This window comes from Paenibacillus sp. J22R232, assembly GCF_056269165.1.
In genome coordinates this window covers 115,344-173,014 of record NZ_JBWDNK010000008.1, presented here as the reverse complement: position 1 = coordinate 173,014, position 57,671 = coordinate 115,344, and the positions used below count along the sequence as shown (strand labels likewise).

The window sequence follows — 57,671 nt, the reverse complement described above, 5'->3', positions numbered from 1 at the left end:
TGGAGCTAGCTTTGTCCGTGATGCCAAGGGTCGCGCCTAAATGCAGGAGAACACTTGACAAAGGTAACTGTAACTATTAAACTTACAGTAAGAAGTTGAGCAGCAAGGCGTCAGTTGAAAGAAATACGGCGTCTTTGTTTCTAGCCTAAGTGTACGAGAAATAGGTACAGTTATCGGGTGGTCTTACTAATCGGGATAGGTGGTGTTGGAAGATGAAATTCAACATAAGCGACTGGGTACAAGGAAAAACGAAAGACGGCGAGCTGATCCATGGATTTGTCGAAACGATCGATATTTTGCAAGGGTTCGTCACTGTAAATGTTGTTAAATCGGATAACGAGGAAGTCATCGGCAAAATCGTTGCTGTCCGGTCATCTTGGCTCAAAAACGTATCTGACATCCCTTTAGATGATGCCCAAGTTTTTCAGAATTCAATCGACTTGGCATTGGACACATGGGATGAAGCTTGGTTTATGGAGCTTACGAATACGAGAAATGCTAGCGAGGGCGCAGGAAAAGCGGGGGACCGCTCGAAGGTTTATCCGTTCCCGGCAAATCGTCTGGGGCAATCCGCGTAAATTTTCTTAACGGCTAATTAAGCCTTGGACATAGCGTGAAGCAGAAAGGATGATGCAGGCCTCGCGGCAAGCATCATCCTTTTTGTGCATTAGTGCTAGTTATTGGAGGTGAATGCCAACCCCCAGCTTATCTGCGCGTTCTACGAAATAGGCTGCGGCGGCCAAGTCGAATACAGCCATCCCCATCGGGCAAAACAATACAGGCTCCTCGCTTCGCACTTCCTTCAGGACATGACGGCAAACGACGTCAGTCAACGTTATAGTCTGCTCTTTGGTCAAGCCGCTTTGGAGATGGAGGTACTCGATATCCGTATTCTCGCGGCAGACCTCATCCCAATCGTCTACGACAATCGTATGGACGCTGCTTAAAGCGGCCGTATGGAACTCCCTCAATGAGACATCAAGCAGCAAACAGCCTTCCTTCGGAGAGACATCGATATACCGATCCTTGCTCACCGTGCACGCGATGACGACGTTGCATTCGTTGTATAGCTGCTGCCAGCTAGCCGCAACCTGTGTTAGCCCACGAAGATGGGGGTCTACCCGGTCAAGGTCAGGGCTGTCCAAATGGCATCCTCTAATATCGTATAGATAAATCTGATCGATTCGTTCCTTATAGATTTGGCAGCACATATCGTAATGCAGCCTGCCTACTGGCCCGAAGCCGATAATGCCAACCTTCATGCGGCGATCTTCGCCCCGTGCGCTTAAATAATGGCGGAGGAGCAAGCCGCTGACGGCTGCCGTTCGTGCTGCGCTTGGCAGGGGCGAATTCAGTATGGCGCACGGAACGCCTGTGGCGGCATCGTTGAGCAGCGTGATGCTGTGGGCGCGCGGAAGGCCGGCGTCGAGGTTGCCGGGAAAGCTGGCAATCCATTTGATTCCCGCCTTTTGCACGCTGCCGCCGACATAAGCAGGCATCGCGATAATCCGATTCGCGGGGTTGTTGTAACGGAGATAGGGCTTGATGGGCTGCTTGTAGTCTCCCGAATCGATGATCCGCACCGCATTTTCCATGCTGTCAACAAGTGCTTCCCAGTTTAGCCCGATCATGCGGATATGCTCATCTCCGAGATATAACACGATCATCGTCCTTTCAATATATGAACTGTCCTTCGGGTACGGCGTATTTCCCGTCTTAACGAAAATGGTATAAGCGATGTTGTCGGAGCATTCATTCGCAAGGTGATGACGCTCCGAATTGCTGCTCCACCCACTCGGGGTTGTATACGGTGTCCATGTAGCGCTCGCCGCGATCATGAACAATGACTACGCATACGGCATTGTCGGGCAATTCATGCTCGATTGACTTTAATGCATGGATAACGGCGCCGGTAGAAGGGCCGGCTAGAATGGATTCCTTCATAACGAGCAGCCTGCAGCCGGCAACCATGTCTTGGTCCGCAACCTTAATGGCGCGATCCATGAAACTGGTTTGGCCAAAAGGCGGAATGATTCCTGCTCCGAGGCCCGGGAATCTGCGAATGCTGTTCGCTCCGCCCAATATAACGCTCCCCGCAGCGTCGACGGCAACCACCTTGGTCGGGAGGTTGTAATCTTGAATATATTGGGCGCATCCCCGCATGGTGCCGCAGGTGCTCACCCCGCCGACTATGTAATCGACATGGCCGAGCTCTTCGATAACCTCTCGCATCGTACCTTCATAATGGGCTAAAAAGTTGTTCTTGTTCGCATATTGATTAGGCCAAAAGCTGCCAGGGTTAGCCGCGAGGAGCTGCTGTACCCGAGATAGCCTTGCCGGCAGAAATTCGCCCGTTTCCGAATCAGCCTCCGTAACCAGCTCAATTTCGGCGCCGTAGGTACGCATGATTCGAATGTTTTGCTGCGTAGTCTTTGGATCGATGACGCTGATGAATCGCATGCCAAGGTAGGAGCACAGGGCAGCAAGGCTGATAGCCATATTGCCTGAGCTGGACTCAATAATGACAGAGCCGGGTCCGATCAATCCTTCGTCCCACGCCTTATCGAGTATGCGCGCGGCGGGTCGGTCCTTTGCGCTGCCGCCCGGATTCAGCAATTCAAGCTTGGCAAATACGCGTATGCCGCGATCGCTCGCGAACAGCTTTGAGAGCTGGACGATCGGCGTATTTCCGATGATTGACATCAAGCTATTCTTCATAGGGCAGCCCTCCTTTTCAGAAATAAAGTTTTTTGGATTTGACTGTCCCTCGTTCAAGCTGCTCGTTCTCTGCCGCGCGGGTAACGGTGATGCCTGCAAGGATTCTGTTTTGGATCATTTGTCCGATTTCACTAATTTTATGCTCGATAGCATGCTGAATCTGAACGAGCATATCCTCCTTCAATGAACGGCTTCGAATATGGATAGAGAGCCGGTTGTGCACGAGCTTAACGCGAAGGTCGGCATCGTGAACGAATTGATGCACAACGCTTTCGATATCATAAAGGCTGATTTTCTCGCCGTGCTTCAAGTCAGGCCCGATCCGTTTCGAAATGCAGCTGAAGGCCTGCCGGAGTTTTCCGTTAATGGTGACGATTTGAAAATCACGGACAACATCATAAGTCACGTATCGGATGGCTGGAAACATGGATCGTATATGGGAGGTAAGCACAAGGACGGCCTCATTTCCTTGGAGGGGCTCGAACCGATCGTCTATTTGTTCGGCAGGCATTGCCTCGGCGCACAGGGTCTCGTCTATGATATATAGGCCAAGTTCATGGTAATAAGACGCGATCGCGCCAATCTCGATAGAGCCGTAAGTATCTAGAATATCAGCAGGCTCGATTCCGAATCGCGCGGCGATATGTGCTTGCCATTCGATGGGGGCGATTTCGCCGACAAGAATAATTTTCCGAATGCCGAACGGCCGAGGGTCGCCTGCTTCAGCCAAGATGGCATCGAGGATCGACGGCATGGTGTAAAGGAGATCGGGCTGAAATTGTTTAAGCTGGGCAATATGCGCTTCGATCGGCAGTTCGAAGGAAAGGGATGCTGCCTGCCAGCCGAGTCGGCTGAAGATGGCAAGCGCGGTGCTTGCGGCATGCCCGGTACCCATGTCGGCTAACGCTTTTTGAACGTCGGATGGATCTTTAAGCCACTCGAGGTAAGAGGCCAGTTTTGCTTCGATATATCCTTCGTCATCCTCTTTGGAATAATAAATAGCTTTTCGAATACCGGATGAGGTGCCTGAGGTTTTATAGACGGACAGCTCCGGCTCGGGCCGGGCTGCAGGGGTGAAATAATGCTGATCAAGCACATCGGCGGTCATGAGCGGCAGCTTGGATAGCTGATTCCCGTGAAGCTGTATTTGAAGCTGATGCCGTGAAAGCAAGCTGCGGTACCAAGGGTGGTGGCGGCAGGTGCTCTCAACTAGCTTTTCCAGCGGATAGATAGGTGGCATGGGCGATATTCCTCCTCAGGGGGACATGTATCTAGGTTGGTCGATTACTAAAGCATATGTCGTATCCGCGCGCAGGTTCGACTTATGACGACAGATGCCTATATCCGATTAGACGTGTGTTCGTATGCTAATAAGAGTGAATAGCGGAACGGAGGGACGAGGTGGGAAAAAAGCCTTGTGAGCGTGTAGTGGGAAGGAAGGGAAGCCGCCGCGTAGCGGACAAATGGGCGAAATCGGAGGTGCTGCGCGGAGACGCTGGCCTTGCGCGTCATTTGCCACAGGCGAAGGTGATGACTGAGGAAACTTTGGATGAGATGCTGCGGAAGTGGCGAATGGTGTACGTTAAGCCGATACGGGGATCGCAGGGAAACGGCGTCATGAGGGCTGAGTTGAAGCCGGGAAGCGGGAGCGGGGGCGTTGGCTTGAGTTATGTATACCAGCTAGGTGAGACGCGACGAACCTTCAGTACCTATGCTGCGTTTTACCGGTCCATTCTAGAAGTGACTAAGCGGCAAGGATATCTGGTTCAAAAAGGCATCCGTATGCTTAAGCATGGCGGGCGCCCATTTGATATCAGGCTTGTTATGCAGCAGTCGCCTCAAGGGATTTGGGAGGCTACGGGCACGCTTGGGCGAGTGGCTCATCCACGCAAAATCGTTACGAACGGGAGTCAAGGCGGCACGATTTATCCGACCGCTCATTTGTTAAAGCCCTTTGCGAGAAAGGCTTTGCGGAGCAGGATGCTCGAGGGGATGGATGAACTTGCGGTTAGGGTGGCGAAGCGGCTTCATGGGGCATATCCCGGTATTAAAGAGCTGGGGCTTGATCTGGCGATCGATCGCCAGCTGAAGCCGTGGATTCTGGAGGTGAATACGGTACCTGACCCATGTCCGTTTACGCTGCTCGAGGATCAGTCCATGCTGCGTAAGATCGTTCGTTATGCCAAGGGCTACGGCAAAACCTATCGCCTACATTGCAAAAAAGCGAAGCGTGGAACGAGATAGTTGTGTTGGTGCGGGAAGGTGCGGAGGTGCTCGCGTTGGTCATTCGGCGGCGGGCGTTTGAGCAGGCTCGAAAGAAGGCTGTAAGCACATATAGGTTCTTGCAGCTGGGGAGTAACCTTGGATGGTGTTTTGTAAGCACACGAGTGTGCTTTCAGCGACCAATTGGCGTCTGGGCAGGCTCGAAAGGAGGCTGTAAGCACCGATAGGTTCTTACAGCTGGGGAGTAACCATGGTTTGCGCACTGTAAGCACACGGGCGTGCTTAGAGAGACCAATCGGCGTTTGAGCAGGCTCGAAAGGAGGCTGTAAGCACATATAGGTTCTTACAGCAGGGGAGTAACCTTGGTTAGTGGTCTGTAAGCACACGGGTGTGCTTACAGAATGGATGAGCGCATTCTAATAATCTAGAAGGCGTCCATTGTCATGCCATTGACCGTACATCTTATTTTCTCTCGTGTTTGCAATGAACTTTTCTAATCGACTCTCGAATAACTCGGGCTGATTTTTGTTGCTTTGTATCGTGTCGATCCGAATTCTTTTATAAAGAGCTGGAAACGCCAAAAAATTCTCGTATACTTGTGCTTCCTCTCTTAACCTCTGCTCGATAACGCTATCTATTTTAAAGGAATCGAGGTCCATATCAGGGAGCACCTTTCTTCCTTCATCGCACATTAGCCCTATCTTTTCGAGGCGGCGGACGCGTTCTTTGTTCAATTCTGTCCAAGAGCTTCTTTTACTCCGAGGAGACAGTCTTTGTGCTAGCCCGGTTTCGGATATCTTCTTTTTAACGCCGTCAATCCAGCCAAAACATAGTGACTCTTCCACAGCGTCCAAATAGAGCAGCGTATCCGGGTTTGGTGTCATGCTAACGACAACCCAGCAAGATTTTTCGCTCTTGCCATTTTCCAGCAGCCAACCTCTCAAATCTTCTCTTGCTCTTGCTGTAATCAAGTTTTCAATTCCCATAGACAAAAGGTTCTCCTTTCTAAGTTTGGAGAGTAATTGGATGAATTATAGAGCCTGTGAGTGTAGTTCATGTCGAAGTGAGGAGCCTAAGGATATAATGATACATACCTCCATAATAGCAAAGGCGGATAATTTCTAGTATAAAATGGAGACAAAGGCACTTTGAAAAATGTGCGAACAGTAAAAATTTAGTATTTTTTGTCAAACGAAAAGGTTGCCTCACTGTTTTCATCATAGAAGTTGATGTGTAAGGGGATGCTGGACAGGACGGCAGATTTTACAATGAAGATAAACCCAGTTATCTCGAAAGAACTGGGCTGTTTTTATTTTAAAATTTGAAATTACCTTAGAATAAGCACTTATTATTTTTCCGATTCAGGACAATCCCTTATTTCATAGCTACCAGAATGACGCTAATAATCACGCCGGAGAGTAAAAAATAGCTACCGCTAATTAGTCCGTATAAAAGCGGGCGAGGTATGTTCGGGTTGATTCCCGTATTGACGGTCGTGGAAGCCAACAAGCCAATACCGACAATGATACCGAAGAAGATGGCATTTGCAATAGATTCAATATCGAAAGCATAAATCAAAATGGACATAGTGACAGTCGTTACGAAGCCGCAAACAAAGGGTCCTACGATAAAAATAGGAGCTGGCTTCTCGCTTGCCGAACCTTCTCTTCCTAGTGCGATAGCATATGCTTTTCCGAAAAGGGCAATAAACCATACGCCTCCAAGCAAAGCGCTCGCTAGTGTGGCAAGCAGGATAGCGATCCAATTAATCTCTTGAAGTACATCAAACATAACATTTCCCCTATTCGATTCATCATTTACTAATATGCGCGGATATAAAATTATTGAAAAATAGATATCGGATGCGTAGGTAAGGTTTCTAGACTGCCGGCTCTTGATACCAAAAAAGCGAATAGTCATTCATTGTGGATGCGTGTCCTAATTGACGTAACATTGTAGAAATATTTCCCCTGTGATAGGTCCCGTGGTTCACCAGCTGCAGCACAATTTCCGATATGCGTGTTTGGCGGGGGCCGTTGAATGGATTATCAAGCAGAATCGTATGCTCCAGATCGGTTTGGCTTCTGAACCATTCTCTGAATTGTTCTGACAACTCGGTAAAATTGCCTGCGTATTCGTCTATTGAATGCAGGATGCTCTCATTAAGCGGTATGCATGCCTGCAGCGCCTCTCTCATGCCAGCGCCTGTCAAAACCAGATACCACATTTTATCAACTGCGTAGATATGAGTAAGGGCATGGGCGATGGTAGGAAATGAACTGTTTACTTTTTGACTCAGGATTAATGGCGGGAGTTCCTTGATCCTCTCCATAATGGTTTGGCTGGCCCATGCGTGGTATTCAAACATTTGTACCGGATGATTCGACATTCGTAACGTCTCCTTTTGACTATTCATGAGTTTGATTTCGTTTCTGCTGTAATCATAATAAAAGAAGTATGACAACTGTCTGTCATACTTCTTCATATCGTTGGAGTGTGTTTTTAAGTTGTTCTTTTAAAATGCCTCGTAGTGCAGGGGGGTCGAGAACTTCAGCGCCGCTTCCAAAGCTCAGCAGAATTGACCAAAGCCAGCGTGCCTCTAATGGCTTATAGACCGGAATTCGCATCGTCACGCTTCCATCGGCTAAAAATTGCTTGTCAACCTGGTGAAATTGATCCATAGCTTCAGCGAGAGCCTCGGGTCCAACGAGGATTATTACGTTCTCAACCTGATCTTCCCTTGTGAGGTTTGAAAGTTCGGCCTCTTTCGGAACTTCCTGATGTGGCTGGAAAGTGTCTCGTGTGAGGGCTATATTCAACATGCGGGAAAGCCGGAACTCTCGGTAATCCTGCCGCGCTCGGCAATAACCGTATATGTACCAATTGCTATGTTTGAAATGAAGGCTTATTGGTTCCAAATCACGGATTGTGCGCTCGTTTTTCACATTGATGTAATCGAACCGGACGACAAATCTATTTATAATGGCTGAGCGTAAATGAGGAAGCGCCTCGGGATCGGTGCGGCGGGTGTCCAAGTTAACAGATAGACTCGGTGTCTGATGTTCGTGTCCTATTGTTTGCAGTCGTTCGATGGTTCCTTGTGCACGCGCATCTTCAAACACGGAGGAGAGGCTTCTAAGCACGGTAATTAGAGAAGCAACATCGTATGAACCAAGCAAACTTTTATCCATTTTATATCCATCCATCATGCCGTAGCCGCCTTTGATTCCTTGGTGCGAAATGACCGGAAAGCCGGCAGCGCAAATTACATCGATATCCCGATAGATCGTTCTTTGAGAAACTTGGAACTCTTCAGCCAGCATGGAGGCAGACAAAACTTCGTGGTTAAGCAGCTTGTAGATCATCGAGATCAACCGTTCCAATTTCAAATGTATCCCTACCCGTCGATTCATTTCGTTTCATTTCGTATTGCTGGGCATTATTATATCACATAATTATTTCCTGCTAATTTGGGTATTCGCCTGCTTCTTTTGTTGAGATGCGGGTTCTTTTGCGTTACAGCAGACGAAGGTGCTACCACACCGGCGTGCTGAAGGTGAGCGTTCGGCGGATGGGCAAGATCGGAAGGAGGCTGCAAACGCAAATAAGTTCTTACGGCAGGTGAGTAACCATGGTTAGTGGCCGTAAGCACGTGGGCGTGCTAAAGGTGAGCGTTCGACGGATGGGCAGGCTCTGTAGGAGGCTGTAAGCGCAAATAGGTTCTTATGGCGGGTGAGCAACCCGGGTTAGTTTGCTGTAAGCACCCAGGTTGTGCTTACAGCAATGATTGGCGATCAGTCAGCTAGGAAAAGTGATTCCATGGAGAAGGCGGTGCGGAAGCGGAGGCTCTCGACGGGATCGCGGAGGTCGCGGCCGGTAAGCCTTTCGCATTTGTCTAATCGGTATGTGACTGTGTTGCGGTGGACGAATAACTGCTTCGCAGTCTCTGCGAGCTGGCAATGTGTATTGTAAAAGGTGCTTAGCGTCTTAAGTAAGTCACTGCGCTCTTTCCCTTCGATGCTCAGCAGGTCCTTGAATGTTTCCTCGTAATATTCCTTAAGCTCCTCCTTGGGTATCAAACGGAGCAGATTATTGAAATTTTTGGCATGGTAAGGCTGCACGAATTGTTTCTTCCTAGCATCGTAGCCTGATTGAAGTGCTTCAATGGCTTCCTTGTAAGACAAGGGAATATGGGGAAGCTGCAAGACGGGATTGCCGATACCTAAGGAAATCGGAATGCCGTGAAGCTCGCTTAAGCTGCTGACCATTTGCTTCAATTGCTCGATAAACTTGCTTTCTTTGCCGGCCGTAACGTCTTGGCTCGCATGCAAGGCTACGAGAAAACAGAAATATTCGTTTTTGGTGAAGAGAACGAACCGGAGATCCAGCTTCGAGAATTCGCTTTTCAGCAGATTGTAATGTCGGTCGCGCTCCGAAATGAACCGGCCGTCGGTCTCTAGCGCGCTCGCTGGGCGTATCGGGTCGAACGAAGTATCGCGCTTGGCAACGACGCTGATGTAGACGGGGTGGCCAAGCAGATCGTAGTTTTTGCTGCGGTGAATAAGCTCTTGCTCCGATGTAATTAATCCATCCACAAAGTCGGAAAAAAACTCGTTTTTGTAGCGCCGTGAACGTTCTTTGACGGCTTGCTTCTTCATAAGCTCAAGTCCGATGACATTGGCCGCCTGCTCCATTGCATGCTTCGTTAAATTGCTGAAATGCTTGCTAATATCGCTGGTTAGCGCAATTAAAAAGCCTTCGAGTTGGAAGGTGGCAATTGGATGCAGTTCGGCGCTCGAATAAAGCGTACCTTTAAAGGCTTGTGAAGGAAGCGTGATTCTGAAGGAGCTGTGCGGCGCAGGGGAAGCAAGCTCTCCTTGCAGCTCGGCTAACAGCTCGTGGTAAAGCTCTTCGGACATGGAACTCGAGCGAAACAGCAGTCCTCCATGCGCATTCATAAGCATAACGGGTGAGTTAATTAGGAGGGACAGCTCCTCGATCACGTCTTCCGTGCTTTTGCCTTGCATGATCATTTGCGAGAATTGCTTATGGGTCGTCAATGCGTAATGCAGCTCATCGGTGCGTTTTTCTAAAATATGACTAAGCGAGTAGTTGGAAATATCACCTAACGACTGCTCCAGAGAAAGCTCGATAATCGGGAACTGCAGCCGCTCCGCGCATTGCAGCACATCCTCTGGAACCTCCTGCAGAAAACGTTTTGTTTTGATGGCAAGTCCGGCACAGCCGACCTTGGCCATATTGGTTACGAGTGACAGTAGGGCCTCGGGCTGATCCTTCATGGCATATCCGGTTGTAAGCAGCAGCTCCTGCGGCTTCAAGTAATGAATAATATCTGGAGCGTCCATGATGTTGACCGATTGGACGCTATTTGTCATGCCCTCATATCCGGCAACCACCTTCGCATTCGCATAAATAGGGAGAGAGATAAGTTCTTTAAGAAGCATGACAGCACCACCATTGATTTTTGTGTTAGTTTTTATGACATCAATATATCACTTATGCCGCAGGGTGTAAATGTATGTTTGTTTAGGTTAATCAATGAATACGGGATATTTTTAGCTATGTTGCACAATGACAAGAGAGGAGATTCCGATTATGATGTAGCTATACATCACCGATACATGTAATGAAAGCTAACAACAAAATGGATTGGGGTTGGGGAAATGAAATTGGTTGTGAATCAAGTAGGGAAGAGCTTCGGCACAAGAACGATACTGAAAAACGTAGATCTTACGGTGGACTCACATGAGTTTATATGCATACTTGGCCATAGCGGATGCGGCAAATCGACGCTGTTAAATATGATTGCAGGTTACCTTCTTCCGGATGACGGCTCCATCACGGTAGACGGGGAAGAGATTAAAGGACCATCCAAATCAAGAGGGATGGTGTTTCAGGATCATGCTTTGTTCCCGTGGATGACGATCAAGGACAATATTGCTTTTGGACCGGAGGTTCAGAAAATGCCCAAGGCCAAAGCGAAGGAAACGGCAATGGAGTTTCTGAAGCTGGTCGGGCTGGAGCAGTACGCGAACCATTATCCTGGCGAACTGTCCGGCGGGATGAAGCAGCGGGTTGGCATCGCAAGGGCGCTGGCAAGCAAGCCTGACATCCTCCTCATGGATGAGCCCTTCGGCGCGCTTGACGTGCTGACACGGGAGACAATGCGGGTTGAGCTTCAAAAAATATGCAGCCAGCTAAAGCCGACGATTTTGTTCGTTACGCATAGCATTAGCGAAGCGGTGTACCTCGCTGACCGCGTTGTAGTCATGAAGCATGGCGAAATCGCAGAAATCTTCGACGTTGGCATTAAGCATCCTCGCTCCTCGCATTCCGCGGGCTTTGGTGAAATGATGAGCCGCATCGAACGCGTTCTCATGGACGAAGAGCATCTGGAGCTAGCGCAAGCAAAGGTGGGGTCGTAATGAACGGTGCGAAATTATCTACCGTAAAGGAATCGGGCGCTGGCGTTCCTGCGATAACGTCAACACCGGTCTTGCGCAAGCAGGCGCGAGGCAAGCAACCATCTGCCATTAGCCGGTTTTTTCAGAAATACAACATACTCCCGTCCATCATATTCTTCGTTTTCTGGGAGATATTCTCGCAAGTAAACGAAACGGCTAAGTTTTTTAATCCGAACTTCCTGCCCGCGCCGTCGGTCTTGCTGACCGAGGGCTGGGAGCTGGCGAAGACAGGCATTATTACGGACAGCCTGATCTCCAGTACGATCCGGATTGCGCTTGGTTTTGTCATCGGAAGCGCGGTTGCCGTATTGATCGGCGTCATCATGAGCAAGTTCAAGACGGTCGAGCGCTGGTTTTCTCCGATTCTGAATTTGGTCGGGCCGATTCCGACGCTGGCGCTTCTGCCTTTGTTCATTATCTGGTTCGGAATCGGAGAGTTTCCGAAGGTGCTGCTTATCGCATGGACGACGTTTATTCCGGTATTGGTCTACACGCTGGACGGCTTCAAATCCGTACCGTCGACACTCATTCGTTCGGCGCTTAGCTTGGGAGCGTCGGAGCGGCAAATTTTTACGAGAGTCATGCTGCCGTCGGCCATCCCGAATTTTCTCGTAGGCGCGCAAGTTAGTCTGGGCCTGTCTTTTTCGGCTCTTATCGTCTCGGAGATGATGGGTGCCAAATCAGGACTTGGCTATATCATCGTAGATGCCCGGAATTATTTCAAAATATCGAATATGTTCATTGCCATCATTCTGATCGGCTTGGAATATAGCTTGTTCTCCTACCTGTTGAAGCTTGTTGAGAGGAGGGTCATGGCTTGGCGCAAAGGCGGGCTTCGAGATGCCATCGAGAAGTAACGCTGCCTGTGCGAGTCTGGCGGATGACGAGGAAAACGGCATGATGCAATAAACTACAAAGAGAAAAGTGGAGGGAATACCTATGAAGAAGTCCGGAAATTGGTTCAAATCTGCAATTGTACTTACGTCGTTAACCTTTGTGCTCGCTGCCTGTGGCGGCAACAACAATGCGCCTGCAGCCGTGAACGAAGGAGCGGCATCGAATGCTCCAGCCTCCACGGAACTCGAAATGGTTGATCTTACGCTGGTTGGCGTTCGTGACGCTCAAATTTCTTCGCAGCAGATCATCGCCGACAAGCTGGGCTATTTCAAAGAGGAAGGGCTCAACGTAACGAGCCAGCTCATTGAAAGCGGACCTGACATTGGACCGATGGTTGCTGGAGGCAGCGCGCCGGTAAGCATTCAAACGAACTTTATGGACATTATTCTTAAATCCACGGATATTCCTGTCAAAATCATTGCCCCGCTTGCCCAAATCGCCGGTACGCAAGCCGTTGTCGGTTCAAGCAAGCTGGAGCTGAAGAGCGCAAAGGATCTTGAGGGAAAAACGATCGGGATTCCTAGCGGTGCTGACGTTACGATTGCGATTAATAACATGGCCAAAGAGCTTGGCGTAGACGCTAGCAAAATCAAATATGTCAACCTAGCTCCGAGTGACGCGGTCGTTGCTTTGGAAAAGGGCGACATCGACGCATTGGCTGCTTGGGAGCCGTTCATTACGAAAGCGATCCAAGGCGGCGGCAAATTCCTCTTCAGCGGAACAAAAAGCGAATTGCCTGACAAACAAGGCGACGTGAACTGGATGAGCGTGCATACGACGATTCAAGTTTCCGATGATTTCCTTGCCAAAAACCCGAACACTTTGAAAGCTGTTTTGCGCGCATTGAAAAAAGCGACGGATTACATCAATGATAATCGTGAGGAAGTGATCAAGACTCTTGCACCCGAGCTGCATCTGACGGTGGAAGAATTGACGCAAATCATGTCCCGCAACGTGTATTCCATGGAAGTAGGCGACACTTATGTGAACGGAAGCAACGGACCTGCTGTCGGCGAGTACTTGAAGTCGGTAGGCAACATCAAATCGATTCCGGCACCTGCTTCTTACCACGACCTCAGCTTGCTGAAGGAAGTAGACGCAAGCTTGATCGTGACCGAGCTGAAATAGTATCGGCAGCCGGTAAGTGAGGTGCAGGCCGCTCGTTAACGGCCTGCGGTCTTATAATTGAGGCTAACAAATCGGGCTGCGGACCTCGTTGTCTGCGGCCCTTCTTGTTTGTTCGCTAGAATGGGGAGCTTAACCGTCAAAGTGGCAATAAGCTCATTGCTCATGAGTGATGATAACGCTCATGGGCTATGAGGTTGCATTCACTAAAAGTGTACAAGGCTGGCTGACGAAAAAAAGTAAATGCTGCTTCACTATTTGATGATCGTTGCTCATAAGCTTCAACAGAGGCCGAGTGCATACTGCGTGCAGAAACCATGGTTGCACCATGAAAGGCGGAGAATGAAATGAAGGGAAATGAAAAGCTTGATTTAATCATAAAAAACGGCAGCGTTGTGTTGAAGGACGAAGTGAGGATGCTGGATATCGGCATCAAAAACGGTAAAATCATTCAGCTTGGCGAAGGGCTGAATGGCGAGCTCGCGGCGGAAACGCTCGATGCCACGGGTCTCACCGTCATGGCTGGCATGATCGACGTTCATGTTCATTTGAATGAACCGGGCTTAGGCGAATGGGAAGGCTTCGTGACGGGCTCGGCTGCCCTTGCTGCGGGCGGCTGCACGACCTATATCGATATGCCGCTTAACGGCATTCCGCCTACGGTTACGGTAAGCGCCATGCAGCAGAAGCTTGCGGCAGCCAAAGATCGATCCTATGTGGATTACGCCATTTGGGGCGGGCTTGTCCCTGGGAAGCTGCATGAGCTTATTCCGCTGCATGAAGCGGGAGTCGTCGGTTTCAAAGCATTCATGTCATCGCCAGGCGATCCGAGCGAGGATGCCTTCCGCGAAGTGGACGATTACACGCTGCTTGAGGGCATGAAAATTATAGCAAGCGTGGGTAAAGTGCTTGCGCTTCATGCCGAAAGCGAGCCGATCGTAGCGAAGCTTGGACGGGATATGAGGGAGGCGGGACGTTTGTCGCCAAGCGATTATGTCGCTTCAAGGCCAATCGTAGCCGAGCTGGAAGCGATCAACCGTGCGCTTTTCTATGCGGAGCAGACGGGTTGCGCCTTGCATTTCGTGCATATCAGCAGCGAGGCTGGCGTTCGTTCCATTTTGCAGGCGCGCGAGAGGGGGCTGGACGTAACGGTGGAAACCTGCCCGCACTACTTGGCTTTGACATCGGACGATTTAGAAACGAAGGGAGCGGTAGCCAAATGCTCGCCGCCGCTGCGTGATGCTGCCGAGCGGGGGAAGCTGTGGGATGCTCTCGGGAAGGGGCAGTTCGATATGATTTCGTCAGACCATTCGCCTTGCCCGGTCTCAATGAAGGAGGCGGACAACTTCTTCGATGCTTGGGGAGGCATTGCGGGGGCCCAAAGCTCCGTAGAGCTCATAGTCGGAGAGGGATATGTGAAAAGGGGGCTGCCGCTCACTTTGCTCACAGACCTGCTTTCAGGAGGGCCGGCAAGGAGGTTTGGACTTCAGGAGACAAAGGGAGAGATCAGGATAGGCTTAGACGCCGACCTGGTTTTGCTCGATTTGAAGCAGGCATATGTATTGGAAGAGAGTCATTTGTATCAAAAACATAAACACAGCCCCTACCTAGGTGAAGAGCTGCATTGCCGAGTCAAGGCGACTTACCTGAGAGGGCAAGCGGTATATGGAGAGAATGCTGGCTTGAGTGAAATGATGCGTGGGCAATGGGTTAACTAGATTCGGCAGGAGAGATAGGAGGAGCAGCTATGGAGCGAAATGTACGTCTCTCACCGCAAGATAAGGAACAGATGCTGTCTTATTTCGAAGCAGAGGTTATGCAAGTGCTGAACTGGCTGGCAGCATTCAGTCCGGATGAAGAAGGCGGCATTACGCGGCTGCTGTATACGGATGGCTGGCTGGAGACGCAGCGGGCATTAGCGGTCAAAATGGCAAGCTACGGCTTGTCGACTTCATTTGATGACGTAGGCAACTTATTCGGAAAATTACAAGGCGAGAATGTAGAGGCGCCTTCAATTATAACAGGCTCGCATATCGATACCGTCGTACAAGGCGGAATGTTTGACGGGGCTTACGGTATTGCTGCAGGGTTGCTTGCACTGGATTACTTGCATAAGCGTTATGGGAAGCCAAAGCGTACGCTGGAGCTGGTCTCTCTTTGCGAGGAGGAAGGCAGCCGATTTCCCATGGCTTACTGGGGCTCCGGGAGCATTGTTGGCAAACGGAATTTCGAGCAGATCGTTCATCTGCAGGATTCCTACGAGGTGTTTTTCGCGGATGCCATGCAGCGCTGCGGCTTTGGCAAGGGGACGGCAAGAGACAGTCGCCGCCATGATATCGGTGCCTTTATCGAGGTTCATATCGAGCAAGGTGCAGTGCTTGAGAGGGAAGGGATTGCAATCGGGGTGGTAGATGCGATTGCGGGTCAGCGGAGATTGAAGTTCGAGGTAGTCGGTGAATCCAACCATGCGGGAACGACGCCGATGCATATGCGCAGGGATGCGCTGGAAGGCGTCAGCATGATGATTCAGGCGCTACGCCAAGAGACCGTTCGCCTAGGCTCGCCGCTCGTGGCGACGGTCGGCAGGCTGCAGGTACAGCCGAATGTGCCGAACGTCGTACCGGGCAAGGTTGTATTTACGGTAGACGCGCGCCATGCCGACGAGGCGGCGCTTGATCGCTTTTGCCGCTGGGTACTTGGGGAATTTGCTTCAATTGCAGCTGACAGGCAGCTTGAGCTGCATGGCACGGAATGGTTTCGCGAGGAACCGGTGCCGATGAATGAACGTCTGAAGCGGCAATTGGATGCCGTATGCGGTGAGCTGTCCATTTCCTCGAAGCGGATGATCAGCGGGGCTGGGCATGATGCGCAGATGTTCGAGCATGTTTGCCCGACGGCCATGCTGTTCGTGCCGAGCAGACGAGGAATTTCGCATTCGCCGGAGGAATATACGGAACCGAGCGAGCTCGCGGTCGGCGTGCTCGTCTTGACGGAGCTGCTCTATCGATTAGGCTATGAGGGGGAAGAGCTATGAAGGTGTATAAAGATTTGGCGCCGTCGCCGCGTACGATTATGACGCCAGGCCCGGTCGAGGTCGATCCGCGCGTGCTGCGAGCGATGTCCTACCCGATACTCGGACAATTTGATCCGGAGTTTACGGCTTTGATGAATGAAACGATGGGTATGCTGCGGCTACTCTTCAAGACGGAGAATGAATGGGCCTTCCCCGTAGACGGAACGTCGAGGTCGGGCATAGAGGCTGTGCTTGTCGGACTCATTGAACCTGGCGACAAGGTGCTTGTGCCCATCTACGGGAGGTTCGGCCACTTGCTGACGGAAATCGCCGGGCGCTGCGGTGCCGAAATCGTGAAGTTGGAAGCGGAATGGGGTACCGTGTTCACCGAGGAAGAAATCGTCGGCGCGATAAGGGAGCATCAGCCAAAGCTCGTGGCCCTTGTCCATGGGGAGACTTCAACTGGCCGTATGCAGCCGTTGGCTGGAATAGGGCAGGCATGCAGGGAAGCGGATGCGCTGTTTGTCGTAGATGCAGTTGCTACAATAGGCGGCATTGAAGTAGCAACGGATCGGCTGCTTATTGATGCCGTAATCGGCGGCACGCAGAAGTGTTTGTCTGTACCGGCCGGCATGGCGCCTATTACGTACAACAAAAGGGCGGAGGCGAAGCTGCAAAGCCGCAAGCGAATTGAGAGAGGGCTGCTTCTCGCGGATGGCGAGGAGGATCCGATGCTGCGTCCGATCCAGAGCAACTATCTAGACCTTAGCCAGCTTCAGGACTATTGGAGCCCTGCGCGGCTGAACCACCATACGGAAGCGACGTCCATGCTTTATGCGCTGCGCGAGGGATTGCGGCTTGCGCTGGAAGAGGGCTTGGACGAGCGTTTTGCGCGGCACCGCGAGCATGAAGGCGCGCTAATCGCCGGGTTGGAGGCGATGGGGCTTCGGCTATACGGCGATCCATCCTGCAAAATGACCGTCGTCACCTGTATTGAGATACCTGCCGGAGTAGATGGGGAATCGGTCCGTTCCATGCTGCTGGATCATTACGGCATAGAAATCGCCAGCTCCTTCGGCCCGCTGAAAGGCCGGATATGGCGCATTGGCACAATGGGCTACAGCTGCAGCAAGCGCAACGTACTACTTACGCTAGGCGCGCTTGAAGCAGTATTGCTGCGCCACGGACACTCGCCGGAAGCGGGCAAAGCACTGCAAGCGGCGATGGACGTTTACGGGGTGTAGCTGCAATTTAGGAATACTTTACCTTCCGTTTACTTTCCTATAGCCATACTTTTACTCCGGACCTATACAATTACCTCATCATGATCGTGCTGGGGTGGGGGGATGGTATGCTGCTAAGGTATAAATGGGTGTTTATGGCGACTTTGCTATTGGCTGCCTTGCTGGCTGCGTTTCTGCTGCAAGGGATAAGCCGATCAAACGCATCCGGTGATCTGTCAGATCCGTTTCTTGATCCGTATGCATTGTCGCTGGCTCATCGCCATGCGGGGAGCGGAGCGGAATCCGCATCTGAAAAGGGTGTGCGGATGGCGCTTGAGTGGCCGCAGGGCAAGCCGGCTGTGGGGGTGCCGTCGATGCTCTCGATAAAGATTCGGAATGGAAGCGGAGCGGCGATCGATGAATTCGACCTGACGAATGAGAAGCTGCTTCACCTTATTGTCGTTAGCGAGGACCTTCGTGAGTTCCGGCATGTTCATCCTGCGTATGTAGGCAAAGGTCAGTTTGAGTTATCGATTGCGTTCCCGACCGCAGGGAAATATAAGCTGTATGCGGATTTCGTGCCTAAGGGCATGAACGAGCTGACGCGTAATGCGGTTGTGGATGTGGGAGGGGTGACTCCCGAACCGGTGCCGCTGAAGAAGAGCGAGACGCTGACGGCCGAGGCAAGCGGCATGAAGATAGAGCTGACATTCGCGGAGCAGCCTGTTCCGCAGAAGCAGATGAGTATGACCTACACTTTCACGGACGAGAAGACGGGCGAGAAGGTGGAGGATCTGGAGCTCTATCTTGGCGCGGTGGGGCATGTCGTCGCCATTGATCAGACAACGGAGCAATTCATTCACATCCATCCCCTTAATTGGGCGTCCAAGGGGCCGCAGGCGGTATTCGGAGTGAGTTTCCCGATAGGCGGCCTTTATAAAATATGGGGGCAATTTCAGCGTGACGGAGAAATTGTTATTGTCCCGTTCGTTATTGACGTGTAATCGATATGGAATGAGCGAAAGCTTATTCGCGCAAGTGGGCTTCTGTTCCTTAAACGGGAACGGGTTCCGGAACTTAGCGCGAATAGGCTTTTTTTGCGTGATTGAAAGCTTTACCCAAAGCGGGCTAACAAATTAAAGGGCCTTTACCTTTTCGACCCTTTTTCATTACCTTCCCATGTTAGAGTATGTAACATCAACGAAAAAGTGAGGGGGATGCGCTGGCTAGGATAGGAACGGGAAACGGGGTTCGGTGGTCGCGGTTTGGAGAGAGAATAATAGGAGGGAAACTATGAGGACGAAAAAATGGGTCGTATCTGTGGTTGCTGCATCAGTCGTTATTGCTTCTATTAATATTTTTCCGGGGGCGCTCGGCCTTGGCCGGTTAAGCGCGGCAGAGATCGATAAAATGGTCTACCATCCGCTTAATCCGCTAAGCCCGCAAGAAATTGAGGAAGCGGCAGCGATTATTCAAAAGTCGCAGTATGGCAGCAAAGATATGTATTTCTCCGAAATTAAGCTGGAGGAGCCGGATAAGCAGAAGGTATGGGCTTGGGACGATGCAGGCGGGGCTAAACTACCGAGGGAAGCCACGTTTACGCTGGTTAAAGGAAATAAGCCGTATGAAGGGACGGTAAATCTCGACACCGATAAGGTTGTTTATTGGAAGGAAGTGAAGGAGGGGTGGCCGTTTTATACGGAATGGGGGCAATCGGAAGCTATCGTAGAGAAAGATAAAGACGCGGTTGCGGCACTTGCGAGGCATGGTATCACGGATCTGAGCAAGGTGTCCTTCGCAGACGGCCCGCTAGGCGATTACGGTCCGGAGCTGACGCCTCCCGGCTCAAGGCTTGCGATGTCGGTGCCGCGTCCGAAAGTGGAGGGAGCGGTTAACAGCTTCGCCCATCCGATGGACGGTCTAGCTTTTCTTGTCGATTTGAATGCCAAGAAGGTCATTAAAATATACGAGTCCGGCAACCCTCCCGTGCCAACTGATCCGAATGATTACACGAAGGTAATCAAGACGAAGCGGACCGACGAGATCAAGCCGCTTATCATTAGCCAGCCGAAAGGCGCAAGCTTCTCCGTGAAAGGCACTACGGTGGATTGGCAGAATTGGAAGTTCCATTTCCGGCTCGACCCGCGCGTAGGTCCGATGGTGTCTACCGTCTCATACACGGAGAATGGAAATAAACGCAAGGTAATGTACGAAGGCGGCCTTGGAGGCATGATGGTTCCTTATGGCGACCCGGATGCAGCATGGCTGTACAAAATTTTTATGGATGCAGGCGAATATGGCGTTGGGCTATCAACCCGTTCGCTCAATATCGGGTCTGACGTGCCGAAGAACGCAACGTTGTTCGACGCCGCGATTAACAATACGGAGGGCAAAGCGCAGGTCATTAAAAACTCATTTGCCTTGTTCGAGCGCTATGCCGATCCGGAATGGTCGCACAACGGCGAGGCTAGGGAACGCCGAGAGCTGGTGCTGCGGGCGATCGCGACAATCGGCAATTATGACTATGTTCTTGATTGGGTATTCCTGCAGAACGGTTCGATTAAGCTTATGGCAGGGGCGACTGGGCTTGCTCAGGTCAAAGCCGTCAGCTCGAAGACGATGGATGACAAAACAGCCGTGAGCGATACGCGAAACGGCAAGCTGGTTGATGCGAACATTGTCGCGCCGACGCATCAGCATATTTTCAGCTACAGGCTTGACCTTGATGTAGATGGCGAGTCTAACTCCGTTGGAGAGATATTACCGAAGGCGATCTCTGTCAAAAACCCCGAGTTCGCCCGAAGTGAAATGATCACCGTAGAGAAAACCTATAAGCTGGAGCAGGATGCGATTCAAAAGTTCGATCCTGACAAGATCGTCCTCGTAACGAATACCAGTAAGGAGAATAAGCTTGGCTACGCTACGGGCTATCAAGTGATGCCTTATGCGGGAGGCACTCACCCGTTCATGGAGGAGCCGCTGTTCACGAAAACGGATTATGTGCTTAAACGAGCGGAATTTATAAATAACCATATTTGGGTAACGCCCTATAAAAAGGATGAGCAGTACTCCGAAGGCAAATACACGACGCATAATAAAGACACCGGGCTTGGTCTCTGGACGCAGCAGAACCGCAGTATCGAGAACAAGGATACGGTCGTATGGCTGACAACGGGAACGACCCATGTCATGAGGGCGGAGGAATTCCCGATCATGCCTACGGAGTGGGTGACGGCCATGATTAAGCCGTTCAACTTCTTTAATGAAACGCCAACTCTTGATTTGAACAAAGTAGAGTAGAATGCCGGCTTGAAAAAAAGTCCGTTCATTTGCCGTCAGGGCAGATGAACGGTTTTTTTTTAATCGATGCGGGTCATTTCGTGGTTCGCCAGCGGGAGCGCCAATGAAAAAATGCTTCCCTGTCCTTGCTTGCCATTCGGAGCGACGCTCAACCGCCCGCCATGGATGTCGGCAATCTCCTTGGCGATGGATAATCCGAGTCCGCTGCCGGGTATGCCGCTGTTTCTTGATTTATCGACACGGTAGAAGGAATTGAATACGTAAGGCAGCGCAGCCTCTGGGATGCCTGCGCCGTGATCGGAGATGCGGAAGACGGCATTGGAGCCGGATAGCTCCAGCGTGAAGCTGATCTTGCTGCCGGAATCCGAATATTTCAAGGCGTTGTCCATGAGATTGTCGATCACGCGGCTTAGCAGGTGGGGGTCGCCGAAGAGCCGGGCGCCGGCGGCGGTTCGCCTAGTATGGAAGGGTCGTCGTTCCAATCGCATATAGGCTTCCCATTTCTGGACCATGCCGTCGAATAGGGAACCGGCTTCGAGAACGGTTTGGTTGGCTTTCATCTGCCTCGTCTCCAGTAAACTCAGCTCATTCATGTTGCGGACGAATTGATTGATGGTCTGAATATCCTCGTCTATCCTCCGCAAATAGATGCCGGTATCCTCTCCGCTAATCGTTCCGTCATTGATTGCTTCGATATATCCTCGAATAAGCGTGATGGGTGTTTTCAAATCATGCGAAATATTCATAAGCAGCTCCCTTCGCCAATGCTCCAGCCTAAGAAGCTCGTCAACGCGTGCTTCCAATTCATTATTCATGTCCCGCAGCTCTTCCGTGCGCAGGCCCACCTTATGCTCCAACTGATGGTTATGCACGGCTTGCTGTTCCATGAGCTCACGGATTTTGTCCGACATGCGGTTGAAGGACCGCAGCAGCTGATTGAATTCAAGAGTATGCGTGTCGTTAAGCGTGGAAGTGAACTGTCCCTCGCCCATCTCTGCGAATGCGTCTGCCAGCAGATTCACGGGCCGCGATACTTTGGAGCGAAGGTAGAAGGAAAGGATGACGCACAAGCAGACGGCGACTAGTCCAAGCAGAGACAACTGAACGGTGAGCTGCTCGCCTGTTCGGGAAGAGAGCTGGTCCGTAGCTTCATGGATCGGCTCAAGAAGCTTATGCTCAGGAATGATATAGCCTAGGATCCAGTTCGTTGTGGGGATGGAACGGCTGAATACGACCTTCTGCTGACCGCCAAGCTGCATGCTTCGGTAGCTGTTTAATGTATCCTCGCTGAAGAGGGCGGCTAAATCGAGCTGCTGGATGTCGCTCGTCGCATGCTGCTGGGCGGCAATGAGTTCGTGATCCGTATCGAGCAGCAGCGCGATGCCATCCTCATCCCCGAATCTCGTATCCAATACGTTGTTGACGAACCGCTCGATCGTGACATCGGCCGCGACTACCCCTTTGAGCACGCGCCGTTCATTGTAAACGGGCGTCGTGGCCGTGAACATCCAACCTCGTGGCGTAATGTCGAGATAAGGCTTCGTCCATGCGACTTGATTCGTTCGGGGCCTGACATTCAGGGCATCGGAATAAAAATGGTACGTCGTCAGTTCGTTAATGGGCTCTGGCGGCGCAGCCTCCTCCGGTCCGGAATATTCGGGGTAATAAAACGAGCCGGATCTCGGATGGATATAGTACATGGAGACGATGTTTGGCTTGCGCGCGGATTCGGATTCGAACAGCGGAAACAGGGCCTTGCTGAGCGCCAAATCGTAAGCTTGTTCCGGTGACGGGGATTGGAGAGGGTTATCCGTCCGTATGGAGATGACGCCGTTCCCGTCGGAATTGTTTTCGGTGAATCGTTGTTTCTGGATATCGTAACGAAATGAAATAGGCGTGACCTTGGAATGGTTGGCTGCTGAGAAAACGGATTCCGCGAGCGCCTTGGACAGCAGGACCGCATCCTCGACAAGGCGGAGCTCGGTATCGATGGCGCGAGCCTGCTCTTCAATATTGGCTTCGTACATGCTTATGTAATTTTTCTCGATCAAAGCGGTGTTCAATTGATTGAAACGGTTTAGCTGCGACGTAACCGTCTGTCCGGCGAATGCGGATAACAATAAGAGTGGGATAAGGGAGACGGTCAGCATGGCCGTTAGCATCTGAAAGGCGAAGGTGCGCGGCCGCAAGAGCGGCTTAATGTGCTTGAATCGGTTCATCGAACTTGTACCCCATGCCGCGAATGGTTAGGATGCGTTTAGGCGAAGAAGGGTCCTTTTCAATTTTTTTGCGCAGATGACCGATGTGGACCTGAAGCGTTTTGGTGTCCAGGCTGCTCTCGTAGCCCCATATGCGAGTCAGCAAACGTTCGGCTGTGAGCACTTGGCGAGCGTTCTGCATAAGGTAGGCGAGTAGCTGGAACTCCTTGGCTGACAAGATGATCCGTTTTCCGTCTACGTATGCCTCATGCGCATCGATGCGCAGCTGAACGTGGGCGGATGAAAGGGTCGTTGAGGGAGCGGCTTCCGTCTGCCGGTTGTAAATGATGCGGTTGCGCCGAAGCTGGGCTTTGATTCGCGCGACCAGCTCGACGGGGCTGAAGGGCTTGCTGACGTAATCATCGGCGCCTACGCTTAGTCCGACGACCTTGTCGATCTCGGTATCCTTGCATGTAAGAAAAACGATCGGAACATCCGTTGTTTGCCTAAGCCGCGCGCATAGCTCATAGCCTTCCATGTCGGGCAGCAGCACATCGAGCACGATGAGAGCCGGCCGCTCATTGGCAGCCAGCTCTATCGCTTGCCTGCCGCTCGTTGCATTCAAATGGCGGAAACCGTCTTTGGATAAATACATGCCTACCAGCTCGCCGATTCTAACTTCGTCATCTACCGTTAATATGAGCTCTCCTGGCATAAGGCGTCACCTCTTCGCATGGGGTATAGGCGTATTCTTATTATTAAATATATACGCGTGTGTTAGGGTTGCGCAATATAAATGTCAGGTTACTTTACATTAAATTGATCTTATGCATTAAAAAAGCAGATCGGCGATTGTCGCCGATCTGCTTGCTTAGACTATTCAATGAAAAGATGAATTAGTTATTGATATAACGCTCGAATATCGCGCCGAAATCCTTCACGCGGTACTGTTTGTGCGTGTTTACGAGCCAGTTAAAGGCAGATTTGTTCAAGCCGTCGAATTGCTCGACCACGTTGAAGTCTCCTTTGTGGATTTGCTGCAAAGTAGTGGACGCGAGATCAAGGCTGCGTCTTGCATATTCAAGCGAGATTTCGTTCTCGCGTGTAATTTCGGAAATTTTGATGAGTGCCTTGTAGAGATCTTTAAGCTCCTCGATATGCTTCTTGTTCACGTCAATCGAGAAAGGCACGGATCCGATGGTGAACTTGATCTCAACGTCAAGATCAACCGTTCCCGCTGTTTCCAGCGCAACCTGCGCAATTTGATGGGCGCTGTACGAATAACGTTTAAGCGTGCGTTTTTTGCTGAGGGCGCTTGTGCCGTCCAAATGGATGAGCGCGATATTCGTAAAACAGTACTCGTCGGACTTCGATTTGATCAGGAAATAGATCTTCTCGTTATCCTCATGCATCACATAGTCGTCAGAATCCGCTTTGCTGAAATCCGCCGGCTTGATAATCGCGCCAATATCGCTAAGTCCAAGCGCGTCTGCAGCTAATTTTCCAAACATCGTACCATTCCTTTCATCATTCCAATGATTTCATACTTACTCATTATATATTAGAAATTGTCAAATATGATGGTTCATATGTAGGAATTAAACACTTCCTGCAGCTAGTGCGTTTACGATGATTTTTGAAAAGGCAGGGAAACAGCAAAAAAAAGATCTCGGCTGGCTGCGGCCTGCGGAGATCTTTTTCTGCCATAACGGCAACCGGGACTGATTACACCCCTATTCAAAGACCTTCAGGGGAATGGCGAACTCCGGCATGCCAAGCGCGTAGGCGGTGTATTCATATTGCTCAAAGGTGATTACGATAGCTCCGTGTCTTAAATAATAAGGACGGTCAGCCTTAATGCCTTCGAAAGGCGCAATCAAGTCGAGCTTTCGCGCTTTGATCTGGTCATTCATGTTTTTATTGATAATGGATACGTAGTTTGCGTTGTTGTTCGCGGCTTGCTTCAAGGAGACGGTCTCGCCGGTACTCAAATCGAACGTATACGGTACGCGTATCGTTGAGCCATGGGCACCGCCGAGATCAATATAATAGTCGACATAGAGGCTCAAATGGTCGTTTTCATTATACGTAATCGTATAGGTGGCCTCATATGCAACGGGAGGGTAGTCCACGCCCGGATTTTCGGCCTGCCATTTTTTATTGTCTTGGATCGCCTTAGTGAGGCTTTCCTGAGCGGAGACAGCGAAGGTTTCGGCTTCCTTTTTCAAATAGGCGTTCACTTTATCTTCCGCTTCCTCGTTCTTATAGCCCGAGATGACCGGGTAATGGATGACGAGCGATTGTGACTCGTTCACCTCGCTGATCGTTTTGCTGGCAATGGTCAGCTTGTTCTCTTCAATGGTCTGAATCCCGATGGTGCGCGTAGGCGCGTCATAGGAAATCATGTAGCCCATACGCTCCAATAGGAAGCGCAGCGGGATATAAGTGGACCCGTTAGAGAGAATGGACATGCTTCCGTAAATGGGTTGGCCGTTCAGTTCATAGGTTCCCTTGTCCGGCGATGCGATGAAAACCCGATTGCGCCCGATAACGATGGCGCTTCTTGCTTTGGCATCCCAGCTAGTCGCCAGACCAAGCTTTTCGTTAAGCGCGCGAAGACTGATGTACGTTTCTCCGTCGACGATGGCTGTAGGCACGGTTGTGCGGACGCCGTCAATAACGAAGGGCTGGGGAATAACGTTCAGCATAGTTTCGGCGGCAGCCGCAGTTCCGCCGCCGGGGAGAATGCCGGCTGCTGGCGTGGATGCGAGGAGCACGGCCGTTACCAATGCCACGAGCTTTCGGTTTCGTTTTGAAGCTTTATTCCATTGAGAGGTAGTTAGAGTCATATCTTATTCCTCCTTCGAATTCATGAAGAGCGGGATAGTCGCCTGTTCGCTTGCCAATAAAATAAAGAAGCTGTTACGGGTTTTTAACCGTAGAGCAGCTTCTTTAAACGGAAGATGTATTTATTTTTTCGTAGCAATGGAGAAAATAACCGTTTTAGAGGCCGAGTCTATTTGAATATTTACATTATCCGTGCCGATTAGCTTCTGCTGCGAGGCGACCTTGGCGCCTGACTCGACTTTTTTGCAAATATCGTTAAACAGCTCCTTGAAGACGGAGGCGTTATAGCCGAACAGCTGGTTGGCGAACTGCTCCACCACCTCTTTGTTCCGTGCGAGCGTGCCTTCTCTCAGCCTCATCGTTATGCCGTACGTATTGTATTGCGGATCGAGCCACACCGCTGCCTCCTCGTCTACCGCCGCAGCGCCGGATGGGCGGTTCAATACGCTGTCCTTCTCTGCTTGGTCTTTGAATAAACGGAGCGTCGTTTCGTATAGATCATGGTTCGAGCCGCGCAGTTGGCCGGCTTGGATAAGTGCTTCATAGGCATCCCACATCCGTTTGTCCGGGAACACGATGATCTTTTTCCCGCCGCCGAGAGTAGGTACAACACGCTCCAGCTTCTCGGGGGAAACGGTGATTGCCAGGCGTTTCGACTTATCGGTAAGTCGGTTCAAAATAACGAGCGATTCCGCGCGGGTAACGGTGTCGCCAACGCCGAAGAAGCCGTTAGGATATCCCTGCATAATGCCTTTCACAAGCGTCTCTGCAATAAATTTCTGCTCGCGCTCCGTTGCGCCCATGATGTCGCCATAGGCTTGAGCCATCTTCTGTCCGAATAGGCCGTCTTCTAAAAATTCGGTTTCCTGCAGCGTGTAATAAACAATCTCGGCTACATTCTCGCGTGTCATATCTGCTTGGAAATCGTTATATCTGGTCTTGTTCAGGAAATGAAGATCGCTGGCTACGTCGATGAACTGCTTGGCCCAATAGCCGACAGGGCTCGGTTTGAAATCAAAATATCGGTAATCCTGCTTTAGAATGGCTTGGTTCTCTTCGCTAAGCGATTGCAGGAACGGTAGGTTCCAGCTCCGCGAGCCGTTTTGGTGCAGGTCAGTGTACGAAAGAACGAGCATTTTGATGAATTGGTCCACCTTTACGGGCTCTTGTGGTCGGAAGGTCCCGTCGGGATATCCGTCTAAAATCCCTTGTTTTACCATATCGGTAATTGTTTTCTCCGCCCAATGGCCTTTAATATCCTTGAACACCGGCGCTGAGGCTGCTGCCGCTGCCTGACTATTCGTGAATGAACTTGAAAAAACGGACCCGAAAACGGTGATCATCACTGCGATTAAAGCGAAACGCTTCATAAAAATATCCCCCTAATTTATAAAAAACGATATATTCCGACATTCTCTAGATAACCACATTTATGCGTTATTGAGAATGGGCTTAATGGCATGGTAACGAAGTGGGATATAGTTCTAAATGCTGTGAGTCTTTATGGGGATTGCGGTTTGGAGAGGGAAGGTGAAAAGAATCCCGTGCGTTTTTGATGGGGTTGGCACATGAAAAAAAGCTGCCAAGGCAGCTTTTTGTTCGTTGTAGCATACAGCGGTATTATTGGGGAAGCGGTTTATAAAAATGATAAGCAACAATATCCATTCTTTTATTCAAATAAAACCGATGGGCGTCATGCCGCTGGACGCCGGAGTCCAAATGGAATTGCTCGCAGCCATTGGCAGCCGCTTCTGCTTCTAGCCAGTCGAATAGCAGCTTGGCATAACCATTGGAGCGGCTGTTCGCGTCGGTGATCAGGTCGTCGACATAAAAATATTTGCCCCATGCCAGCGATTCGTTAATCCGATATCCGGCAGCGGACTTGGCTTCGCCATCCACGATGGCGGCGACGAGAGTATAGCCGTATTGTGCTTGCAGCCGTTTTACTTTTTCCAAATAATCTTCTTTGGCCAAATGAGGGCGAAGCTGCTGGATTAACGGGAAAGCGCCGAGAATTTGCTCATCCGTAGTTAAATTCACGATTTCTGCCATTTGAATTCCTCCCCATAGGTAATAAGAAGAGGCTGCTCTGAAAGGCGTTGGCCCTTCAAGAACAGCCTCGCTGATGCTTTGCCGTTAGGCTTAGTCGAGAACAGCGGTGATATGTGCTTTCGTGATGGACCAGTGAGTAGCGGACCATACTTTCTCTTTTTTATCGATATACATGATTTGCGGCGATTCATGCTTTACGGATGTGTCTTCAGCAATTTGGTTGGAAACGGGACGGGACTCGATTACTTTCACGAGCACGTAATCAACGTCCTCTCTCGGTTTGCCGTCCAGGTATTGGTTAAACTCTGTATAAGCGTTCGCGCTAACGGGGCATGTTGTGCTGTGTTTGAATACGACGAGCGGGCGAGTAGCGGAAGCTTCGTAAACGTTATTCCATTCTTCAATGGACGTAATTTCTTTCAAAGACATATGGAACACTCCTTATATTCTGCTTTGCAGATGATAGTTACTTACAACTCTATATGTATTATATCTCTTTTTGCCGATCAAAGTCATCTTTGCGCGGGTGGAAAATGAAAGAATGACGATGATGCCTAATCATTCGAACGTTCTGTAATAATTACTTGAAAATTAGACAACAACTAAAACGGCTGCGCTTAGCGCCAAGAGAACAAGGATCAGACTGAAACGCGCAGGTGCCGATATACGTCGTACACAAGTTTGTGACAAGTTGATCACGTCATGGATACATGCAAGGCTTATATTATTGAAAATCTGACTTCTAAGGAATGACTATGGAGAAAACTAAAATTTTAATTATAGAAGATGAAGCCGCAATCGCAGATATACTGGAATACGGTCTAAAAATGGAAGGCTATGAAACGGAAAAAGCCTATACAGGCGCGAACGGCCTTAAGGCGATTGCCTCTTTCAAGCCGGATTTGCTAATTCTCGATTGGATGCTGCCGGATCAAAGCGGATTAGATATTTGCAAGCAGGTTACGGCATCTTATAATATCCCGATCTTAATGATTACGGCTAAATCCGATATTACGGATAAAATATTAGGTCTCGAATTTGGTGCGGATGACTATATTACGAAACCCTTTGATTTGAGAGAAGTCATTGCAAGAATCCGCACCATACTACGCCGGGTCGCCCAAGCCAATCGGCATGCCGGTGGGAATTCCGAACAAGACGACCAAGTGGTTCGCTTTAAGGAGATTGAGATCGTGGTTAGTGAAAGAGTGGTCAAGAAAAGCGGTAAGGAGATTGAGTTGACTCCTAAGGAATATGATCTTCTGCTGAAGCTCTATGCAAATAGGGGGAAAATTTTCACTCGAACGGAGCTGCTCGATTACGTATGGGGATACGATTATACCGGAGACACGAGAACGGTGGATACGCATATCCAACGGTTGCGCAAAAAACTGGATGCAGCGGATTTGATAACGACCGTATTCAGCATTGGGTACAAATTCAACAAACATGTGGACACTTCCTATGATCCGCACGATTAGGGGCAAATTCATCCTCGGTTTTTTTGTTATTTTCACCGTATTTTTCTTAATCTTAAATCAGTGGGTGACAAGAAATATTGAAGCCGGCAACAGGAGCACGATTTCCGATAGCTTGATTGATTTGAAGAAAAACAGCAACAATTATATACGGCAATCCTTCTTGACGCATCACTTTACGAGCGATGAAATTTACTTTGAACAAATTGCCGAGGACATGGGAGTGGATCTGCAGCATACGGTTTCCGGCGGTGTCGGAATGTATTCGTTAGCAGGTGAGCTGCTGTATACTTCCGACAAGAGCGTTTTTAATGCAGGTGGAGATGATCTGACAGAGGCCATGCAGGGAAAAACAGCCTATACGATTGCAAAGATTAACGGGGAGGTATCTATTCTCTATGCATTCCCTGTTGTTGTTAATGGAATAAAAGTAGGCATCATACGTTTTTCCAAAGATTTCACTCCGCTTTACGAGCAAAGCAGAGCACTGCAGCGAACGATATTTTCGATCGCGTTGGCGGTATTTACTGCAGCATTTCTGTTTTCCTATATCCTCTCGCGTCATGTTACGGTTCCGCTAGTTAAGCTAATGCAGGCTTCCAATGAGGTGAAAAACGGAAATCTGCATGTTCGCATCGCTTTCAAGCGGAAGGATGAGATCGGCAGCCTTGCCACTAACTTTAGCAGCATGATCGAGAAGCTCAGTGAGCAATTTCTAACCATTGAGAAGGACCGGGATCGATTGGAAGAGCTGATCGATCATCGGAAGCGTTTTTTTGATAATGTGACCCATGAGCTGAAAACGCCGCTGACGACGATTATGGGCTACTCCGAAATCATACTCATGAACGGTGCCAAAGATCCGGTTATTTTTCAAAAAGGAATGGGCCATATTATGGATGAGAGCAAACGGCTGCATGACATGGTTTTGAGGCTTCTGGAAATGTCCAAGGCATCCGAAGGGGGCAATAATTTTGAAAGAATAGATACGGCCCGAATATTGAGGGATGTATCGGAGACGATGGCGATCAAGGCGAAGCGGTACAAAAAAACGATTCATTGCAAGGTTAGCCAAGATTTGTTCGTATATGGCCAGTCGGACAGGCTGCGTCAGCTCTTTATTAATTTGCTGGATAATGCGATTAAGTATTCGTCTGCATATTCGAAAATAGGGGTTGAGGCCCATTTGGATGCCCAAGCGGTCAAAATCTTGGTTACGAATGAAGGCGAAACGATCAATCCTGATAGCCTGGAAAAAATTTTCGAGCCGTATTATAGGGCCGGAAGCGTTGTTAATGAAGAAGCGAGCGCAGGACTTGGCCTCAGTATAAGCAAGTCTATTGTGGACGAGCACCAAGGTCTCATTCGGATAACGAGTAACAATGGGCAGACGAGCGTGCAAATTGAGCTTTCGTTCATGAAGGCCGAGAGGGAATGAATATGAGAAGCAGAGCCGTCTATCTCGCATTAATAACCGTGATTTGCTGCTTGCTGGCAGGCTGCCAGGGAGCGAAGAGAACCGAGACGATTATAATTGAAGATAAAGAGGACCAGCAGTCTACAAACGACGAGCTGTCCCTTTTTGAAGTCAAGACCATTTATCCTGTAATGGAAGGGAAATTAGACCAAGCCTATCCACTTGGCTGGAGCGATGACAACTCCTTAATTACGCTTGGGGCGGAAAATTACAAATTTGTGTCATCGATTAACCGCGTGGCGTTTCCTTATGTATCCCAAACTAAATTATGGGATGAGAGAAACAGCATTTTTTTATTTAATAATTTAATAGCCTTATCTCCAGACGGGAAAGAGGCAGCTTTTCCAGTGGTGGAGAATGGTGCCTTTACGCTCAAATTGTTTTCGCTTGCGGGAGGCAATAGCGAGCTGCTTGGTGAGATCACGACCGACCAACTGAAATTTGTTCGAATGACCTGGTCTAGCAATAGCCGTTTCCTAAGCTATTCATTAGAGAATGAAGTAGACAAGCAGGTGGAAATCGGTGTTTATGATAGGGAAACTAGAGATACAAAGTGGTACTCTTTAGCGCAGAATGAGTCTAATGTAAAGGAATTTGTCGCCCTGCATTCGATTCATGTTTCGAATGACGGGGAAAGCGCGGTCATTGTGAAATATGTAGCCAAGCAGTTAATGCTTGCGGTCGGCCAATGGAGCGGGGACAAGTTCAAGAGCAAATACGAGCACCCGATTAGCCCCGAGGGATGGGTAGAGTGGATTCATCAGGATCAGATCGCATTCGTCGGAGAGGATGGGAATTTGTACGCATATGACCTGCGAAATGCGGTGGTGTCTCTTTTGTTACGGGACATTGGACTTTTTCGACTATCTGACGACCGGAAATTTATCGCTTTTTGCCAGGATGGCGATTCCGTTTTTGCGGCCAGGCTGTATGGGAACAATGTGTTAAACATGAAACAGGTTTATCAAGGAATCATTCCCGCCCAAATGGCTTGGAGCCCGGATAACGGGAAGTTATTGCTTAGTGGATCGAAAAAGTACGATATTGCTCAGCCTATGTCGGAAAGACAAGCATTTAAGGGCATGCAGAGCCTAGTCATTGCATTTAAATAAGAACGAATGGGAGGAGCATAGCCTCTGCTTAACGGCAGGAGCTGTGCTTTTTTGCGTTAGGTTTTTATGAATGAGGACGCGTTTGCGATTTAATAGATTGGGAAATAGAAGGCGTACACAACTTGTTTACAAGCTAGCGAAGTGGGTGAGACATCTCTGAACTATAGTTGATTTTAAGAGATGATTACTACTATTATTCGCTAGGAGGCACCATGAAAACTTATAAAAAACGCAAACGGTCCATGAAAGCATTCCTTATACTCTTTCTTTTATTTTTTACTATGGTGGGAGTTGTAGCCGCTTGGAGCATCGGTCATTCAGACGAGAGGCTTCCCGCGCTGACCGAGCATTCCGTTGATTATCCGGTTAAGCTATCTCCTCCGTCTTCTCAAACACAAAAGTATAAAATTATGATCGATCCGGGACATGGAGGGAAAGATCCGGGCGCCACGGGGGCAAGCGGGAACTACGAGAGGGACTATACGCTCGCCCTTGCGAAGAAGGTGTTCGATTTGCTCAGAGATGAACCGATGTTCGAGCCGCGATTGACGAGAGCTACCGATGTGTTCGTTGAATTGGAGGATCGCGCAGCTATGGCTAATGAATGGAAGGCTGACGCCCTTTTGTCGATCCACGGAAATACGTATACGGATGACAGCGCAAACGGAACGGAGACGCTGCACACGCATGATGACAGCAATCTATTGGCCCAAACCGTTCAAAAGAACGTAATCGAGGCTTTAGGATTTCGGGACCGCGGAGTAAAGGAGGAGCAACTGAAGGTGCTTTCGCTCAGCGAAATGCCGGCAGCACTCGTTGAGGTCGGTTATCTAACCAACGCTGGCGAGGAAGCTGTCATGCTCAGCGGGGACGGACAAAACGCAGCAGCAAAGGGCATCGTAGAAGGCCTAAAGCAATATTTCTTATTATATGGCGAGCATCCCTCTAGTCTGGAGGGACAACAAACGGGTGGCCAAGAGGAACATAATGACGAGAAGCATTCGAATGTGGATTCAAGCTCTATTAGCAATAAGAAGGTGTATTACAACGGCTTAGCGGCAGATGGAAAGCGCGTTGCATTGACTTTCGATGATGGCCCAGACACGCAGATTACATCTGAAATTTTGGACATTTTGAAAGAAAATGAGATAAAGGCGACTTTTTTTATCGTGGGAAAACAAGCGAAGGCCCATCCTGAGATGGTGAAACGAATCGTAAAAGAAGGTCATGTGATAGCCAACCACTCATGGTCGCATCCTCGTTTCAACAAGCTGACAATCGAAGAAGCATGGAAACAAATCAAGGATACACAGGATCAGCTGGAAGCTATTTCGGGCTTGCGTCCTCTCTTGTTTCGGCCTCCCTATGGGGAATTGAATGAGGAAAGAGTAAAAGCAGTACACGAGCTGAACATGGCTGTTGTGAACTGGTCAGTGGATACGATGGATTGGTCGGGAATAACTGCAGAGGCCATATTGGAAATCGTGGACAAACAAGTCTATTCCGGGGGCATTGTTTTACAGCATTCTACCGGCGGAAGGGAAAATACGGTCGAAGCGCTTGAGCTCATGATTCCGCAATTGCGGAAAAAAGGATACACCTTTGTTACGGTACCCGAAATGCTGAACTTGCCCGGTTACCAGGAGGTTTAGTGTTGGAACGGCGAAGATTGGCAATGACTACAACGGAAACATCCATTCAGAGGTAACATTCATTCATGGTGTGAAATGAGTACTAAACTAGTGCTAGTCAAGTGATAGTCAAGTACGAAACAAATGTGAAACAAGTGCGAAGCAAGTACGGGACAAGAGCTTAAAAAGTGCGAAACAAGTACGAGACAAGTGCGAAACAAGTACGAGACAAGTGCGAAACCGAGACAAGTACGGAACAAGCACGAAATGAGTACGAAACGAGTGCGGAAAAAGTGTGAAACGAGTGCGAATTAAGTACGAAAAAAAGTAGGAATTAAGTACGAATTAAGTACGAATTAAGTACGAATTAAGTACGAAACAAGAAGTAACCTTATGGATGGCTGCTTCTTTTTTTTTGCGTCCTGAACGGTTCCCGGCGTCAGCTGCAGCCATTTTTTTAAAAGCCTCAATTTTGGCTTAATAAATTCGTTGCTGTACCATTTACGGAATATATAATAAACCCGTATTGCAATTGAAATTGGCGCGTGCTATGATGGCATGAGTCGAAATGACCGTTTTGGTTTTTTGGTCATTTATTAAGGAGTTTCAGGTCGGAGGTGTTGAAGTGGCAATTGATCGACGACAGCAGGTTGTGGATGCGGCAGCCAAATCTTTTGCGTTGTTCGGCTACAAAGCGACTACGATGGATCAGGTTGCGAAGATCGCGAATGTAGGCAAAGGAACGATCTATACGTTCTTTTCGAATAAAGAAGAGCTGTTTCATGAGATTATGAAGAAGCTGATTCTGGAGATGAAGCAGGTAGCGGAGAAGGTTCTCGATCCGAATCGCGGGTTCTTCGATAACTTGCATGCAGCGCTGGAGCAGCTGCTTGAGTTCCGTGAGGAGCATGAGCTTGCGCTTAAGCTATCCCATGAGGTACGCGAGATCGGTACGCCGATGGCAGTGGATGGCATGCAGCAGATTGAGAAGGCTGTCGTAGGCTACATTCAAAACCAGGTGCAGCAGGCGATGGATAAGGGCGAGATTAAACCATGCAACCCGGAGATCACGGCATTCGTAATGCTGAGATTGTACATGGCACTGACGGTGGATTGGAAAAAAACGCATGAGCCGCTGGATAAGCAGCAGGTAGCGGAGCAGCTGCGGTTTTATATGCAAGTAGGATTGGCTCCGGAATAGCCTGGATGCCTTTTTTTACACTATAAAATGACTAAATGACAATAATGGTCAATTAGTAATTAGGAGAGTGGACGCGTTGAAGTTCAGAGGATTGAAACAGTTTGGCAAGGAACTAACCGGCATTGCAGGCAACAAAATGCTGCTCATATCCGTAATCGGCGTGCTTATGATCCCGCTTATGTATTCATCCATGTTTTTGGGCGCTTTCTGGGATCCTTACGGGCATTTAGACAAAATGCCCGTAGCAATCGTCAATGCGGATAAGGGATACACGTATAACGACGAAACGCTGCATATTGGCGATGATTTCGAGGAACAATTAAAGGAAAACGAAAAATTCGAATGGCATTTCGTGAGCAAGGCAGAAGCGGAAGCGGGGATGGAGGATCACAGCTATTATATGGCTATTGAGATTCCTGCTGATTTCTCCGAGAAAACAACGACGCTCACCTCGGATGAGCCTACGCCCGCTCAGCTGACTTACTTGGCAAACGAGAGCTATAATTTTCTAGCCTCCCAGATTGGCAGCAAAGCAGTGGATACGATGAAGGTGGAGCTTGGCCGCGAAGTGACGGCAGCGTACACGCGTACCGTGTTTGGGCAAATCGAAGAGCTCGCTGACGGAATCGGGGCGGCGAGCGACGGTGCCGGAGAGATTGCCGACGGCACGACGAAAGCGAAGGATGGAGCCGTGCTCATCGAGCGCAATCTTGCGAAGCTCGTCAGCGGATCTATGACGCTGAAGGAAGGTGTCGCCAAGCTCAGCGATGGCGGCGCGGCGCTTGGGAAAGGCAGTGCCGAGCTCAGCGCAGGTACTGCAGGGTTAGCGAGCGGTCTGGCGCAGCTGCAGGCTGCGCAGCAGCAGCTTGGCGCCGGAGCAGCATCGCTAGGCGAAGGCGCAGGTTCGCTTGGCGCCGGAGCGGCGAAGCTTAGCGACGGGGTGGCGCAGCTGGCTGGAGCAAGCGGACAGCTGGCGGAAGGGGCGTCGGACGCGCAGCAGGCTGCGGGGCAGCTGGCGGGCGCGTTGAAGGAGTCTTCAGCAGGCGAGGAGCAGCTGAAGGCTGGGGCTGCGGAGCTGGCGAATGGGCTGGCGCAGCTTGGCCAGTCGAATCCGGAGCTGGCTTCGAGCGACAGCTTTGCTTCGCTGCTGAAGGCTAGCCGCGAGCTGGCTGCAGGATTGGAGAAATCCGCTGCCGGCCAAGCGCAGCTTAGCGGCGGCGCTGCCAAGCTCAATGATGGATTGGTGAAGGTCGCAGATGGAATTGGAAGCTTTGATGAGAAAGCGCAGGAAGCGGCGGCTGGCGGCAAGCAACTAGGCGTTGGTGCGGAGCAAGTTATAGCCGGAGCTGAAAAGTTTTCCAGCGGCATGACGCAGTTTGGCGACAAGCTTAAAGAAGCTAGCGGCGGCGCGGCTAAGCTTGCAGCGGGAGCAAAGCAGCTGAATAGCGGCACCACAACGCTTACGGCGGGGCTTTCGCAGCTGTCGACTAGCATCACTCCTTTTGTAGACGGGTCCGCAGCATTGGAGGATGGCGCGAAGCAAGTCGCCACAGGGCTGTTGAAGCTGGAAGACGGTACGCAGGAGCTTTCCGGCAAGCTGGGAGATGCGTCGGACAAAACGGCAGATTTGAATCTAACCGATGCGATGGTCGATATGTTCTCGGATCCGGTTAAGCTCGATGTCGAGAAATTGACGGAGGTCGACAACTACGGAACGGGACTCGCTCCCTACTTCCTGTCGCTGGGCTTGTTCGTTGGCGCAATGCTGTTAACGATCGTGTACTCCGTTCGCGAGCCTGCTGTTCGCCCGGACAGCGGCTGGAGCTGGTTTTGGAGCAAGGCGCTCACCTTGTCGCTAATCGGGATCATCCAAGCGTTAATTGCTGACGCTGCGCTTCTGTTCTTACTGAAGCTTGAAGTGCAGAGTGTGGGACTATTCGTGTTCTATTCCATTCTGACCAGTTTAACGTTCATGATGATCATTCAGTTCCTTGTTGCATCGATGGGCAATCCAGGGCGCTTTATCGCCGTAATTTTGCTGATCTTCCAGTTGACGAGCTCCGCGGGGACGTTCCCGATCGAACTTGTACCAGGCTGGCTGCAAAAAATTTCTCCATTCCTGCCCATGACCTACGCGGTAGCGGGCTTTAGGGACATCGTATCGAGCGGCGATTACAGCTCAATGGGCAGAGATATTGCGACTCTCGCAGGCATTGCGATTCTATTCGCCGCATTATCCTATCTTTACTTCACGATGTCTTATCGCAAAATTAAAAATGAAAGCTTGGAGCAGCCGGCAGTCCCGGTTGTTTAAAGGTAATTAAGAATTAGCCTCTGACCGTGCTGTATTTCTTACGGCGGGTGGATGGTAGTAAATCATAGAGCCTCTAAACCAGCTATGGATGGATGCGGGTTTGGAGGCTTTTTAATAATCTCACTACCAGTCTTTCTAAAGTTACTTCAAATTCAACTTCACTTTACTTCACTTCACTCCTATCCTATCCTATCCTATTCCCTACCACAGCTCGTACGTCTCCCTTACTCCTGCCCGAATATATGAACTCCACTTACACCACGGAGTAACAAACGGAGTAACAAGCAGAACAACAAACGGAGTAACAAGCAGAACAACAAACGAAGCAACAAGCAGAACAACAAATGGAGCAACAAGCAGTACAACAAACGGAGCAACAAGCAGAACAACAAACGGAGCAGCAAGCAGAACAACAAATGGAGCAACAAGCAGAACAACAAACGGAGCAGCAAGCAGAACAACAAATGGAGCAACAAGCAGTACAACAAACGGAGCAACAAGCAAAACAACAAACGGAGCAACAAGCAGAACAACAAACGAAGCAACAAGCAGAACAACAGACGAAGCAACAAGCAGAACAACAAACGAAGCAACAAGCAGAACAACAGACGAAGCAACAAGCAGAACAACAGACGAAGCAACAAGCAGAACAACAAACGGAGCAACAAGCAGAACAACAAACGAAGCAACAAGCAGAACAACAAATGTAGCAATAAGTAGAACAACAAATGTAGCAATAAGTAGAACAACAAATGTAGCAATAAGTAGAACAACAAACGGAGCAACAAGCAGAACAATGAGCAGAAAAAAATGGAGCAATATGCAAAACAATGAGCAGAACCACCACAAGCAAACCACAATCACAACCACAACCACAAGCTACGTTGCACTTTCTACAACCTAAACCTTACATAGCACACAAATCTATTCCCTACATTGTAGAAAATGCAACAGTAGAGCTGCCTTTTCTCTCTAAATGGCTGGAATCAATCATTACGCTGCAGATACTGCAACGTAGCCGGCCAACGACCTCCGTAAGGGAAAATACGTTGCACTTTATGCATTGTAGCCGCTCAAAGGAGTGATGCCTTAATTCGGCTTTAATGAATGGCCGAATGAATTAAAACATTCAGCCGTGGCAAATACATTTATTTGTCGAGCAAAACAAACCGTTCCAATGCCGAGATTACGCATATGGAGATGACAGCGATGATCGCAAACACGCTGAAGCTGAACTATTCCTGCGAATCCCGTCACTGGGTTTGCGGATGACGGAGCAATAGAACCACAAGCTACATTGCACTTTCTACAACCTAAACCTTACATAGCACACAAATCCATTTCCTACACTGTAGAAAATGCAACAGAAGAGCAACCTTTTCACTCTAAATGGCTGGAATCGGTCATTACGCTGCAGATACTGCAACGTAGCCGGCCAACGACCTGCGTATGGGGAAATACGTTGCACTTTATGCATTGTAGTCGCTCAAAGGAGTGTTGCCTGAATTGGGCTTTAATGAATGGCCAAATGAATTAAAACATTCAGCCGTAGCAAATGCATTTATTTGTCGAGCAAAACAAACAGCCATGGCAAATACATTTATTTGTCGAGCAAAACAAACAGCCATGGCAAATACATTTATTTGTCGAGCAAAACAAACCGTCCCAATGCCGAGATTACGCGTATGGAGATGACAGCGATGATCGCAAACACGCTGAAGCTGAACTATTCCTGCGAATCCCGTCACTGGGTTTGCGGATGACGGAGCAATCCCGGAATGGGGGAGAAATGCAGTGGCTGCAATTAAGGAGCTTGGGCTTATCAAAGGCACTGACGATAATCGGTTCAACCCTGTTGCTCCAGCGACGAGAGCCGAGGCTGTAACGGTATTAATCCGCATGCTGGAGGAATTGAATCAGTAAAACCAGCAAACCTAATTTATTCATAAATAAAGGGCACCTACTTGGGTGCCCTTTTATTTTTGCTATGAGGTTAATTGCCGCTTACTCGTGAATTTCAGTAAGCAGCTTGCCAAGCGCCTCGAGCGCCTGCTCTTCCTGTTCGCCATCGATCTCCAGCGTGACTTCCTCATTTGCGGCGATGCCAAGCGTGAGCATGCTAAGCGAGCTCTTTCCGTTGACTTTTTTGCCTTTATTGATGACGTTCACCTTGCAGGGAAAGGTCGTAGCCGTTTGAACAAAGGTTTTGGACGGTCGTACGTGAAAGCCTGTTGGGTTAAGGATCGTGAATGTTTTGCTAATCATGATGAGTCACTCCTTTTTGGGTATCTTCAACAAATTGCGTTATTTCCTTAGTGCTCCGCATCGACAAGGCTTGGACGGCATGGCTGGACCATTCAGCTTGGTTAAGCTGGCTGATCAGTTCCCTAGCGGGAAGTATTCCGCCTGCGCTCATGCTAAATTCATGTAGACCGAGTCCTAGCAGCAGGGGAATTGCGGTCTCATCTCCGGCCATCTCGCCGCACATGCCGACCCATTTGCCTTCCTTCTCCGCGGCCTGAATGACAAAGCGAATGAGGCGCAGCAGGGAAGGGTGCCATGGCTGGTACAAATAGGCTACCGTTTCATTCATGCGGTCTGCCGCCATCGTATATTGAATGAGATCGTTCGTGCCGATGCTGAAGAAATCAACCTCTGGCGCGAAGAGGTCCGCTGCGATCGCCGCGGCAGGAATTTCGATCATCATGCCGATTTCGATATGTTCGGCGAGTTCCGCGCCTTCGGCGATAAGCTTCTGCTTCTCTTCCTCAAGCAGGCGTTTGGCTGCGAGGAGCTCTTCGAGAACGGCGATCATCGGGAACATGATCTTCAGGTTTCCATAGCGGCTTGCGCGGAGCAGCGCCCGCAGCTGCGTCCGGAACAGATCCTGCCTGTCTAAGCACAGGCGAAGGGCACGCTGTCCGAGGAACGGATTGCTTTCCTTCGGAAGCTCCATGTAAGGAAGCTCCTTGTCGCCGCCGATATCGAGCGTGCGGATGGCAACTGGCTTCGGATTCATTTTCTCCAGTGCATACTTATAGCTGATGAACTGTTCTTCCTCGGTAGGGAGCGAGCTGCGTCCCATATAAAGAAACTCGGTGCGGAAAAGCCCGATGCCCTCCGCGCCATTATCAATGGCCCGCTGAATATCATCCAGCTTGCCGATGTTGGCTGCGAGTTCCACCCGCTTACCGTCTTTGGAGAGCGTAGGGAGCCCCCTCAACCGGCTTAGCTCCGTTCTTCTTAAATCGTCAGCTTGTTTCTTGGCTTGATAATCCGCCAGCTCACCGTCCGAAGGATTGACGAGAACGATGCCTTGATTCGCGTCCAGCACAACTAGCGCATGCGGAGCGATATCGAGAACGGCGCTGCCTGCTCCTACGATAGCTGGAATCTCAAGCGATCGTGCCATAATGGCAGAATGGGAAGTTCGGCTGCCCACCTCCGTAATAAATCCGCGCACATAATCCAGGTTGAGCTGGGCTGTGTCTGACGGAGTCAAATCGCGGGCGACGATAATGCATTCCTCGGACATGCCCGCCAAGTCCAAATGCGGCGTGCCGCGCAAATGACTCATTATGCGCCCGGATACGTCTTCGATATCGACAGCGCGTCCGCGAAGCAACTCATCGTCCATGGCTTGCAGCAGCTCGACGAATGATTGGGCTGTCTCGTGCAGCGCAAATTCCGCATTTATGTTGTCTTCTTCGATTTTGAGGGCTATGGCGTCAATGAAATCTGGATCCTCTAGAATCATCAGATGACCTTCGAATATTTCTGCTTTATCCGCTCCGAGCTTTTCTTCGGTAGCAATGCGAATGGCTTCAATTTCTGCCTGCGCTACAGTTACCGACGACCGAAAACGCAATATCTCGGCGGAGCTGTCTGGAACGGTTTGCCGATTCGGGACGAAGCGTTCGGCAGATAGGAAAAACACGCGAGCGATCGCAATGCCGGGAGAAGCTGCTATACCCTTCAGTGTCATTAGGAGTTCATTCCTTTCTGTGCCGGACTATAACGCTGACCGATCTCGTCATATTGCTTGGCGGCTCTCTTATGAAGAGGGTGCTGCTCGGCAAGGCCGGTGTACTTGAGCAGCGTCGCATGAAGCCCATACTCTTTCAAATAAGCTTGCAGCTCTACCGATTCCGGGTCATCTGGATAATTGAAATACAAGGCAGCCGCCATAGCGGCGGTCAAGTGATCAACGGGAATACCGTATTGATAAGCGGATATGGCCGGTTTAACCAGACGATCATTCGGCGAAAGCTTGCGAATTGGCGAGCGGCCGATTCTAGCAATCTCATCCACCAAATAGGGATTAATAAACCGCCCCAAAATTTGATCCACGTAATCGGCGTGGGCTTTTTCGTCGAATTGATATGCGCGTACGAGAGCAGCCCCCGATTCGAGCAAAGCACCCTTCACCTCGGCAACGACATCTGAATCCTGCATCGCTTCTTGAATAGTTGCATAACCCTTAAGGTTTCCGTGGTAAGCTGCGACGCAGTGGCCCGTGTTCACGGTAAAAAGCTTGCGTTCGATATAGGGCTCGAGCCGATCCACGTAGTGAATGCCTTCGATTTCGGTCTGCGAGGCGAGCAGGGGAGAACGTTCCACGGTCCACTCATAGAAAGGCTCGACCGTAACCAGGAGCGAATCCTCGTGCTGCTGCAGCGGAACGATACGGTCTACGGCAGCGTCCGGAAAAGCAATGTTTTGGTCTGCGAACGACTGCCCGGCTGCATCCAATTGCTCGTAAACGAGTTTTTTCAAAAGCGCGCTGCCGCCCAGCGCATTCTCGCAAGCGATAATGGGCAAGGCGCGATTGCCGCTTGTTGCAGGCAGCTCGCTGCCTCCGTCAAACGCACGCTGCTGGCTGGCTCCGTCATTCGCAAGCAGCTCGCTGCCTCTGTCAAAAGCACGCTGCTGGCTGCCTCCGTCAAACGCACGCTGCTGGATGGCTCCGTCATTCGCAAGCAGCTCGCTGCCTCCGTCAAAAGCACGCTGCTGGATGGCTCCATCATTCGCAAGCAGCTCGCTGCCTCTGTCAAACGCACGCTGCTCAATGCTTCCGTCATTCGCAAGCCGCAAGCTGCCTCCTTCAATCGCAAGCCGCTCGCTGCTACTGTCATTAGCATGCAACAATCCGCCTTTACCGCTCGCACGCCGCTCAATACCTCTGGCAATCGCGCCTGCGATATGCTTCAGGATGTTTACGCCAACGGCGGTCGTCACGATATCGGCGCCTGCAATGGCCTCGGCAACTTGCTCAACGTCTTTGCCGTCAATTGCCGTTATGTGGTCGACCAGATAAGTGTCTCCTTGCTCATTAGCAAGCTTTACTGCATATTTCCCTTTCTCCTGCAGCTCCGAAACGAGCTTGTCGTTCACATCGACGAAGGTTATTTCGTAGCCGGCGTTGTGGAGCAGCAAGCCGATAAACCCTCTGCCGATGTTGCCTGCGCCAAAGTGGACGGCCTTCATGCTTCCATCCCCGATTCGAAAATGGCAATCAGCTCTTGCTCGTTCGCGGCGTTCAGAATGCGCTGCATGTCTTCTTCCTCGGAGACGAGCACGGCTATGCTTGTCAAAATATCCAAATGGGCGTCGCCGACCGCGGCTAGGCCGATAACCAGCTGAGCGGGCTCCTCGCCGCCGAAGTCTACGCCTTCCGGCACGGTGATAATGGCAAGCCCGGTAGATTGAATGATGGCTTTTGCTTCATTCGTGCCGTGCGGCATGGCGAGTCCGCCGCCGATGTAGGTAGACAGCGAGTCCTCTCGTTCGATCATCTTTTCAATATAAGGCGCGGGTACATGGCCTGCGTCTACGAGCATCTGCCCGACAAGGCGGATCGCCTCGTATTTATCTTTTACGCTCACGTTAAGCTTTACTTTGTCTGTTGATAGAATGGTCATGGTTAGTCTCTCCAATCCAATTTTGTTTTTATATAATTCTCCAGCTGTTTGGAGATGAATAGCTTAATGCTTGCCTCGTCACCCTCTGCAAAAACGGCAATCAGTTCCGGCAGCAGCAGCATGGCGCTAATCTCGCTTAGCAGCTCCAGGCTGTACGTGTCGAGCTTGAGAGGACCGAGCATCAAGAGCAGTTGAGAGGCGTGCGAGGAGCCGTCCTCGCTTAATGGAAGCGGCCTGTCGTAACGATACAAAGCGAGCAGAGGCGCTTCGATCCACTCGCTTCGCGTATGAAGCAATGCGAGCTCCGAATCCGGCATGATCAGAGAACCTTGCCGCTCTCTTTCGAGCAGCTGCGAAACGATTCCGTCGAGATGCTCGCCGATATAAGGCTTTTCGATTAAGGCGAGCATGCAGGGGAGCTGATACTCGAGCTGCTCATGCTCTTCGGCCAAATGCAAATCATGCACGCGCATGCCGTCTACCAGACTCAGGACAATGCCGGAATAAAGCTGCAGCAGATGCAGTCGGTCCATCGGCGATTGCCGGAAGTCATCGGCCGCGTTGGCAATGGTTGGACTTTCTTTTTTTAAGGTAGTGCCTTCAATATAGGCGCGAAGCTTGGTCGTTTCCTCTTGCGAGAGCATGGGGCTGAGTTTAATATAGCGATCAGGCTCTAGCGGCAAATCAACCGTTGAAATAATCAAATCATAACGGTCAGGCGGAAGCCGCCGCGCTTCGAACCATGAGAAATGGCCGATCAGCTCGATTTGCGGCAGCTCCTTGGCGATTTTGACGGCAAGAAGCTTGGAAGAGCCTATTCCGCTCGTACAGACGAGCACGGCTCTAATTTTTCTCGGGAATGGCTTCAATCTCTCCAGCGATGCGCCGAAATGCATGACGATGTAGCCGATTTCCTCGTCTGGAATCCGGAGAGCCGTATATATCTTTTGTACACCGCTGCGCACGATGGAAAACAGCAGGCTATATTCCTTCTTGATTGGCGTCAGCATAGGATTGCGAATGGCAATTCCGTCTTGAATGCGCCTAAAAGCAGGCTTGATGTGGCGGATTAGTCCGTCCTCCAACGAGCGGTCATGGGCGAGCGACATTTGAAGCTTCGATTCCACATGGCGGGTAAGCTGCTTCACGTTCTCGATGGCCGTAATGTCCTCCTGCAGCACCAACAAACTGCTTTCCGGAAGCGCCTCGTTATCCAGCAGCCCGGATAGATACATTCGCTCTTGGGCTGGGGGCTGGATGTTAAGAACGTCCAGCAGGCTTCGCAGCAAAGGAATCGGCTCCGTATTGCCGGCTGGGCTGGGCGGGATCAAGCAACCGCGCTCTATGCGAGTAAACGCGACGGACAGCTTGATCAGCAGCTTCGTATAGTCGGATTCCGACAAGGTGTTGGACCAATCGTCGCTAAGCTCCCATAGGGCATGCTCCAGCCTTTTGAAGTTTTCTTTGCCGATCATGTCGAGTAGCCGCGCCGTAATCGGATTGGTTACCGCCAAGTCCTTGAATTGTCCGAATAAGTCGGTATCGTCCAGATGGTTGGCGGCAAGCAAGCTGATGGCATGGCGCTTGGCCGTCTCCTTGCCAATAATCTCTACGCCGTAGCCTCTGCGCCTCACAAGCGTCAAGCCCTGCCGTTCAATGAACGGTTCGAGCTCATCGAGATCATGGCTAATCGTTGGCATAGTGACGCGCAGCTCATGCGCAAGCGAGAAAAGCTTTATGGGCTCATCGAGCTCCAGCAAGCTGCAGAAAATTAAAATTTTGCGCTCGTCCGCCGAATATTCCGCAGAATCGGCATGGTCGAACGAATGCTTGAACCGCTCGAGCGCAGCGTGACTGGCTTCGGCGCGAATGCCGAGCCCCGCGGTTTTGTGCAGCTGAATCCCGCTCGCAGCAAGAAGCGGCTCGATATCGTTCAGCTCGCGATGAATCGTGCGTGTGCTGGTGCCGACGATTGCTGCGATATCGGCGGCGGTAATTTCATGCTTTTGCTCCAGCAGCAGCTCTATAATGCGACGTTGCCTAGTCGAGGCTTTGATAGGTTATCCTCCTTAACAGAAGAATGGACTTAACGCCGACAGAAAACTGTCAGCGTTAAGTATGGTCTACATAAAAGTAACGGTATCGTTTATTCGCTTAGCCTTTGTACAAGCAAGTCGTATTCAGGGCTTTTGAGGAAATTGTCAATCGAGATATGCTCGGCGTTCGGCGCCTTCTGGCGAGCGCGGTCCGTGAGCGTTTTGTGGGTAATGACAATATCGGCATCGCCTGGAATATCGTTGATTGCGGTATTGATAACCGTGACGGGAAGCTCGGCTGCATTTACTTTTTTGCGAAGGATCGATGCGCCCATCGCGCTGGAGCCCATTCCTGCGTCGCAGGAGAAGACGATTTTGCTAACCTGTTCCTTCGATCGCTGCGCAACACCCGTAGAAGGAGACGCGGCGGTTGTACCTTTTGACTCAGCTTTCATTTGCTGTACCTTCTGTGTCGCAAGCTCCAGTTCATTGTCATCGCTCTCGCTTTGCTTGCTGGTTTTGAGCAGCACGGCGGACACGAGGAAGGATACGACTGTCGCCACGACTACGCCGCTCAGCATAGCCAGCACGCCGCCTTTTGGCGTCATCGAGAAGTAGGCGATTATGCTTCCCGGAGACGGTGCGGCAACCAGTCCTGCCCCGAATAAGGAGAATGTGAAGGTTCCGGAAACGCCGCCTGCGATGGCCGCTAGTATCAAGCGCGGATTCATGAGAATGTAAGGGAAATAAATTTCATGGATTCCGCCGAAGAAATGGATAACGACAGCGCCGGGGGCGGAATGCTTAACCATGCCCTTGCCGAACAGCCAATACGCTAGCAGGATGCCTAGTCCGGGACCCGGGTTCGATTCGAGCATATAAATAATCGATTTGCCGGTTTCGGTTGCCTGGTCCAAGGCGAGCGGTCCGAGAATGCCGTGGTTGATCGCATTGTTAAGGAACAATACCTTGGCCGGCTCAATCAATACGTTCACGAGCGGCAGCAAGCCGGTATCGATCAGCCATTGAACGCCGGAGGAGAGCACATTACTCAGTGCCTCTACCACCGGGCCGATTCCTTTGAACGCGATGAGTGCGAGCCCGCCGCCGATAATGCCGGAAGAGAAGTTGTTGATGAGCATTTCGAAACCGGGCGGGATCTTGCCATCGATCGATTGGTCGAATTTCTTCAGTACCCAAGCCGCGGCAGGGCCGACGATCATCGCTCCGAGGAACATAGGGATCTCGGCTCCGGCGATCACGCCGAGCGTGACGATGGCGCCAATGACGCCGCCGCGTACGCCGTGGATCATTTGACCGCCGGTATAGCCGATAAGAATAGGGAGAAGATAGGTAATCATTGGTCCGACAAGCGTCGCTAAGCTCTCATTCGGTATCCAGCCTGTCGGTATAAATAAAGCGGTAATAAGACCCCAAGCGATAAATGCACCAATATTAGGCATGACCATTCCGCTTAGAAAGCGGCCAAACCGTTGAACGGAAACTTTAAAACCGCCGGAGACCGGTTTTTCAGATGCCAGTTTATTCATGCTTCAACCTCCAATTAACATAATGTGTGCGAACCGAACATGAATTAATCGTAATGTATAGCGCTTACATGTTCAATCAATTGAAAAGCAGGTTGCGTCATGAAGACTGTTGACATCATTTTTCTTTTCCTATTGCCGATTTGCGGGGATGCGGTATAATCACTATTGTTTCTTCTAATTAGGCAAAGGGGTATGCGAGATGCAGGATCAAACGATTATTCGCTTTGAGCACGTCACAAAGCAATATGACAATAGCGCTGCCGCTGTTCTGAAAGACGTTAGCTTTACGATAGAACGCGGCAAATTTTATACGCTGCTGGGCCCATCGGGCTGCGGCAAAACGACGATACTTCGGTTGATTGCGGGATTCACCGAGCCATCCGAGGGCCAAATCTATTTCAATGGAAAAGTCATTAACCGCGTTCCCGCGAATGAGCGGCAGGTGAATACCGTATTTCAGGATTATGCGTTGTTTCCGCATCTGAATGTGTTCGAGAACGTGGCATTCGGCCTGCGCATCAAAAAAATGAAAAATGCAGAGATTACAGCGAAGGTGATGGACGCGCTGAAATTCGTCAATCTGCCTGGCTACGAGTCGCGGGAAATTGCCGAGATGTCGGGCGGCCAGCGGCAACGGGTAGCGATTGCGCGCGCCATCGTGAACGAGCCGGAGATTATATTGTTGGACGAGCCGCTCTCCGCGCTTGACTTGAAGCTTCGGACCGAGATGCAATACGAGCTGCGCGAGCTGCAGCGCCGCCTTGGGATTACGTTCATATTTGTCACGCATGACCAAGAGGAAGCGCTCGCTATGTCCGATGAGATTTTTGTCCTTAATGAAGGAAAGATTCAGCAGAGCGGCACGCCGACGGATATTTACGATGAGCCGATCAATCGCTTTGTCGCTGATTTCATTGGGGAGTCGAACATCGTGCCGGGACGGATGGTGCGCGACTTCGAGGTTGAGTTTGCCGGCAATTCCTTCGCGTGCGTCGACCAGGGGCTCATGCCGAATGAGGCGGTCGATATCGTCATCAGGCCCGAGGATCTCGAGATTACCTCGGCGGGTACGGGCAGGCTGCAGGCCCGGGTAGATTCGCAGCTGTTCCGCGGGGTTCATTATGAGATTTGCTGCTATGACGAAGCGGGCAACGAGTGGCTAGTCCACTCCACGCGCAAGGCTATTGTCGGCGAACAGATCGGCTTGCATTTCGATTCGGAAGCGATTCACGTCATGCGGATCGGCGAGACGGAAGAAGAATTCGACAAACGTCTGGAAGCGTACAGCGAGGCTGACAATGTCGAATAGATCACGCCGTTTCTATCTGGTTCCCTACCTGGCATGGATCATGCTGTTCGTTGTGGCGCCGATCGTGCTGGTTGCGTATTACTCGTTCTTCGACGTAGAAGGCCATTTCACGCTGGGCAATTACGCGAAGTTTTTCACGCCGGTGTACATGCGCATGACGCTCAGCTCTTTCTGGTACGCGTTTCTTATTACTGCGATATCGCTGCTTGCGGCGTATCCGGCAGCCTATCTCTTAACGAGGACCAAGCATAAGCAGCTGTGGCTGCTGCTGATTATATTGCCCAGCTGGATTAATCTGCTGCTCAAGGCCTATGCATTTATCGGCCTATTCGGCACTTATGGCTTGACGAATAGCTTGTTGGAAGCGATTGGTATTGGGAAACAACAGATTTTGTTCACGGATTTCAGCTTCGTGTTTGTCTCCGTGTATATTTTCATCCCGTTCATGATCCTCCCTATCTTCAATGCACTCGAGGAAATGAATCCAACGCTCGTATACGCAGCGAGAGATCTGGGTGCATCGGCATGGACGACGTTCCGCAGAGTGATCTTCCCGCTTACCATAAGCGGGGTGAAGTCCGGCTGCATGGCCGTCTTTATTCCGGCGCTGTCGCTGTTCATGATTACCCGCCTCATCGCGGGGAACCGTGTCATTACGCTCGGCACTGCAATAGAGCAGCATTTTCTCGTCACGCAGGATTGGGGCGTGGGGGCGACTATCGCCGTCTTTCTCATCCTTGCGATGGCGGCCATGATGCTGCTTACCGGCAATCGGAAGCGAGGTGCAGTCTATGCGCGGAAAAAATAAATGGTCGAATATTTACTTGTTGCTCGTATTTGCTGTACTTTATGCGCCCATTTTCTATTTAATGTTCTATTCCTTCAACAGCGGCGGGTCGATGCGTGACTTTGAGAGCTTTACGCTCGACTACTACAAGGAAGTATTCGCCGATACGCGGCTGCTTATTATCGTGCTCAATACGTTCGTGATCGCGCTGCTTTCTGCCGCTATCTCGACGATTCTAGGCGTTATCGGAGCGATCGCCATCCATCATGTGCGAAGCAATCGTCCGAAGCAAACGCTGCTTACATTGAACAATGTACTGATCGTTAGCCCAGACGTGATCATTGGGGCGTCTTTTCTCATCCTGTTCACGATGATCGGGATTAAGCTTGGCTTTGTATCCGTGCTGCTCTCGCATATTGCGTTCAGCGTTCCGATCGTCGTCATCATGGTGCTGCCGAAGCTGCAGGAAATGAGCACTACGCTTATCGACGCTGCGCGGGATCTGGGCGCAAGCTCCTGGCAGGTGCTTGCCAGAGTCGTGCTGCCATTTATCAAACCAGGCATATTCGCTGGCTTTTTCATGGCGCTGACGTATTCGCTTGACGACTTTGCGGTCACCTTTTTCGTAACGGGCAACGGCTTCTCGACGCTGTCGGTCGAAATTTATTCAAGAGCCCGTCAAGGCGTATCCTTATCTATCAATGCGTTGTCGACGCTTATTTTCCTATTCACGATTATTCTCGTCGTCGGCTATTACTTTATTAATCAGCGAAATGTCAAATCATCGGTGAAGGAGGGACGCGGATGAAGCAGCTCGTGCGCATGTTTGCGGTTGTATTTGCCGTATCCCTTGGGCTCATCTATTTGACTGCCTATTTGAATGATAGCGAAGGCTATAGCGGCGACAAGACCTTGACGATCTATAATTGGGGCGACTATGTCGATCCGGAGCTGCTGGAGCGTTTTGAGCAAGAGACGGGCATTAAGGTCATCTATCAAACCTTCGATTCCAATGAGGCGATGATGACGAAGATCGAGCAGGGCGGGACGACGTTCGACGTTAGCGTACCCTCGGAATATGCGATTAGTAAAATGAAAGAGGAAGGCCTGTTGCTCAAGCTCGATCATGACAAGCTGCCTAACTTGAAGCATATTGATCCGAAATTTATGAATTTGTCCTTTGATCCGGATAATGCGTATTCGATTCCTTATTTCTGGGGAACGGTCGGCATTGTTTATAACCCTGAGCTTGTAGGCGATCTCGCCTTCACGAGCTGGAATGATCTATGGGATGAGCGGCTGCGCAATCAGATCTTGCTGCTTGACGGCGCGCGGGAGGTTATGGGCATGGGACTGAATTCTCTCTCTTACTCGCTCAATGATACGGATGAAGCGCATATGCAGGAGGCTAAGGCGAAGCTGAAGCTGCTGACGCCTAACGTCAAGGCGATCGTTGGCGATGAAATCAAGCTGCTGCTCGCGAACGAAGAAGCGGCGGTCGGGCTTGTATGGTCAGGGGATGCTTCCGAAATTATGGGCGAGAACGAGAAGCTCGATTACGTGGTGCCGGAGGAAGGCTCGAACCTGTGGTTCGACAATATGGTCATTCCGAAGACGGCGAAGAATATCGAGGGAGCGCATCAGTTCATCAACTTTATGCTCGATCCCGAGGTGGCTACTCAGAATACGGAATATGTCGGTTACTCAACGCCGAATCAATCGGCAATGTCGCTGCTGCCGGAAGATATTTCGGGTGATGAGCGCTTTTATCCGAATGAGGAGCTGACCTCAAGGCTTGAAGTGTATGATAATCTCGGCAAAAAAATGCTGGCCCATTATAATGAGCTGTTCCTAGAGTTTAAAATGCATAAGAAATGAGCCAATATCGGGGCGTTTTTCGCTGATCTCCCATGCTATGATGAATAAGGAATTTGAGCGGTGAACAATTGCGAATAGATGGAGCGGAAAAGAATGAACAATAAGTGGTTGAACTACGGCGGACTGATCTTAATCGCTGTCGTATGGGGAGCGAACTTCGGTATTTCGCGTCTCGCGATGGAGTCGTTTAATCCGATCGTATTCTCTTTTTTAAGATTTGGTCTAGCTATTCCTTTCTTCTTTCTGATCCTGAAGCTGACCGAAGGCAGCGTGGGCATACCGTGGCGAATCGTACCAAGGCTGGCGCTTATCGGCCTTATCGGTATTACGCTGCTTGAGATTACGGTCATGTACTCGATTAAGTATACGACGCTTGCTAACGCTTCGCTCCTTAACGTTGCGCCATGGCCGATTTTTGCCGCTTTGTTCGCTCCGTTGTTCATGAAAGAAACGATTACGCCGCGGCTGATCGTCGGAGGCGGGATATCGATCGTTGGCGTGTGCTTCGTCATTCTCGGCGGTGACGAGGGCTTCAGCCTATCCTCGGACAATATGCTCGGCAATGCGATGGCATTCGGCGTCAGCATCATCGGCCCATTGTTCAATCTCAGCTCCATGTCGCTTATGAAAAAATATTCGGCGCTGCGCGTCAGCACTTGGACCATCGCGTTCGGCTCTTTATTCATGCTGCCGCTGACGTTCGGCTCATGGGGGCAAACGAACTGGTCCGCGCTGAATGCCGGCCATTATCTATCTATTGGGTATAATGTATTAATCTGTACGGTAGTTGCTTTCGTGATGTGGAATGCCTGCATGTTCAAAGTCGGAGCTACAAGGTCCAACTTCTTCCGTTATGCGGTGCCTGCCGCTGCGGTGGCGGCCGGTTACTTCATGTTCGACGAGAAGATCGCGCTGCTTCAAATGTGCGGAGCGGGATGTATGGCTGCGGGCTTGATCTGGATCAGCATCGAGCGTAAAAAACGGGTTGAGCCAGCTGCTCCATCCGCCAATGCGGGAAGCCAGCTCATATAAAATAAGCAGCTTCATAATAGCTTTGAAACAAGAGGGCATGTCAAGGAGAAGTATTCTTCCATGGCATACCTCTTTTTTGTGAACAAAGGAATGAGAAAGGAAGAGGGTTGTTATGAAAGCGGTTGATTAGAATTGTCTGAAAATTATTTTCGGAAACAATCGAAGCGTTTGCACGAAATGACGGAAATCCAGTCGTAGCAACGGAATTCACGGATTTTATGGCATGCAGGGACAACCCTTCAAACAGCCGTTTGGGCACTTATACGCCTTGACTCTCGCTTTTCATGCATGTTACGGTTTTGTTAGACAATATAACATTAGCTTGGCGGGAGGAGAATGAGGAATGATTAAAGCGATTATTTTTGACTTTGACGGGACGATTATCGACACGGAGACGGCGTGGTACAATGCGTTTCGAGAGGCTTACTTGGAGCATGGCGTTGAGCTCACGTTAGAACAATACTCGGGCTGCATCGGCACTAGTCTGCATACCTTTAATCCTTATGAATACTTAATGACGGATCTGAAGCTGGCCATAGATAAAGATAGCTTCCGTGACTCGGTACATGTACAGCATACGAATCTCATGCAAAGCGAGCAGGTGCGATCCGGTATCTTGGATTATTTGAACGATGCGAAGGACTCGGGCATGAAGATCGGGCTTGCTTCCAGCTCGCCTCGCGCTTGGATCGACAAATATTTGGAGCAGCTTGGGCTCGGTCATTATTTCGAGGCAATCCGAACGGCGGATGACGTGGCGAAGGTTAAGCCGGATCCGGAGCTTTACGTACAAACCTTAGCGGCTCTCGGGGTGGAGGCGAATGAAGCGGTAGCGATTGAGGACTCGCCTAATGGAGCGCGAGCGGCACTGGCGGCAGGCATGTCTTGCATTATCGTGCCGAATGCCATTACGAAATCATTGCCATTTGATCAGTCTGATCGGTATTTTCATGCGGAGTCTTTGTCCCATATTGATTTTCAAATGATGGCTGCCGGAGGACTTTAAGTAGGCCGTAAGATCACGTCCTAATAAATCAGAATGTTCAGATAATATAATCACTGACCACACCATCCAACAAAAGGGGGTTCGGACAATGAAGGCTGTACATTTCGGAGCAGGAAATATTGGCAGGGGGTTTATTGGTCTTCTGCTGTCCCATGCGGGCTATGAGGTTACCTTTATAGCGAGGAATGAAAAGAAAATTCAACTGCTGCAGCAGCAGAAGCAGTATTCGGTTATGCTGGCGAACGAAGAGCGTGATACGAAAATCGTGAATAATGTGACTGCGATCAGCGGCAAAAATAAGGCGGCGGTGGCATCGGCTGTCGCGACGGCCGATATCGTAACGACAGCTGTCGGAGTAACTGCGCTGAAGCATATCGCGGAATCCATCGCCTCAGGCATTGCGCAGCGCCTTCGTGCAACGAATACGGAGCCGCTGCATATTATTGCTTGCGAGAATGCCATATCGGGAAGCACGCTTCTCAAACGAAGGGTGTATGAGCATCTGCCTGCAGACCTGCATCAAGAAGCGGATAGCTGCGTCGCTTTCCCGAATACGGCCGTTGACCGAATCGTCCCCGTACAAGAGCATGATGATCCGCTTAAAGTAACGGTGGAGCCGTACTTCGAATGGATCGTTGACCGCTCGGCAATGATGGAAGGTTTCCAAGAGATTGCTGGCGTCAAATATGTGGATGCGCTAGAACCTTACATCGAACGTAAGTTATTCACCGTAAACACAGGTCACTGCACGGCTGCGTATCACGGTTATTTGGAAGGCTATGAAACGATTCAAGAGGCGATGGCGGACTCTCGCATACGTTCTGAATTGTCGCAGGTGCTAAGCGAGACAGGCAGCATTCTGACCTCCAAATACCATTGGGACACGAAAAAGCATGACCGCTACGTACAGAAAATGATGGTGAGATTTACGAATCCGCTGCTGTCGGATAGCGTAATACGCGTAGGCCGCTCGCCGATGCGCAAGCTGTCTTTGAATGACCGGTTGGTAAGGCCGGCTTTGCAGGCGCATGAGCTGGGGGTATCGGTACCGCACCTGACTTCGGCCATTGCAGCGGCGCTTTTGTTTGATTACGAGAAGGATGAGGAAGCCGTTGCGCTGCAAGCTGCAATCGCGAGCGCGGGCATTCATGACGTAATCACATCGCATATGGGCATACCGCATAAGCATGCCTTTCATCAAGAAATCGTGGATAGCTATGGGATGCTTAAAGAGTCATATGCCGCAGCTAAATAAGCGGCCTAGAGCATAACGGGGAAAGACCCAACTGGAGCAGGAATTCCAGCTGGGTCTTTCCTTTCTTTGTATGCCTGAGTTTCCAAAATAGCATATATATGTTTTGATGTTAGATGTCACTGTAACTACCACTCAATGAAACCTAACATGACAATGGATAAATCCGTAGATTTTTTGCACTTTTCAGCTAAATTTTTCTTTTAAAATACTATGGAAACAGTTAAAATCAGAAAAGCGGCCTTCCCATGGAATGGGAGTCGGACTCTACGAAGAAGGAATGAACCTGAAATGACAGTGAGTATCGCGCAAGAAACGTTAAATCCGTACCAAATCGCACAACAGCAAATTGACACGGCAGCCGCTCTTCTTAAACTGCCTGAGCATGTAACGCAAATTCTTAAGAAGCCGAAGCGCGTGCTCTCGGTTAGCTTTCCCGTTCGCATGGACGATGGCTCGATCCGCGTGTTTGAAGGTTACCGTGCTCAGCATAATGATGCGATCGGACCGACTAAAGGCGGCATTCGCTTCCACCCTGACGTAACGCTGGATGAGGTAAAAGCGCTTTCGATGTGGATGAGCTTCAAATGCGGCGTAGTCGGCTTGCCTTACGGCGGCGGCAAAGGCGGGGTTATTTGTGACCCGCGTATTCTCAGCAAAGGCGAGCTTGAACGGATCAGCCGTGCATTCATGGAATCGATTGCTGATTTTGTAGGACCTGACAAGGATATTCCGGCACCGGATGTATATACTACACCACAGGTTATGGGCTGGATGATGGATACGTACAGCAGATTGAAGGGTGTAAATTCACCAGGCGTAATTACAGGCAAGCCGCTTATCCTCGGAGGCTCCAAGGGCCGCAATGAAGCGACGGCACAAGGCTGCGTATACACGATTCTAGCTGCGCTTAAGGATATGCATATCCCGGTTCAGAACGCGACTGCAGCTATTCAAGGCTTCGGCAACGCAGGCCGCATTGCGGCGCGTTTGCTTAGCGAAGCAGGATGCAAAATCGTAGCGGTTAGTGATTCCCGAGGCGGAATTTATGATCCGGAAGGCATTGATATCGAACGCATCTCTGAGCTGAAGGACCAGTCTTCGATTCGCGAATACGGCGAAGAGTACGTCATTTCCAACGAAGCATTGCTTGAGCTAGACGTAAATATTCTAGTGCCGGCAGCGCTTGAGAACGTCATTACAGCTGCGAATGCAGATCGCATCAAAGCGAAAATCGTAGCAGAGGCTGCTAACGGCCCAACAACGCCTGAGGCAGACCGTATCTTGGCAAGCCATGGCATTACGGTTATCCCGGATGTTCTGGCGAACGCAGGCGGCGTAACGGTTTCCTACTTCGAATGGGTACAAAACCTGATGAACTACTACTGGAGCGAGGCAGAAGTGCTTGAGAAGCTTGAAACGAACATGATTCTTTCCTATGTAGCTGTTCGCGATCTTGCCAAAGAGCATAAAACAGATCTTCGTACAGCAGCATATATGATATCGATTAAACGGATCGCGGCAGCTATGGAAGCAAGAGGCTGGATCTAAGCATCAAATTAACTAAGATAAGGTGGCGGCAGCATGACAGAACAGATTCGTATTGGTATCGTGGGTTACGGAAATTTAGGACGAGGCGTAGAACTTGCTATCAAGCAAAGTCCCGACATGAAGCTGGATGCTATTTTTACGCGCAGAGATCCTTCTTCGATCCCGTCAGCTGTTCAAGCTTATTCCATTGAGGAAGCAGAGCGTTTCAGTGATGCTATCGATGTGATGATACTTTGCGGGGGATCGGCGACCGACCTGCCGGAGCAAGGGCCTGCTTTTGCCCGGATGTTCCACACCGTGGACAGCTTCGATACGCATGCGCGCATTCCTGAATATTTCGAGCAAGTGGATGCGATGGCAAGAGTAAGCGGCAAGGTAAGCGTTATTTCAACAGGCTGGGATCCAGGTTTATTTTCCCTAAACCGGTTGCTTGCAGAAGCAATTCTGCCAGAAGGCAAAGAAAATACATTCTGGGGAAAAGGCGTGAGCCAAGGCCATTCCGATGCCATCCGCCGCGTTAATGGCGTTAAGCACGGCGTGCAATACACCATTCCAAGCGAGGATGCGGTCAATCGCGTTCGGAGCGGCGAGAATCCGGAGCTGACGACGCGGGAGAAGCATATCCGTGATTGCTACATTGTGGCCGAGGAAGGCGCTGGCCAAGAAGCCATTGCTCAGGAAATCCGCAGCATGCCGAACTATTTCTCCGACTATAATACGACGGTTCATTTCATTGATGAAGCAACGATGAAAGCCGAACACTCCTCTATGCCGCACGGCGGTACGGTTCTTCGCAGCGGTAAGACGGGCGAGAACAGTACGCAAATTATCGAATTCGGGTTGAAGCTGGATAGCAATCCGGAATTTACGGCTAGTGTTCTAGTCGCATATGCTAGGGCTGCCTACAAGCTTGCTCGTGAAGGTCAAGTAGGAGCTAAGACCGTGTTCGACATCCCTTTTGCCTATCTTTCGCCAAAATCCGCCGCGGATCTTCGTAAAGAGCTTCTTTAGAAAAAATTGAACAAATCCTGAACAAATTCTGAACAAACCCCGTTTTTACATTTTTTTACTTACACATCTGGGAATTGTAGGATATACTCGATAAGTGCTTGCAATACTGTCGAATTATAACGAGACTTGCTGAAACATCTCTTCTCCTATGTTAGAATAAGTACAAACCTGCCTATCAGGTGGCTTTGATCAAATTCTACTAAGGAGTGAGATCAGCATGATAGACATCCATACGCATATTTTACCCGGATTGGACGATGGCGCAGCGGATTGGAATGATACTTTGGATATGGCCCGGGCAGCCGTTTCAGAGGGAATCACAACCATTATTGCAACCCCGCATCATGCCAATGGAACATATACGAACATAGCACAAGACGTAACCGAGCACACTCGCGCGATTAATGAGAAATTAATCGCTGCGGGTGTGCCTGTTACTATTCGGACTGGACAGGAAATTCGTGTTCATGAAGATTTGCTTGATGCGTGGAGTAGGAAAGAATTGCTTCCTTTAGCCGGCTCTAGTTATGTATTAATAGAGATGCCATCCTCTCGAATACCGAAGTCGATGAGCGAGCTCATACACGAGCTCACTATTCTAAAGTTAAAGCCTATCATTGCTCACCCCGAAAGAAATGCTGAGATCGTGCAACACCCGGACCGATTAATCGAGTTGATTGATGCTGGGGCATACGCACAGGTTACAAGCCATTCTCTCCTTGGGGGGTTTGGCAAGCGAATTGAACGATCTGCCTGGACTTTATTAAAAGCAGGTCACATACACATTGTTTCTTCTGATGCGCATCATATCGTTCGTCGTGGTTTTCACTTGCGTGAAGCATACGATGCTATTGAGAGGCGGATGGGAGAACAATACGTTCAGTATTTTCAATTAAATGCAGAAGCGGTGCTGAATGACTCTTCTTTTATGTCGAAGCCTCCTATTGCTGATTCAGCTAACAATTATTTTCGGCGATTAGCGACACTGTTTTACAAAAAATAGGTTTTTAAATGTTAACGAGAACCAAGGTATTTCTATGTCTA

Annotated in this window: 51 protein-coding genes and 2 pseudogenes (1 of these 53 only partly in view); 30 read left to right on the top strand and 23 right to left on the bottom strand. The window is 50.1% G+C overall.

Features of this window, described 5'->3' with window-relative positions; translation table 11 throughout:
• Both AC0YN3_RS22180 and AC0YN3_RS22175 read left to right on the top strand, forming a co-directional pair.
• Positions 1-9, top strand: the final stretch of a protein-coding gene (locus tag AC0YN3_RS22180) for a DUF6953 family protein (RefSeq protein ID WP_475777131.1). The gene continues 228 nt to the left of window position 1, outside the view; the window shows 9 of its 237 coding nt (coding positions 229-237); its start codon lies beyond the left edge, outside the window; it ends in the stop codon at positions 7-9.
• 203 nt (positions 10-212) lie between these two features.
• Positions 213-578 carry a hypothetical protein gene (locus tag AC0YN3_RS22175; protein ID WP_441946012.1) on the top strand — a complete coding sequence of 122 codons (366 nt, stop codon included), beginning with the start codon at positions 213-215 and terminating at the stop codon, positions 576-578.
• 99 nt (positions 579-677) lie between these two features.
• Here the strand turns inward: AC0YN3_RS22175 and AC0YN3_RS22170 are convergent, their stop codons facing one another.
• The 3 genes from AC0YN3_RS22170 to AC0YN3_RS22160 all read right to left on the bottom strand — a co-directional run bounded on the left by AC0YN3_RS22170 (position 678) and on the right by AC0YN3_RS22160 (position 3,958).
• Positions 678-1,661 carry a 2,3-diaminopropionate biosynthesis protein SbnB gene (locus AC0YN3_RS22170; RefSeq protein WP_475777130.1) on the bottom strand — a complete coding sequence of 328 codons (984 nt, stop codon included), beginning with the start codon at positions 1,659-1,661 and terminating at the stop codon, positions 678-680.
• 91 nt (positions 1,662-1,752) lie between these two features.
• A complete protein-coding gene (gene sbnA, locus AC0YN3_RS22165; protein ID WP_475777129.1) occupies positions 1,753-2,718 on the bottom strand; it encodes a 2,3-diaminopropionate biosynthesis protein SbnA in 966 nt (321 codons plus the stop codon).
• Between the two features lie 16 nt (positions 2,719-2,734).
• Entirely contained in the window at positions 2,735-3,958 is a 1,224-nt protein-coding gene (locus AC0YN3_RS22160; RefSeq protein WP_475777128.1) for a phenylacetate--CoA ligase family protein, read from the bottom strand.
• A gap of 161 nt (positions 3,959-4,119) precedes the next feature.
• Between AC0YN3_RS22160 and AC0YN3_RS22155 the strand changes: the two genes are divergently transcribed.
• Complete coding sequence (locus AC0YN3_RS22155) at positions 4,120-4,962, top strand: YheC/YheD family protein (protein WP_475777127.1); 843 nt, start codon at positions 4,120-4,122, stop codon at positions 4,960-4,962.
• 395 nt (positions 4,963-5,357) lie between these two features.
• Here AC0YN3_RS22155 and AC0YN3_RS22150 read toward each other — a convergent pair whose 3' ends face one another.
• From AC0YN3_RS22150 to AC0YN3_RS22130, 5 genes are all read right to left on the bottom strand, one after another.
• Positions 5,358-5,927 (bottom strand): YdeI/OmpD-associated family protein, encoded by a 570-nt coding sequence (locus AC0YN3_RS22150; RefSeq protein ID WP_475777126.1) that lies wholly within the window; start codon positions 5,925-5,927, stop codon positions 5,358-5,360.
• 388 nt (positions 5,928-6,315) lie between these two features.
• On the bottom strand, positions 6,316-6,732 hold the full coding sequence (locus AC0YN3_RS22145; RefSeq protein WP_475777125.1) for a DUF1761 domain-containing protein: 417 nt from the start codon (positions 6,730-6,732) through the stop codon (positions 6,316-6,318).
• Positions 6,733-6,820: 88 nt separating this feature from the next.
• Positions 6,821-7,330, bottom strand: coding sequence for a DinB family protein (locus tag AC0YN3_RS22140; RefSeq protein ID WP_475777124.1), 510 nt, complete (start codon positions 7,328-7,330; stop codon positions 6,821-6,823).
• Positions 7,331-7,412: 82 nt separating this feature from the next.
• Complete coding sequence (locus AC0YN3_RS22135; RefSeq protein WP_475777123.1) at positions 7,413-8,330, bottom strand: helix-turn-helix transcriptional regulator; 918 nt, start codon at positions 8,328-8,330, stop codon at positions 7,413-7,415.
• A 405-nt stretch (positions 8,331-8,735) separates the two neighbouring features.
• Complete coding sequence (locus AC0YN3_RS22130; protein WP_475777122.1) at positions 8,736-10,406, bottom strand: PucR family transcriptional regulator; 1,671 nt, start codon at positions 10,404-10,406, stop codon at positions 8,736-8,738.
• 219 nt (positions 10,407-10,625) lie between these two features.
• Between AC0YN3_RS22130 and AC0YN3_RS22125 the strand changes: the two genes are divergently transcribed.
• The 8 genes from AC0YN3_RS22125 (at position 10,626) to AC0YN3_RS22090 (ending at position 20,984) form a co-directional block, all read left to right on the top strand.
• Positions 10,626-11,387: an ABC transporter ATP-binding protein gene (locus tag AC0YN3_RS22125; RefSeq protein ID WP_475777121.1), complete on the top strand. Its 762-nt coding sequence runs from the start codon at positions 10,626-10,628 to the stop codon at positions 11,385-11,387.
• The gene (locus AC0YN3_RS22120) at positions 11,387-12,283 is read left to right on the top strand and encodes an ABC transporter permease (protein WP_475777120.1); all 897 of its coding nucleotides are present in this window, start codon (positions 11,387-11,389) and stop codon (positions 12,281-12,283) included. Before AC0YN3_RS22125 ends, AC0YN3_RS22120 begins: the two co-directional genes overlap by 1 nt.
• Positions 12,284-12,365: 82 nt before the next feature.
• Complete coding sequence (locus tag AC0YN3_RS22115; protein ID WP_475777119.1) at positions 12,366-13,451, top strand: ABC transporter substrate-binding protein; 1,086 nt, start codon at positions 12,366-12,368, stop codon at positions 13,449-13,451.
• A 344-nt stretch (positions 13,452-13,795) separates the two neighbouring features.
• On the top strand, positions 13,796-15,166 hold the full coding sequence (locus tag AC0YN3_RS22110) for an allantoinase (RefSeq protein ID WP_475777118.1): 1,371 nt from the start codon (positions 13,796-13,798) through the stop codon (positions 15,164-15,166).
• Between the two features lie 29 nt (positions 15,167-15,195).
• Positions 15,196-16,482: an allantoate deiminase gene (allC, locus tag AC0YN3_RS22105; protein ID WP_475777117.1), complete on the top strand. Its 1,287-nt coding sequence runs from the start codon at positions 15,196-15,198 to the stop codon at positions 16,480-16,482.
• A complete protein-coding gene (locus AC0YN3_RS22100; RefSeq protein ID WP_475777116.1) occupies positions 16,479-17,705 on the top strand; it encodes a pyridoxal-phosphate-dependent aminotransferase family protein in 1,227 nt (408 codons plus the stop codon). Before allC ends, AC0YN3_RS22100 begins: the two co-directional genes overlap by 4 nt.
• Positions 17,706-17,812: 107 nt before the next feature.
• The gene (locus tag AC0YN3_RS22095) at positions 17,813-18,688 is read left to right on the top strand and encodes a hypothetical protein (protein ID WP_475777115.1); all 876 of its coding nucleotides are present in this window, start codon (positions 17,813-17,815) and stop codon (positions 18,686-18,688) included.
• A 289-nt stretch (positions 18,689-18,977) separates the two neighbouring features.
• On the top strand, positions 18,978-20,984 hold the full coding sequence (locus tag AC0YN3_RS22090; protein WP_475777114.1) for a copper amine oxidase: 2,007 nt from the start codon (positions 18,978-18,980) through the stop codon (positions 20,982-20,984).
• A gap of 59 nt (positions 20,985-21,043) precedes the next feature.
• Here AC0YN3_RS22090 and AC0YN3_RS22085 read toward each other — a convergent pair whose 3' ends face one another.
• The 7 genes from AC0YN3_RS22085 to ytxJ form a co-directional block, all read right to left on the bottom strand.
• Positions 21,044-23,203, bottom strand: a complete 2,160-nt coding sequence (locus AC0YN3_RS22085) for an ATP-binding protein (RefSeq protein WP_475777113.1) — start codon at positions 23,201-23,203, stop codon at positions 21,044-21,046.
• On the bottom strand, positions 23,181-23,897 hold the full coding sequence (locus tag AC0YN3_RS22080; RefSeq protein ID WP_475777112.1) for a winged helix-turn-helix domain-containing protein: 717 nt from the start codon (positions 23,895-23,897) through the stop codon (positions 23,181-23,183). The genes AC0YN3_RS22085 and AC0YN3_RS22080 overlap by 23 nt, the downstream gene beginning before the upstream one ends.
• Before the next feature lie 181 nt (positions 23,898-24,078).
• Positions 24,079-24,693, bottom strand: coding sequence for a PH domain-containing protein (locus AC0YN3_RS22075; RefSeq protein ID WP_183564453.1), 615 nt, complete (start codon positions 24,691-24,693; stop codon positions 24,079-24,081).
• Between the two features lie 222 nt (positions 24,694-24,915).
• A complete protein-coding gene (locus tag AC0YN3_RS22070; protein ID WP_475777111.1) occupies positions 24,916-26,031 on the bottom strand; it encodes a stalk domain-containing protein in 1,116 nt (371 codons plus the stop codon).
• Between the two features lie 120 nt (positions 26,032-26,151).
• Entirely contained in the window at positions 26,152-27,399 is a 1,248-nt protein-coding gene (locus AC0YN3_RS22065; protein WP_475777110.1) for an S-layer homology domain-containing protein, read from the bottom strand.
• Positions 27,400-27,649: 250 nt separating this feature from the next.
• The gene (locus tag AC0YN3_RS22060; protein ID WP_475777109.1) at positions 27,650-28,081 is read right to left on the bottom strand and encodes a GNAT family N-acetyltransferase; all 432 of its coding nucleotides are present in this window, start codon (positions 28,079-28,081) and stop codon (positions 27,650-27,652) included.
• Between the two features lie 90 nt (positions 28,082-28,171).
• Entirely contained in the window at positions 28,172-28,510 is a 339-nt protein-coding gene (ytxJ, locus tag AC0YN3_RS22055) for a bacillithiol system redox-active protein YtxJ (protein WP_475777108.1), read from the bottom strand.
• A 326-nt stretch (positions 28,511-28,836) separates the two neighbouring features.
• On the opposite strand from ytxJ, the gene AC0YN3_RS22050 reads away from it, so the two are divergent.
• From AC0YN3_RS22050 to AC0YN3_RS22010, 9 genes are all read left to right on the top strand, one after another.
• Positions 28,837-29,562, top strand: a complete 726-nt coding sequence (locus tag AC0YN3_RS22050; protein ID WP_475777107.1) for a response regulator transcription factor — start codon at positions 28,837-28,839, stop codon at positions 29,560-29,562.
• The gene (locus tag AC0YN3_RS22045; protein WP_475777106.1) at positions 29,546-30,997 is read left to right on the top strand and encodes a sensor histidine kinase; all 1,452 of its coding nucleotides are present in this window, start codon (positions 29,546-29,548) and stop codon (positions 30,995-30,997) included. The genes AC0YN3_RS22050 and AC0YN3_RS22045 overlap by 17 nt, the downstream gene beginning before the upstream one ends.
• 2 nt (positions 30,998-30,999) lie before the next feature.
• Positions 31,000-32,148: a WD40 repeat domain-containing protein gene (locus AC0YN3_RS22040; protein WP_475777105.1), complete on the top strand. Its 1,149-nt coding sequence runs from the start codon at positions 31,000-31,002 to the stop codon at positions 32,146-32,148.
• A gap of 212 nt (positions 32,149-32,360) precedes the next feature.
• Positions 32,361-33,800 (top strand): N-acetylmuramoyl-L-alanine amidase, encoded by a 1,440-nt coding sequence (locus tag AC0YN3_RS22035; protein WP_475777104.1) that lies wholly within the window; start codon positions 32,361-32,363, stop codon positions 33,798-33,800.
• Positions 33,801-34,404: 604 nt separating this feature from the next.
• Entirely contained in the window at positions 34,405-34,980 is a 576-nt protein-coding gene (locus AC0YN3_RS22030) for a TetR/AcrR family transcriptional regulator (RefSeq protein ID WP_475777103.1), read from the top strand.
• A 76-nt stretch (positions 34,981-35,056) separates the two neighbouring features.
• Positions 35,057-37,294: a YhgE/Pip family protein gene (locus tag AC0YN3_RS22025; protein ID WP_475777102.1), complete on the top strand. Its 2,238-nt coding sequence runs from the start codon at positions 35,057-35,059 to the stop codon at positions 37,292-37,294.
• Between the two features lie 344 nt (positions 37,295-37,638).
• Positions 37,639-38,004 carry a hypothetical protein gene (locus AC0YN3_RS22020; protein WP_475777101.1) on the top strand — a complete coding sequence of 122 codons (366 nt, stop codon included), beginning with the start codon at positions 37,639-37,641 and terminating at the stop codon, positions 38,002-38,004.
• Positions 38,005-38,859: 855 nt separating this feature from the next.
• Positions 38,860-39,057 carry a hypothetical protein gene (locus AC0YN3_RS22015; RefSeq protein WP_475777100.1) on the top strand — a complete coding sequence of 66 codons (198 nt, stop codon included), beginning with the start codon at positions 38,860-38,862 and terminating at the stop codon, positions 39,055-39,057.
• Between the two features lie 31 nt (positions 39,058-39,088).
• Positions 39,089-39,217, top strand: a complete 129-nt coding sequence (locus AC0YN3_RS22010) for an S-layer homology domain-containing protein (RefSeq protein ID WP_475777099.1) — start codon at positions 39,089-39,091, stop codon at positions 39,215-39,217.
• A gap of 81 nt (positions 39,218-39,298) precedes the next feature.
• Here AC0YN3_RS22010 and AC0YN3_RS22005 read toward each other — a convergent pair whose 3' ends face one another.
• From AC0YN3_RS22005 to AC0YN3_RS21970, 8 genes and pseudogenes are all read right to left on the bottom strand, one after another.
• Positions 39,299-39,559: an HPr family phosphocarrier protein gene (locus tag AC0YN3_RS22005; RefSeq protein WP_475777098.1), complete on the bottom strand. Its 261-nt coding sequence runs from the start codon at positions 39,557-39,559 to the stop codon at positions 39,299-39,301.
• Positions 39,552-41,279, bottom strand: a complete 1,728-nt coding sequence (gene ptsP, locus AC0YN3_RS22000; protein ID WP_475777097.1) for a phosphoenolpyruvate--protein phosphotransferase — start codon at positions 41,277-41,279, stop codon at positions 39,552-39,554. The genes AC0YN3_RS22005 and ptsP overlap by 8 nt, the downstream gene beginning before the upstream one ends.
• A complete protein-coding gene (locus AC0YN3_RS21995) occupies positions 41,279-42,388 on the bottom strand; it encodes a mannitol-1-phosphate 5-dehydrogenase (protein ID WP_475777213.1) in 1,110 nt (369 codons plus the stop codon). The genes ptsP and AC0YN3_RS21995 overlap by 1 nt, the downstream gene beginning before the upstream one ends.
• A gap of 45 nt (positions 42,389-42,433) precedes the next feature.
• A pseudogene (locus tag AC0YN3_RS21990) lies at positions 42,434-42,781 on the bottom strand (mannitol dehydrogenase family protein); the annotation flags it as partial.
• Entirely contained in the window at positions 42,778-43,215 is a 438-nt protein-coding gene (locus AC0YN3_RS21985) for a PTS mannitol transporter subunit IIA (protein ID WP_475777096.1), read from the bottom strand. The gene AC0YN3_RS21985 and the pseudogene AC0YN3_RS21990, both read right to left, overlap by 4 nt.
• Positions 43,216-43,217: 2 nt before the next feature.
• Entirely contained in the window at positions 43,218-44,915 is a 1,698-nt protein-coding gene (locus AC0YN3_RS21980) for a PRD domain-containing protein (protein ID WP_475777095.1), read from the bottom strand.
• 225 nt (positions 44,916-45,140) lie between these two features.
• Positions 45,141-45,197 (bottom strand): annotated as a pseudogene (locus tag AC0YN3_RS21975) (hypothetical protein); the annotation flags it as partial.
• Between the two features lie 164 nt (positions 45,198-45,361).
• Positions 45,362-46,801 (bottom strand): PTS mannitol transporter subunit IIBC, encoded by a 1,440-nt coding sequence (locus AC0YN3_RS21970; RefSeq protein WP_475777094.1) that lies wholly within the window; start codon positions 46,799-46,801, stop codon positions 45,362-45,364.
• A 199-nt stretch (positions 46,802-47,000) separates the two neighbouring features.
• Between AC0YN3_RS21970 and AC0YN3_RS21965 the strand changes: the two genes are divergently transcribed.
• The 10 genes from AC0YN3_RS21965 to AC0YN3_RS21920 all read left to right on the top strand — a co-directional run bounded on the left by AC0YN3_RS21965 (position 47,001) and on the right by AC0YN3_RS21920 (position 57,630).
• Positions 47,001-48,110: an ABC transporter ATP-binding protein gene (locus AC0YN3_RS21965; protein ID WP_475777093.1), complete on the top strand. Its 1,110-nt coding sequence runs from the start codon at positions 47,001-47,003 to the stop codon at positions 48,108-48,110.
• Positions 48,100-48,918: an ABC transporter permease gene (locus tag AC0YN3_RS21960; protein WP_475777092.1), complete on the top strand. Its 819-nt coding sequence runs from the start codon at positions 48,100-48,102 to the stop codon at positions 48,916-48,918. Before AC0YN3_RS21965 ends, AC0YN3_RS21960 begins: the two co-directional genes overlap by 11 nt.
• Positions 48,902-49,705 carry an ABC transporter permease gene (locus AC0YN3_RS21955; protein ID WP_475777091.1) on the top strand — a complete coding sequence of 268 codons (804 nt, stop codon included), beginning with the start codon at positions 48,902-48,904 and terminating at the stop codon, positions 49,703-49,705. The genes AC0YN3_RS21960 and AC0YN3_RS21955 overlap by 17 nt, the downstream gene beginning before the upstream one ends.
• Positions 49,702-50,775 (top strand): ABC transporter substrate-binding protein, encoded by a 1,074-nt coding sequence (locus AC0YN3_RS21950; RefSeq protein ID WP_475777090.1) that lies wholly within the window; start codon positions 49,702-49,704, stop codon positions 50,773-50,775. Before AC0YN3_RS21955 ends, AC0YN3_RS21950 begins: the two co-directional genes overlap by 4 nt.
• 93 nt (positions 50,776-50,868) lie before the next feature.
• Positions 50,869-51,807, top strand: coding sequence for a DMT family transporter (locus AC0YN3_RS21945; protein ID WP_475777089.1), 939 nt, complete (start codon positions 50,869-50,871; stop codon positions 51,805-51,807).
• A 343-nt stretch (positions 51,808-52,150) separates the two neighbouring features.
• Entirely contained in the window at positions 52,151-52,813 is a 663-nt protein-coding gene (locus tag AC0YN3_RS21940) for an HAD family hydrolase (protein ID WP_475777088.1), read from the top strand.
• Between the two features lie 88 nt (positions 52,814-52,901).
• The gene (locus AC0YN3_RS21935) at positions 52,902-54,068 is read left to right on the top strand and encodes a mannitol-1-phosphate 5-dehydrogenase (RefSeq protein ID WP_475777087.1); all 1,167 of its coding nucleotides are present in this window, start codon (positions 52,902-52,904) and stop codon (positions 54,066-54,068) included.
• A 288-nt stretch (positions 54,069-54,356) separates the two neighbouring features.
• Positions 54,357-55,616 carry a Glu/Leu/Phe/Val family dehydrogenase gene (locus AC0YN3_RS21930; protein WP_475777086.1) on the top strand — a complete coding sequence of 420 codons (1,260 nt, stop codon included), beginning with the start codon at positions 54,357-54,359 and terminating at the stop codon, positions 55,614-55,616.
• Positions 55,617-55,649: 33 nt separating this feature from the next.
• Entirely contained in the window at positions 55,650-56,627 is a 978-nt protein-coding gene (locus tag AC0YN3_RS21925; RefSeq protein ID WP_475777085.1) for a diaminopimelate dehydrogenase, read from the top strand.
• Positions 56,628-56,844: 217 nt separating this feature from the next.
• Positions 56,845-57,630, top strand: coding sequence for a tyrosine-protein phosphatase (locus AC0YN3_RS21920; protein ID WP_475777084.1), 786 nt, complete (start codon positions 56,845-56,847; stop codon positions 57,628-57,630).
• The last annotated feature ends 41 nt before the right edge of the window (positions 57,631-57,671 follow it).

What these genes read in the sequence shown, in the direction of transcription:
- AC0YN3_RS22175 (WP_441946012.1), top strand. Translation starts at nt 213, where the DNA reads ATGAAATTCAACATAAGCGACTGGGTACAAGGAAAAACGAAAGACGGC.
- sbnA (WP_475777129.1), bottom strand. Translation starts at nt 2,718, where the DNA reads ATGAAGAATAGCTTGATGTCAATCATCGGAAATACGCCGATCGTCCAG.
- AC0YN3_RS22160 (WP_475777128.1), bottom strand. Translation starts at nt 3,958, where the DNA reads ATGCCACCTATCTATCCGCTGGAAAAGCTAGTTGAGAGCACCTGCCGC.
- AC0YN3_RS22150 (WP_475777126.1), bottom strand. Translation starts at nt 5,927, where the DNA reads ATGGGAATTGAAAACTTGATTACAGCAAGAGCAAGAGAAGATTTGAGA.
- AC0YN3_RS22145 (WP_475777125.1), bottom strand. Translation starts at nt 6,732, where the DNA reads ATGTTTGATGTACTTCAAGAGATTAATTGGATCGCTATCCTGCTTGCC.
- AC0YN3_RS22140 (WP_475777124.1), bottom strand. Translation starts at nt 7,330, where the DNA reads ATGTCGAATCATCCGGTACAAATGTTTGAATACCACGCATGGGCCAGC.
- AC0YN3_RS22130 (WP_475777122.1), bottom strand. Translation starts at nt 10,406, where the DNA reads ATGCTTCTTAAAGAACTTATCTCTCTCCCTATTTATGCGAATGCGAAG.
- AC0YN3_RS22125 (WP_475777121.1), top strand. Translation starts at nt 10,626, where the DNA reads ATGAAATTGGTTGTGAATCAAGTAGGGAAGAGCTTCGGCACAAGAACG.
- AC0YN3_RS22120 (WP_475777120.1), top strand. Translation starts at nt 11,387, where the DNA reads ATGAACGGTGCGAAATTATCTACCGTAAAGGAATCGGGCGCTGGCGTT.
- AC0YN3_RS22115 (WP_475777119.1), top strand. Translation starts at nt 12,366, where the DNA reads ATGAAGAAGTCCGGAAATTGGTTCAAATCTGCAATTGTACTTACGTCG.
- AC0YN3_RS22110 (WP_475777118.1), top strand. Translation starts at nt 13,796, where the DNA reads ATGAAGGGAAATGAAAAGCTTGATTTAATCATAAAAAACGGCAGCGTT.
- allC (WP_475777117.1), top strand. Translation starts at nt 15,196, where the DNA reads ATGGAGCGAAATGTACGTCTCTCACCGCAAGATAAGGAACAGATGCTG.
- AC0YN3_RS22100 (WP_475777116.1), top strand. Translation starts at nt 16,479, where the DNA reads ATGAAGGTGTATAAAGATTTGGCGCCGTCGCCGCGTACGATTATGACG.
- AC0YN3_RS22095 (WP_475777115.1), top strand. Translation starts at nt 17,813, where the DNA reads ATGCTGCTAAGGTATAAATGGGTGTTTATGGCGACTTTGCTATTGGCT.
- AC0YN3_RS22090 (WP_475777114.1), top strand. Translation starts at nt 18,978, where the DNA reads ATGAGGACGAAAAAATGGGTCGTATCTGTGGTTGCTGCATCAGTCGTT.
- AC0YN3_RS22085 (WP_475777113.1), bottom strand. Translation starts at nt 23,203, where the DNA reads ATGAACCGATTCAAGCACATTAAGCCGCTCTTGCGGCCGCGCACCTTC.
- AC0YN3_RS22080 (WP_475777112.1), bottom strand. Translation starts at nt 23,897, where the DNA reads ATGCCAGGAGAGCTCATATTAACGGTAGATGACGAAGTTAGAATCGGC.
- AC0YN3_RS22075 (WP_183564453.1), bottom strand. Translation starts at nt 24,693, where the DNA reads ATGTTTGGAAAATTAGCTGCAGACGCGCTTGGACTTAGCGATATTGGC.
- AC0YN3_RS22070 (WP_475777111.1), bottom strand. Translation starts at nt 26,031, where the DNA reads ATGACTCTAACTACCTCTCAATGGAATAAAGCTTCAAAACGAAACCGA.
- AC0YN3_RS22065 (WP_475777110.1), bottom strand. Translation starts at nt 27,399, where the DNA reads ATGAAGCGTTTCGCTTTAATCGCAGTGATGATCACCGTTTTCGGGTCC.
- AC0YN3_RS22060 (WP_475777109.1), bottom strand. Translation starts at nt 28,081, where the DNA reads ATGGCAGAAATCGTGAATTTAACTACGGATGAGCAAATTCTCGGCGCT.
- ytxJ (WP_475777108.1), bottom strand. Translation starts at nt 28,510, where the DNA reads ATGTCTTTGAAAGAAATTACGTCCATTGAAGAATGGAATAACGTTTAC.
- AC0YN3_RS22050 (WP_475777107.1), top strand. Translation starts at nt 28,837, where the DNA reads ATGGAGAAAACTAAAATTTTAATTATAGAAGATGAAGCCGCAATCGCA.
- AC0YN3_RS22045 (WP_475777106.1), top strand. Translation starts at nt 29,546, where the DNA reads ATGATCCGCACGATTAGGGGCAAATTCATCCTCGGTTTTTTTGTTATT.
- AC0YN3_RS22040 (WP_475777105.1), top strand. Translation starts at nt 31,000, where the DNA reads ATGAGAAGCAGAGCCGTCTATCTCGCATTAATAACCGTGATTTGCTGC.
- AC0YN3_RS22035 (WP_475777104.1), top strand. Translation starts at nt 32,361, where the DNA reads ATGAAAACTTATAAAAAACGCAAACGGTCCATGAAAGCATTCCTTATA.
- AC0YN3_RS22020 (WP_475777101.1), top strand. Translation starts at nt 37,639, where the DNA reads ATGGAGCAACAAGCAGTACAACAAACGGAGCAACAAGCAGAACAACAA.
- AC0YN3_RS22005 (WP_475777098.1), bottom strand. Translation starts at nt 39,559, where the DNA reads ATGATTAGCAAAACATTCACGATCCTTAACCCAACAGGCTTTCACGTA.
- ptsP (WP_475777097.1), bottom strand. Translation starts at nt 41,279, where the DNA reads ATGACACTGAAGGGTATAGCAGCTTCTCCCGGCATTGCGATCGCTCGC.
- AC0YN3_RS21985 (WP_475777096.1), bottom strand. Translation starts at nt 43,215, where the DNA reads ATGACCATTCTATCAACAGACAAAGTAAAGCTTAACGTGAGCGTAAAA.
- AC0YN3_RS21980 (WP_475777095.1), bottom strand. Translation starts at nt 44,915, where the DNA reads ATGCCAACGATTAGCCATGATCTCGATGAGCTCGAACCGTTCATTGAA.
- AC0YN3_RS21970 (WP_475777094.1), bottom strand. Translation starts at nt 46,801, where the DNA reads ATGAATAAACTGGCATCTGAAAAACCGGTCTCCGGCGGTTTTAAAGTT.
- AC0YN3_RS21965 (WP_475777093.1), top strand. Translation starts at nt 47,001, where the DNA reads ATGCAGGATCAAACGATTATTCGCTTTGAGCACGTCACAAAGCAATAT.
- AC0YN3_RS21960 (WP_475777092.1), top strand. Translation starts at nt 48,100, where the DNA reads ATGTCGAATAGATCACGCCGTTTCTATCTGGTTCCCTACCTGGCATGG.
- AC0YN3_RS21955 (WP_475777091.1), top strand. Translation starts at nt 48,902, where the DNA reads ATGCGCGGAAAAAATAAATGGTCGAATATTTACTTGTTGCTCGTATTT.
- AC0YN3_RS21950 (WP_475777090.1), top strand. Translation starts at nt 49,702, where the DNA reads ATGAAGCAGCTCGTGCGCATGTTTGCGGTTGTATTTGCCGTATCCCTT.
- AC0YN3_RS21945 (WP_475777089.1), top strand. Translation starts at nt 50,869, where the DNA reads ATGAACAATAAGTGGTTGAACTACGGCGGACTGATCTTAATCGCTGTC.
- AC0YN3_RS21940 (WP_475777088.1), top strand. Translation starts at nt 52,151, where the DNA reads ATGATTAAAGCGATTATTTTTGACTTTGACGGGACGATTATCGACACG.
- AC0YN3_RS21935 (WP_475777087.1), top strand. Translation starts at nt 52,902, where the DNA reads ATGAAGGCTGTACATTTCGGAGCAGGAAATATTGGCAGGGGGTTTATT.
- AC0YN3_RS21930 (WP_475777086.1), top strand. Translation starts at nt 54,357, where the DNA reads ATGACAGTGAGTATCGCGCAAGAAACGTTAAATCCGTACCAAATCGCA.
- AC0YN3_RS21925 (WP_475777085.1), top strand. Translation starts at nt 55,650, where the DNA reads ATGACAGAACAGATTCGTATTGGTATCGTGGGTTACGGAAATTTAGGA.
- AC0YN3_RS21920 (WP_475777084.1), top strand. Translation starts at nt 56,845, where the DNA reads ATGATAGACATCCATACGCATATTTTACCCGGATTGGACGATGGCGCA.